The organism is Paenibacillus sp. lzh-N1 (assembly GCF_002872435.1).
Taxonomy (GTDB): domain Bacteria; phylum Bacillota; class Bacilli; order Paenibacillales; family Paenibacillaceae; genus Paenibacillus; species Paenibacillus polymyxa_C.
In genome coordinates, this window is sequence record NZ_CP025696.1 from 1,605,001 (window position 1) to 1,662,671 (window position 57,671).

The 57,671-nt window shown below is 48.2% G+C and carries 30 protein-coding genes and 1 pseudogene (1 of these 31 running past the window's edge); all 31 read right to left on the reverse strand.

Annotated elements, in window-relative coordinates:
• Positions 1-23,578, reverse strand: the 5' portion of a protein-coding gene (locus tag C0638_RS07335) for a non-ribosomal peptide synthetase (RefSeq protein WP_102163409.1). The gene continues 152 nt to the left of window position 1, outside the view; 23,578 of the gene's 23,730 nt are visible here — the first part of the coding sequence; the start codon lies at positions 23,576-23,578; its stop codon lies beyond the left edge, outside the window.
• Between the two features lie 95 nt (positions 23,579-23,673).
• On the reverse strand, positions 23,674-24,081 hold the full coding sequence (locus C0638_RS07340) for a 3-hydroxyacyl-ACP dehydratase FabZ family protein (protein WP_013368718.1): 408 nt from the start codon (positions 24,079-24,081) through the stop codon (positions 23,674-23,676).
• Positions 24,082-24,085: 4 nt separating this feature from the next.
• Positions 24,086-25,330 (reverse strand): beta-ketoacyl-ACP synthase II, encoded by a 1,245-nt coding sequence (gene fabF, locus C0638_RS07345; RefSeq protein ID WP_013368717.1) that lies wholly within the window; start codon positions 25,328-25,330, stop codon positions 24,086-24,088.
• Between the two features lie 20 nt (positions 25,331-25,350).
• Positions 25,351-27,052 (reverse strand): annotated as a pseudogene (locus tag C0638_RS07350) (thiamine pyrophosphate-binding protein).
• Positions 27,049-28,272: an aldehyde dehydrogenase family protein gene (locus C0638_RS07355; RefSeq protein WP_058710661.1), complete on the reverse strand. Its 1,224-nt coding sequence runs from the start codon at positions 28,270-28,272 to the stop codon at positions 27,049-27,051. The pseudogene C0638_RS07350 and the gene C0638_RS07355 overlap by 4 nt, the downstream one beginning before the upstream one ends.
• A gap of 44 nt (positions 28,273-28,316) precedes the next feature.
• Complete coding sequence (locus C0638_RS07360; protein WP_013368714.1) at positions 28,317-29,777, reverse strand: class I adenylate-forming enzyme family protein; 1,461 nt, start codon at positions 29,775-29,777, stop codon at positions 28,317-28,319.
• Between the two features lie 12 nt (positions 29,778-29,789).
• Positions 29,790-30,560, reverse strand: a complete 771-nt coding sequence (gene fabI / locus C0638_RS07365) for an enoyl-ACP reductase FabI (RefSeq protein ID WP_013368713.1) — start codon at positions 30,558-30,560, stop codon at positions 29,790-29,792.
• 423 nt (positions 30,561-30,983) lie between these two features.
• Positions 30,984-31,517 (reverse strand): hypothetical protein, encoded by a 534-nt coding sequence (locus C0638_RS07370; RefSeq protein ID WP_058710662.1) that lies wholly within the window; start codon positions 31,515-31,517, stop codon positions 30,984-30,986.
• Positions 31,518-31,805: 288 nt separating this feature from the next.
• Positions 31,806-33,143, reverse strand: a complete 1,338-nt coding sequence (locus C0638_RS07375; RefSeq protein WP_058710663.1) for a TrkH family potassium uptake protein — start codon at positions 33,141-33,143, stop codon at positions 31,806-31,808.
• An 87-nt stretch (positions 33,144-33,230) separates the two neighbouring features.
• On the reverse strand, positions 33,231-34,757 hold the full coding sequence (gene lysS / locus C0638_RS07380) for a lysine--tRNA ligase (protein ID WP_058710664.1): 1,527 nt from the start codon (positions 34,755-34,757) through the stop codon (positions 33,231-33,233).
• Between the two features lie 112 nt (positions 34,758-34,869).
• Positions 34,870-35,346, reverse strand: coding sequence for a transcription elongation factor GreA (gene greA, locus C0638_RS07385; RefSeq protein ID WP_013308160.1), 477 nt, complete (start codon positions 35,344-35,346; stop codon positions 34,870-34,872).
• A gap of 214 nt (positions 35,347-35,560) precedes the next feature.
• Entirely contained in the window at positions 35,561-36,589 is a 1,029-nt protein-coding gene (gene dusB / locus C0638_RS07390) for a tRNA dihydrouridine synthase DusB (RefSeq protein WP_058710665.1), read from the reverse strand.
• A 45-nt stretch (positions 36,590-36,634) separates the two neighbouring features.
• The gene (locus C0638_RS07395) at positions 36,635-36,835 is read right to left on the reverse strand and encodes a helix-turn-helix domain-containing protein (RefSeq protein WP_013368707.1); all 201 of its coding nucleotides are present in this window, start codon (positions 36,833-36,835) and stop codon (positions 36,635-36,637) included.
• Positions 36,787-37,335, reverse strand: a complete 549-nt coding sequence (gene folK / locus C0638_RS07400; RefSeq protein WP_013368706.1) for a 2-amino-4-hydroxy-6-hydroxymethyldihydropteridine diphosphokinase — start codon at positions 37,333-37,335, stop codon at positions 36,787-36,789. The genes C0638_RS07395 and folK overlap by 49 nt, the downstream gene beginning before the upstream one ends.
• A gap of 9 nt (positions 37,336-37,344) precedes the next feature.
• Positions 37,345-37,707 carry a dihydroneopterin aldolase gene (gene folB, locus C0638_RS07405; RefSeq protein WP_013368705.1) on the reverse strand — a complete coding sequence of 121 codons (363 nt, stop codon included), beginning with the start codon at positions 37,705-37,707 and terminating at the stop codon, positions 37,345-37,347.
• Positions 37,708-38,026: 319 nt separating this feature from the next.
• Positions 38,027-38,893: a dihydropteroate synthase gene (folP, locus tag C0638_RS07410; RefSeq protein WP_058710666.1), complete on the reverse strand. Its 867-nt coding sequence runs from the start codon at positions 38,891-38,893 to the stop codon at positions 38,027-38,029.
• A complete protein-coding gene (locus C0638_RS07415) occupies positions 38,890-39,777 on the reverse strand; it encodes an aminotransferase class IV (protein WP_058710667.1) in 888 nt (295 codons plus the stop codon). The genes folP and C0638_RS07415 overlap by 4 nt, the downstream gene beginning before the upstream one ends.
• Before the next feature lie 3 nt (positions 39,778-39,780).
• Positions 39,781-40,356, reverse strand: coding sequence for an aminodeoxychorismate/anthranilate synthase component II (pabA, locus tag C0638_RS07420; RefSeq protein ID WP_013368702.1), 576 nt, complete (start codon positions 40,354-40,356; stop codon positions 39,781-39,783).
• A 5-nt stretch (positions 40,357-40,361) separates the two neighbouring features.
• A complete protein-coding gene (locus C0638_RS07425; RefSeq protein WP_058710668.1) occupies positions 40,362-41,984 on the reverse strand; it encodes an anthranilate synthase component I family protein in 1,623 nt (540 codons plus the stop codon).
• 128 nt (positions 41,985-42,112) lie between these two features.
• Positions 42,113-43,051 carry a cysteine synthase A gene (cysK, locus tag C0638_RS07430; RefSeq protein WP_016818901.1) on the reverse strand — a complete coding sequence of 313 codons (939 nt, stop codon included), beginning with the start codon at positions 43,049-43,051 and terminating at the stop codon, positions 42,113-42,115.
• A gap of 241 nt (positions 43,052-43,292) precedes the next feature.
• Positions 43,293-44,243: a peptidyl-prolyl cis-trans isomerase gene (locus C0638_RS07435; RefSeq protein ID WP_013368699.1), complete on the reverse strand. Its 951-nt coding sequence runs from the start codon at positions 44,241-44,243 to the stop codon at positions 43,293-43,295.
• A gap of 20 nt (positions 44,244-44,263) precedes the next feature.
• Positions 44,264-45,148, reverse strand: coding sequence for an Hsp33 family molecular chaperone HslO (gene hslO, locus C0638_RS07440; protein ID WP_025674491.1), 885 nt, complete (start codon positions 45,146-45,148; stop codon positions 44,264-44,266).
• A 218-nt stretch (positions 45,149-45,366) separates the two neighbouring features.
• Positions 45,367-46,134, reverse strand: a complete 768-nt coding sequence (locus tag C0638_RS07445; RefSeq protein WP_058710669.1) for a type III pantothenate kinase — start codon at positions 46,132-46,134, stop codon at positions 45,367-45,369.
• 6 nt (positions 46,135-46,140) lie between these two features.
• The gene (nadC, locus tag C0638_RS07450) at positions 46,141-47,031 is read right to left on the reverse strand and encodes a carboxylating nicotinate-nucleotide diphosphorylase (protein ID WP_013368696.1); all 891 of its coding nucleotides are present in this window, start codon (positions 47,029-47,031) and stop codon (positions 46,141-46,143) included.
• Positions 47,021-48,634, reverse strand: coding sequence for an L-aspartate oxidase (gene nadB / locus C0638_RS07455; RefSeq protein ID WP_025674487.1), 1,614 nt, complete (start codon positions 48,632-48,634; stop codon positions 47,021-47,023). The genes nadC and nadB overlap by 11 nt, the downstream gene beginning before the upstream one ends.
• Before the next feature lie 280 nt (positions 48,635-48,914).
• On the reverse strand, positions 48,915-50,954 hold the full coding sequence (ftsH, locus tag C0638_RS07460; protein WP_013368694.1) for an ATP-dependent zinc metalloprotease FtsH: 2,040 nt from the start codon (positions 50,952-50,954) through the stop codon (positions 48,915-48,917).
• 97 nt (positions 50,955-51,051) lie between these two features.
• A complete protein-coding gene (hpt, locus tag C0638_RS07465) occupies positions 51,052-51,591 on the reverse strand; it encodes a hypoxanthine phosphoribosyltransferase (protein ID WP_013368693.1) in 540 nt (179 codons plus the stop codon).
• Positions 51,592-51,638: 47 nt separating this feature from the next.
• Positions 51,639-53,087: a tRNA lysidine(34) synthetase TilS gene (tilS, locus tag C0638_RS07470; RefSeq protein ID WP_058710670.1), complete on the reverse strand. Its 1,449-nt coding sequence runs from the start codon at positions 53,085-53,087 to the stop codon at positions 51,639-51,641.
• Positions 53,088-53,153: 66 nt separating this feature from the next.
• Positions 53,154-54,092 (reverse strand): protein kinase domain-containing protein, encoded by a 939-nt coding sequence (locus C0638_RS07475; protein ID WP_013368691.1) that lies wholly within the window; start codon positions 54,090-54,092, stop codon positions 53,154-53,156.
• Positions 54,076-54,825: a vWA domain-containing protein gene (locus C0638_RS07480; protein WP_013368690.1), complete on the reverse strand. Its 750-nt coding sequence runs from the start codon at positions 54,823-54,825 to the stop codon at positions 54,076-54,078. The genes C0638_RS07475 and C0638_RS07480 overlap by 17 nt, the downstream gene beginning before the upstream one ends.
• A 126-nt stretch (positions 54,826-54,951) precedes the next feature.
• Complete coding sequence (gene spoIIE / locus C0638_RS07485; RefSeq protein WP_082689621.1) at positions 54,952-57,459, reverse strand: stage II sporulation protein E; 2,508 nt, start codon at positions 57,457-57,459, stop codon at positions 54,952-54,954.
• Positions 57,460-57,671 lie beyond the last annotated feature (212 nt).

The following is a 57,671-nucleotide window of genomic DNA, read 5'->3' on the forward strand; positions in this document are numbered from 1 at the left end:
CCTGTTGCCATAACAATTTATCTAATGATGTATCCGGTCCAATACTATCATCCTCTGCAATCAGAGCATGGATATTTGCATGAACTTCACCTGCGTTAATAAGTTCATCGCGGTAGGTGGAGTAAACTAGCATTTTTTCCATGACTCGCTCCCTGTCCGCTGGATCTGCGAGGAATGCTTTGTACTGCTCTCTAATGCTGTCCAGCACTGTCTCGACAATCTCCTCAAGCTCCTCTGGTGTCGATTCATCCTTGGACATCTTTCTCATAGCATCTACCATAATAATGTCGCCAACATGGTACCCTCGCATTTCCATGGCTTTAGCTACCTCGAAGGCCAGATTTCCTCCAAGTGAGTATCCCAGGAATACATATGGACCCTCTGCTTGAATATCCACGATGGCATCGATGTATCGATCCAGCATATCCTGACCCTGGTACCGATCGCCGATAAATTCCATCCCGTACACCTCGCAAAGCCCTTCCAGCTCCTTGGCCATCTCATAGTACCCCAAAGAGTGGCCTACCCGTGGAGGGAAGCAAAATACTTTAAGTGTTCCTTTCCCTGGGAAGCGGATAATCTCCATTTCTTGTTCATCCGCAGCAGCTGTTGCCTGCAGCTTGAAAATTTCATGTGCCATTTCTTCCACTGTCGGCAGATTAAACACGGCCTGGAGCGGGAGATGGACGCCCATACTGGACGAGATCCTTTGAATCAAGCCCAATACTTTCAGGGAATGGCCCCCAAGCTCGAAGAAATGATCCCTGATTCCGATTTCCTGTACACCGAGCACCTCGGACCAAATCTGAGCGAGCTCTACTTCTGTCTGCGTACGCGGCGCGATATACTCCGCTGTGCTCCGCAGAAGGGTTTCCGGCGCTGGTAGCGCTTTGCGATCCAATTTGCCATTCGGATTCAGCGGCATTTGCCCCAGCTGCACGAAAGCAGATGGAATCATGTAGCTTGGCAGCTCGCTGGCCAGTGCCTCGCGTAGGACGCCCGCTGCGAGCCCTTCCTCGGCCACAAAGTATGCGCAAAGCTGAGTACTTCCGCTGGAGTCAGCCAGTGCTAGAACAACCGCTTCCTGCACCGACGGCACCTTCAGGATTTGTGCTTCCACTTCTCCCAGTTCAATGCGGTAACCGCGGATTTTTACCTGGTGATCGATCCGTCCCAAATACTCAATATTCCCGTCTGGCAACCACCGGGCCAAATCGCCCGTTCGGTAAATCCGTTCTCCCGGTTTGTACGGATGAGGAATGAACTTCTCTGCCGTCAGTTCCGGCTGATTGAAGTACCCTCTCGCTACCCCTTCACCTGCAATGCAGAGTTCCCCTGGCACACCTACTGGTGATACCTGAGAAGCGCTATCCATCATCCATACTTGGACGTTAGCGTACGGTTTGCCGATAGGCACATGCGTTAGAGTCGCAGTCTCAGGACTCGTTGTATATCGAGTCGCATATACAGCCGCTTCCGTAGGACCGTAGATGTTCTCCAGTACTGCATAAGGAGACACTTTATAGTACTCTTCCACAAGTTTGGCAGGCAGCGTCTCGCCGCAGGCAAACAGATATTTCAGAGTAAGGAATCCTTGGGTACTGCTTTCTTTCAAATATTGAACGAGCACGCTGAGCATCGAAGGTACCAAATTAAGATGCGTGATTCGGTTCGTATCCACAGCCTCCAGCAGTGCCACTGGGTCTTTGTCCACGCCCGGCGGCAGGATCACAAGCGTCCCCTGTCCAAAGAACCAGCAGAACAGCTCTGGCACGGAGAAGTCAAAGGTGAATGTCGTTTTGAGCAGGAATCGATCACCTGCCAACATCGGATATTCAGCTTCCAACTGACTCAGTGTATGGACGGCGGAGCGATGCTCAATCATTACACCTTTCGGCTTGCCAGTTGAACCCGACGTGTAAATGATATACGCCAGATGCTCTGGCCCTGCAATCGGCTCCAGATTGGAGTCATCCGCATGATACGCCTGCGGATCATCCAGTGCCAGGATCGTGCCAGTGAATGGGAAACGATCTATGAGATGGCTCTTCGTCAGCAAAAGCTTCGCTCCCGAATCCTCCAGCATGTGGCGAATACGATCCTCAGGGAATTCCGGATCAATCGGAACATAAGCGCCGCCCGCTTTTAGAATGGCATGGATGCCTATGATCATCTCAAGCGAACGCTCGACCATGATGCCGACTGGCTGATCTGGTCTGACCCCTTGCGCACGCAGCGTACGTGCGAGGCGGTTGGCCTGCTGATGAAGTTCTCCGTAGGTAAGCTCCGTTTCGCCGAAAATAAGTGCTGTATGATCCGGTGTGAGCGCAGCTTTTTCCTCAAATATACCGTGAAGGGTCTTCTCACGCGGATAAGGAGCTGCTGTGTCTCCCCATACCTCTATAATTTGTGATTTCTCTTCTGGCGTAATCAGCTCCAGCTCATCAATACGGATAGCAGGCTGTACAGATACGCTTGTCAGAATTCTCGTCAAGTGTCCTTGAATCCGTTCCACGCTCTCCCGATCATAGACGCGAGCATTATAACGATATAAGAACTCCAGACTACGTCCCGGCAGCACAATGAGGTTAAAGTCATAATTTGTCTGTTCAAACATCTGAACATCCGTAATTTTGTATTCGGCCTCATCATTGGCAATTTTCTCTTCCAGATGCTCTTCTACCGGGTAATTTTCAAATACCATAATATGGGAAATTAAATCCTGCTTTTGTTCGCTCTGTGCCTGAATCTCATAGAGCGGATAGGAATCATAAGCATGTCCTGCCAAATATAATTCCTGCTGTCTCTTCATTACTTGAGAGAACGATTCGCTTCCTTCGGCTTGAACTCGAACTGGAACTGTATTAATGAAGAGACCGATCATGCTTTCGATACCCGGAATCTCGGCAGGTCTGCCCGATACCACACTTCCGAAGACGACATCCTGGCTTCTATTATAGCGTTGCAACACGATTCCCCAGGCTGCTTGCATCAGTGTGTTCATCGTCACCTGGTGCTGCTTGGCCACTTGTTCCAGGCGCTCGGTCAATTCCGCATCCAACGTGAATACCAGCTTCTCTGACAAGTAGGCTTCTGCTTTGGCCGATGGCTGTGTAATAGCCTGTGGCAGCTTCGTCTGCTGCTCGTAGCCTTCCAGATATCCTCTCCAGTAAGAGGATGCCTCTTCCTCGCCTTGTTTCTCCAACCATTGAATGTACTGGCTGTACGATGCTGCTGCAGGAAGCTCAGGTTCCTTTTGCTCACGTAGAGCTCCGTATGTTTCAAACACTTCCTGAAGCACAAGCGGCATACACCAGCCATCCAAAATGATGTGATGAGAGCTCCACAACAGATGGTAATGCTCTTTTGCAGTACGTAGAATAGCAACACGCAGCAAGGCCTCGTTCGCAAGATCAAAGCCTCTTGCTTTGTCTTGGGCAATGTAAGCTGCAAGACGCGCTTCTATTTCACTGGATTCCAGCTCATGCAAATCCTCGTATACGAAATCGCATGCTCTTTCTTTGAACACAATCTGTATAGGGAAATCGCCCCATCCGGCATGGAAATTCGTTCTCAATATGGCATGCCGTTTCATCAGATGCTGTAAGCTGCGTTTGAAATCCTCAGGATAGAACACTCCCTGAATTTCAAATGTGGCCTGCTCAAAGTAGACCTCTGAATGAGGCTCCAGCAAGCTGTGGAACAACATTCCCTTTTGCATTGGTGTCAGTTTATACATATTTTCAATGCTACCGATGTGCCGTGTCTGCTCTTCCAGCTCCTCGATTTCCTCCAAGCTGATATCTTTGAGGAGTACATCGCTTGGTGTAAGTTCGGTTCTTTCCTTGCGCACACAGTGCCCAATAACTTCACTGAGACGCTCCTTCAGGATACCGACAAACTTCTCTACCGAATCTGCATGGAACTGCTGATGGTTATAGCTGACCGAAAGCTGAAGCTGTCCTTCGGTAATCAGCCCATTGATGTTCAATGCCTGATGCTGCACCATCTGCTCACTGACCTCAGATCCTGCCGAGTAAGGTGATACCTCCATCGTTCCCTCTGCAAGATCCTGGTCAAACTGCCCCAGGTAGTTGAAGGTAATCTCCGGTTCTGCCGAGAAGGAGGAGCCATCCGATACGTCGCTCAAATATTTCAAAATACCATATCCTACACCTTTGTTCGGGATACGACGCAGATCTTCCTTAATACGCTTGATTCTGGCGCCGATCTCCATTTCGCCTCCCATCTCAAGGGCGACAGGATACTGACTTGTAAACCAGCCTATCGTGCGAGTGATATCCAATTCTGGTACTACAGGCTCCCGTCCATGTCCTTCCAGCAGGATGCCTACACGTTCGATCCCTGTCCACTCTTGAACTGCCATACCGAGGGCCGTCAAGAGCAGATCGTTAACTTCCGTATTGTAAGTGCGATTCGCCTCTTTCAAGAACTGCTCTGTCTCTTCTGCCGACCATGTTACCGTAACAGCCTCGCTGTCTTTTATAAGAAGAGTACCGTCCACCTTGTCTTTTGGAAGAAGGGCAAATCCCTCTCCTTCCACCTCAGCCCAAAAGCTGCGTTCTTGTTCAGCCGCCGGGCTGTTGGCGTATTTCGTGATTCCATCAACCCATGCACGGTATGAATCCGTCTTCTGTGGAAGTTTGACCGCTTCTCCACGTGCTGCCTGCTCGTAGCCTTCCTGTAGGTCCTCAAAGAGAATACGCCAGGATACGCCATCCACAGCCAAGTGATGAATAACGATCAACAAATGTTCGCCTTCCGTACAGCGGAACAGACCTAGTCTAAAGAGAGGTCCATCCTCCAGAGAGATGCTGCGCTGAATGGCTTCTGCACCTGCTTCTATTGCCAAAGCCGGATCTTTTTCATCCCGCAAATCGTGGATTTGGAGGCTATACAGCTCACCTTCGCCCAAGCTACGGTTCCAGGCTTCTACTCCTTGCTCTCCTTGGCGGAACACCAGTCGCAGCGCATCATGGTGCTCTGCAATTTTTTGAATAACCTTGGCGAGCGCATCGGTATTAAAGCCTTCACGTCGGTACAGCATAACCGACTGATTAAAGTGATGAAGATCCGTTGACTGCTCTTCGAAAAATCTGCGCTGGGCAGGTCCCAGTTTTACCGTTCCGTGTACCTCGCTCTGATCTGCAATTCGGCTGACTGCGCTAACGCGCTGAGCCAGTTCCGCAATTGTTGGATAGCTGAACAAATTCTTCATTTCCAGTTTGTAGCCTGCGTGGAGAAGTCTTGATGAAACCTGAATCGATTTGATCGAGTCGCCTCCAAGTTCAAAGAAATTATCATGTATGCCAACAAGCGGCACGCTGAGCACACCTTGCCAAATCGAAGCCAAAATGTTCTCCACATCCGTCCGCGGAGCAGCAAAGGCAGCTCCTGCCTTCACACCCACGTTTGGTTCAGGCAGTGCCTTGCGATCCAGCTTGCCATTCGGTGTCAAAGGCATTACGTCCATTTGGACAAAGTAAGACGGAATCATATATGCAGGCAGTTCAGCAGACAGTTCATTTCTCAGCTCGCTGACAGACATTTCCCGATCCGCTACAAAGTAAGCACATAGAGACTTCTGTCCATTGGCATCTGCCCACGCAACAACAAGAGCTTCCTCGACAAGTGGTATATCCAGCAACTTGGCCTCAATCTCACCAAGTTCAATACGATAGCCCCGGATTTTGACTTGATGGTCAATACGCCCAATGTACTCAATGTCTCCATTAGGAAGGCGACGAGCTAAATCTCCAGTCCGATACATATTTCCTTCCGCGGCGAACGGATTCCTAATGAATTTTTCGGCGGTAAGATCCGGACGGTTCAGGTATCCACGGGCTACTCCGTCCCCGGCGATGTACATTTCGCCCTCCACACCTAACGGTACGAGACGAAGCTGTTGATCCAAGATATGAATGTATATGTTATCGGACGGCAATCCAATCGGTACGGATTCCCGTGTATCCTTCGCAGGATCGTACAGGTGAATCATGCAGCCGACGACGGTTTCGGTTGGACCGTATTCATTGTAAATCTTGATGTTGCCACCAAAGAGGTCGGTAATCGTTTTTGACAAATGCGTGGTCAGATTCTCTCCACCCACAATGAGCTGCTGAATGCGACTTTCCGCTGGAATGGTCATGTCTTTTATGAGACTGAGATGTGTCGGCGTCAGCTTGAGAATATCGACCGCATTTTCGCGCAAAATATGCTGAACAACCTCCGCTTTATCTATACCATCATAAATCCGTACTATTCCTCCGTTTATTAACGGAGTAAACATTGATGTCATCGTCAAGTCAAACGAAATGGATGAATACAGCGGGAAGTCCGTTGGTTGCCCTGCACAATAGACTTTATTGGCCCACCAGATGTAGTTCACGATTCCTTTATGGTTAATCATGGTTCCCTTCGGATTTCCTGTTGTACCCGAAGTATAGATTAAATACACCAAATCGTTTCCTCTCACAGGAATATTAGGATTATTCACTCCAGTTCCGTAGATGTGCGGAGAATCCAATTCCATAACCATTCCCTCAAAGGACGCTAGCTTCGTCAGGTGGCTCTGTGTGAGCAGAATCTCAGCGCCAGAGTCCTTCAGAATATACTGTATCCGCTCCTGCGGATATTCAGGATCAATCGGTACATAGGCTCCGCCCGCTTTGAGCACGCCCATAATGGCAACCAGCAGTTCCACTGATCGATCCGCCAATAGACCTACTACTTGTTCGCTCCGCAGTCCTTGAGCTATCAAGGTCGAAGCCAGTCTGTTTGCCCGCTCGTTCAGCTCCCGATACGTGATCTGGATGTCACCGCTTATTGCCGCGATCTTATCCGGCGTACGGGCAACCTGTTCTTCAAACAAGGTGTGCAGACCCTGATCACTTGGATAGACATGAGCCTTGCCACCCCAGTCTAGCAGGTTCGTCCGTTCCTCTGTTGTTACAATCTCCAGCTCCTGTATCGTTGCTTGCGGACGAGTAGCTACCTGATCGAGCATTTGCAACAAGTGTCCTCCGATTCGCGCAATGCTTTCTTGCTCGTAGACCGAAGCATTGTAGCGAATGCAGACCTTAATGTCCTCGCCTGGAATGACAACCAGGTTAAAGTCATAGTTGGTTTGCTCAAACATGGCGAAGTTGGCGACTTCGAGATTGTCCTCTGTGTGGTTACCCGACTGTTCTACCTGTTCGTCGAGCGGATAATTCTCAAAAATCATAATATGAGAAATCAGGTCTTGCTTTTGAGTTGTTTTCCCCTGAATCTCATACAGCGGATAAGTGTCGTAGGCACGACCAGCCAACGAATGTGCCTGTGTACGTTTCATCACCTCGACGAAGGCCTCGTCTTTGGATGACTGTACACGGATAGGTACTGTATTAATAAACAGACCCACCATATTCTCGATCCCTGCAATCTCAGCAGGTCTACCCGATACAACACCGCCGAAAACTACATCCGAGCTGGCATTGTAACGCTGGAGAATCAGTCCCCAGGCTGTCTGCATGAGTGTGTTGACCGTCACATGATTGCGCTTCGCGACAACGTCCATTTTGCGGGTCAAGGCTGTACCCAAATGGAGAACATGCTCATTCAGAACGTAGCCCTCTTCTTTAGCTTGAGATTTCGTTTTAGCTTCTGGCAATACCGTATTGCCGTCATAGTCTTCGAGATATTGACTCCAATATGTTGAAGCCTCTTGATCGTCCTGTGCATCAAGCCATTCAATATAACGGCTGTAGGGCTGAGCCGGCGGCAGTACAGGCTGTACTTGCTGACGCAGGGCAGAATAATAATCGAACAGCTCCTGTGTAATAATCGGGATGCACCAGCCGTCCATGACAATATGATGGAAGCTCCACAATACAAGGTGGCTTTGTTCTTTTTGCAAGACACTCACTCGCATCAGCGGATCTTCTGACAAGCTGAATCCCTTAGCCATATCTTCAGTAGTGTAAGCCTGAATCTGGGCTTCTTGCTCCTCCAACGTAGCGGCACGCAAATCTACGTAGTTCAGAGGGATAGGCCGTTGCTTAAAGACAACTTGCAGCGGTACATCAGTAATATTGTTGTAAAAACCGGTACGCAGTATGGCATGTCGTTGCGCCAAAGCCTGGAAGCTCTCGAAGAAGGTATCTACATCGAAGCTGCCACGTAGCTCAAACGTTGCCTGCTCAAAGTAGGAAGAGGAGTCCGGCTCCAGCAAGCTGTGGAAGAGCATGCCCTTCTGCATTGCCGTTAGCTTGTACACATCCTCAATCTCTCCAATATGGGCCGTCTGGGCTGTGAGTCGATCAAGCTGCTCCAGGGTCAGACCTTGGAACAGAACATCACTTGGCGTAAGCTGCGCACGCTCCTGAACCACACAATGCCGGATGACCTCGCTAAGGCTTGACTGTAATAATTCAGCAAAATGACTCACCGTCTCCTTACGGTACTGCCTATTGCTATACGTAATCGTCAGTGATAGCTGGCCTTCGGCAACCATGCCATTCACATCCAGAGCATATTGCTGTGGTGTGTGATCGCTGAGCGCCTTACCGACTGAATGTGTAGACAAGCTAAGAGCATTGCCCTCCAAGTCCTGGTCAAACTGTCCAAGGTAGTTGAAGGAAACTTCCGGTTCTACGCTGAATCGAGCGCCATTTTCCGGTGCCATATACTTCAGCAGACCGTAGCCGATGCCTTTGTGCGGAACCTCTCGCAAATTCTCCTTGATGCGCTTGATTCGGGTAGATACTTCCTGCCCATCTTGCAGGTTCAGCAGAACAGGGTACTGAGTTGTGAACCAGCCCACGGTACGGGTAATATCCAGATCTGGTATGATCATTTCCCGGCCATGCCCTTCAAGGTTAACCAGAACCTGCTCCACGCCTGTCCAGCGCTGAGTAGCTGCTCCCAGAGCAGTCAAGAGCAAATCATTCGTCTCCGTATGATAAGCCCGGTTTGCTTGTCGCAACAGCAGGTCGGTTTCTTCAGCAGACCACGTTACCGTAACCGACTCGGTATCCCGAATGGTGCCCGGCTCCTGATCCTGATCCTTTGGCAGTGGAGTCAGAATCGTCTCCTCAATCTGCTGCCAGTATGAACGTTCCTTGTCCAGAGCAGGGCCTGCTGCATACTTCGCCGCTTGCTCGGACCATACAAGATACGAATCGGTCTTTTGCGGAAGAACAATCACTTGTCCGTTCAACGCCTGCTCGTATCCTGTTGCAATGTCCTCAAACAGGATGCGCCAGGACACGCCGTCAACCAAGAGGTGATGAATGACAATCAACAAATGATCGCCATCCTTACAATGGAACAAGCCTAGCTTGAACAGAGGGCCGTCTTCCAAGTGGAAGCTTGCCTGTATGGCATCGGCCTGGGCTTGAACAGCAGCTGCCTCGTCATCTGCCTGTCGCATATCGGCGATGTCCAATGTGTAAAGTTCGCCTTCGTCAATTCCCCGATTCCAGGCCGCGTATCCAGCTTCTGTAGGCCGGAAAACCATACGCAGCGCATCATGATGGATCGCAATTTGGTCCATTGTTAACCGGAGTGCAGCCTCATCAAAGCCGTCTTTCCGATGGAGCATGACAGCATGATTGTAATGATGCGGCTCTGCTGTGTGGCGTTCAAAGAACCAACGCTGAATTGGCATTAACTCCGCTGCACCCTTGATCTCACCTTGCTCTGCTGTGCGTCCGGCTACCTGAAGATACGGGCTTAGCTCGGCAATGGTCGGATATTTGAAGAGATCCTTCATCTCTAATTTGTATCCGGACTGGAACAATCTGGAAGATACCTGAATCGCCTTAATAGAGTCACCACCCAGATCGAAGAAATGATCATGGATGCCGACCTGCTGTGCTCCCAGCACACCTTGCCATACGGAAGCTAAAGCTTCCTCAGCTGCGTTCCTCGGCGCTTCATAAACCGCTCCAGTCTGCACATTGGCCTCTGGAGCCGGAAGCGCTTTGCGATCCAGCTTGCCATTTGGCGTCAACGGCATCTGTTCCAATTGCATAAAGTAAGATGGAATCATATAAGCCGGCAGTTCAGCAGCCAAGGCTTTTCTCAATTCGCCTACCGTCAGCATCTGATCCGCAGTAAAATAGCCGACCAGCACTTTTTGTCCACTTCCATCCTCTCGGGCAAGCACAACGGCCTCCCTTACAGACGGAGCATGGAGCAGCTTCGCCTCCACTTCGCCCAGCTCAATGCGGTAACCCCGAATTTTAACCTGATGGTCAATCCGTCCGAGATACTCCATGCTGCCATCCGGCAGCCAGCGTGCCAAGTCACCTGAGCGGTACATACGCTCGCCCGCTTCAAACGGATGAGCTACAAACTTCTCTTCCGTCAATTCCGGTCTATTTAGGTAGCCACGCGCCAGCCCTTCGCCCGCAACGTAGAGTTCACCCGGAATACCAATCGGTTGTGGACGGCGTTGTTCATCCAGAATGTACGCACGTAGTGTCGGAATCGGGATACCGATATTACTGCGACCCTGCTCAATTTCCAGTTCTGTAATTTCCTTATAGGTCACATGCACGGTCGTTTCCGTGATGCCATACATGTTGATGAGCTGCACTTGCGGATATTTCGCTCTCCAGTCCTTGAGCAAGGCCGGGCTTAATGCCTCTCCACCAAAGATAATCATGCGGAGGCTCAACTCTGCCGCGCGATGACTAAGTTCTTCCTGTAGCAACTGGTAGAAGTATGTTGGCGTCTGGTTCAACACGGTGACCTTCTGATCCTTAAGCAATTGCAGGAAACGCTCAGGGCTCTTCGCGGTCAACGACGGAACGATGACCAGACGACCTCCGTTCAGCAATGCCCCGTACATTTCCCATACAGAGAAGTCGAAACAGAACGAATGGAACAGCGTCCACGTATCCTGAGAACCGAAGTCAAACATATTTTTATCATTAAAGAGCAAGCGGACTACATTTTTATGCTCGATCAGTGTTCCCTTAGGCTTGCCTGTCGTACCCGATGTGTAGATGACGTAGGCAAGATGATTCGGTCCAGCTGCAGGCTCCAGATTTGAGACATCTTCCTTGTAGGAAGCCGGCTCATCCAGATTGATGACGTCCCCGGTAAAGGAGACACGTGTCTCCAGATGTGCTTGTGTCAGCAGAAGCTTGGCTCCCGAATCCTCAAGCATAAAGCGAATGCGATCCTCTGGATATTCAGGGTCCACAGGGACATAAGCTCCGCCCGCCTTCAAAATGGCTAAAATCCCAACGACCATTTCAAGGGAACGTTCCGCCATGATCCCAACCAGACCATCTGGTTGCAGACCACGCTCGCGCAGTGTTCTGGCAAGTCCGTTGGCCCGCTCATTCAGCTCGCTATAAGACAGGGTTGCCTCTTCACATACGACTGCTATTGCATCCGGATTACGAACAGCCTGTTCCTCGAACAGTGCATGAATCGTTTTGTCACGAGGATAATCTGCTTTGGCTGCGTCCGCATCTTTCATCAACATCGATTTTTCCTGCGGTGTCACGATATCCAGGGATGACAACGACATTCCCGGATTGGCGATAGCTTCCTGAATAAGCTGTACAAAGTGGCCTGCCATCCGCTCAGCGGTCTCCCGCTTGTAGATTGCAGTCGCGTATTCCAGCGTGCAGTTCAATGTCCCATCCGCTTCGCTCACCGTCAGTGTGAGGTCGAACTTGGCAGCAGGATGTACATGATCGTAAGGAGTGAAACGCAATCCCTCGATTTCTTGTTCTCCCTGCTCGATATTTTGCAGAACAAACATGGTATCAAATAGTGGGTTGCGACTTAGGTCACGCTGAAGCTGCAGCTTCTCTACCAGCTCCTCGAACGGATAATCCTGGTTTTCATAGGCCCGCAGGGCTGTTTCCTTCACTTCCTGCAAGTAAGCCTCGAAGGACTTTTCGCCCTCTGGATAAGTACGCAGTGCCACTGTGCCTACGAACATACCGATGAGACCTTCGAGTGTGGTATGGGATCTTCCCGCCACTGGTGAACCGACAATGACATCTTCCTGACCCGTGTACTTATGCAAGAGCGTCGTATAGGCTGCCAGCAGCACCATGAACAGCGTAGAACCTGTTCGGGTAGCCAGCTCCTGAAGTGAAGCGCTCAGAGAAGCATCAATCTGGAAGTCAATCCGATCTCCCGCAAAGCTTCGTACCGCAGGACGAACTTCGTCCACTGGCAAATCCAGCACTGGCAAGCTTCCGCGGAATGCATCCAGCCAGTAAGCTTCCTGGGCTTTGAGACGCTCTCTTCCGAGCTGCTCTTGCTGCCATACCGCATAATCTGCGTACTGGATTTGTAGCGCAGGCAATACGTCCTCTTCTTGGTAGAAACGGAGAAACTCCTCTATGAGAATATTCATAGAAACCCCATCTGAGACAATATGATGCATATCAAACAATAGTAAATGGCGCTCATGTGCAATTCGAATCAGACCCACCCGCAGCAATGGAGCTTCACCAAGATCGAAAGGACGGACAAATTGCTGAAGGGTAGCTTCTGCCTCTGACTCGCTCAACTCCGCATATTCCACCGTAAACGGAACATCCGGTAGGATTTGCTGTACAGGTTCACCGTTAACGGTCACAAAACGGGTGCGCAGCGAACCATGACGACTAATCAGACGACGGAATGCCTGCTCCAGCCGTTCCCGATCCAGGTCTCCCTCAACCGTAAGGATACCTGGCATATTGTAGCTCAGCTCTCCACCTTCCAGCTGACTAAGGATAAACAGCCGTTTTTGGGCTGAGGACAATGGATAGTGCTCACGTGCTTCGGCTGTAGGAATTTCTTCGAAATTCAGCGGTGTATAGCCTTCAATGGCCCGAGCCAATCCTTCAATGGTAGGCGACTCGAACACTTCTCTTAGACTAATCTCGCGATTCATCTCCTTACGAATTCGTGAGACTAGCAGAGCTGCACGCAGTGAATGGCCTCCAAAATGGAAGAAATTATCCTTTACTCCCGCGCTCTCTACACCCAGCACCTCTTGCCAGATTTCGGCTAATTGGATTTCTATAGGTGTCTTTGGAGCCTCAGATGAAGTCACTGCCCATCCACGCTCGCCTTGCAGCGCTTTTCGATCTATTTTTCCGTTCGACGTTAAAGGCATGTCCTCCAGTTGTATGAAGCGAGAAGGGATCATATATCCAGGCAGCATCTCCGACAGATCTGCTCGGAGCTCGGATACCTCAAGTTTCTGAGCAGCTACGAAGTAAGCGACTAGATCCTTGTAGCCGTCATCACTCTCCACAGCCAAAACCACGACTTCCTGAACGGACGGCACTCTGAGCATGTGTGCTTCGACCTCGCCCAGCTCGATCCGATAGCCACGGATTTTGACTTGGTGATCTATTCGACCTAGGTACTCGATGGTTCCATTCGATAACCAGCGAACTAGGTCGCCTGTCCGATACATACGCTCTCCTGGAGCATACGGATTGTCCACAAATTTCTCATCCATTAACTCAGGGCGGTTATGGTACCCCCGTGCTAACCCGATACCCGAAATGCACAGTTCTCCAGCTACGCCGACAGGCAGCAATCTGAAATGGTCATCCAAGATATACACACGATGGTTGGCAATTGGTTGTCCAATGGATACGATTCCTACAGTTTCTTTACTGTTCTGGGCATTCCATATGGTAGTGCATACGGAGTCCTCAGTTGGACCATATGCATTGAAGTATTGTACATGCTTTCTCCACTTTTCGATCAATTCGACCGATGTGGCTGACCCAGCTGTTAGCAGGCATCGCAGTGTCGGCAGACGCTCTGGCTCGAGATGGATAGCGTAGGCTGGTGGCAAAGTCGCCACCGTAATCCCCTTATCGTTCATGAACTTTTCGAACAGAGCATGATCCAAAATCTCTTGTGTAGAAGGAATACACAGAGTAGCTCCGTGGCTCAATGTCGTTAAAATTTCCGAAACCGATGCATCGAACGACAGGCTTGCAAACTGAACAATCCGATCCTGCGGTGTAACTTCGAAGAGTCCGCGGTATACGTCCGACAGATTTTGTAGTCCCCGGTGTTCCACTAATACGCCCTTAGGCTGACCTGTCGTGCCTGAGGTATAGATCACGTAAGCCAAATCGTCAGGGTCGGCCGTATCCTTCAAATTCGAAGTGTCGGCATCATAGGTCGACGGTTCATCCAGCAACAGGACATTTCCCGTCCAGCCTCTATGCTCCAGAAGATGAGCTTGTGCAAGAATCATCTTCGTCCCCGAATCCTCAAGCATGTAGTTGATCCGCTCTTTCGGATACTCTGGATCAATAGGAACGTAGGCGCCCCCGGCTTTCATAATGCCGTACATCCCAACGATCATATCCGTTGACCGTTCAACAATCAGCCCCACCAGGTCTCCCGTTTTGATTCCCTCAGCACGCAGTCTTCTCGCCAATCCATTGGCTTTTGCGTTCAGCTCGGCGTAGGTCAGTATCTCGTTCTCAAATACAATGGCCGTGGCGTCCGGCGTTCGACCTGCCTGCTCCTCCAACAACCCGTGAAACGTAGTACGGTGTTTGGAACTGGCCCCCGTGTCTCCCCATACGTTCAGAATCTGCTCTCTCTCCTGTGGCGTAACCAATTCCAGAGCATCCACGGAAATTGCAGGATTCTCCACAATTTGTTCCATCAGGTGGAACAAGTGGCCCTTGATTTGTTCGATCGTGGCTGGATCATAGACGAGCGCATTGTATTGGAACAACAATCTCATCTCTTTGCCCGGTAGAACAATTAAGTTAAAATCGTAATTCGTTTGTTCAAGAAGCTCCGCTTCCTCAATCTCAAAGGCAGCCTCGCCACCTCCCAGACGTTCTACTTCCTCTTCCACAGGATAGTTCTCAAATACCATAATATGAGAGATGAGATCCTGCTTTTGGTCCGTCTGAGCCTGAATTTCAAACAACGGGTAGGTGTCATACATATGAGAAGCCATATATTGTTCCTGCTGTTGCTTCATCAGGACTGTGAAGGGGAGATGTTCTTCCGTCTTCACACGAACTGGAATGGTATTAATGAACAAACCGATCATCCGGTCAATTCCCGGAATTTCAGCCGGTCTGCCTGATACTACACTTCCGTATACAACATCCCGACTACCGTTATAGCGTTGAAGCGCAACGCCCCAGATAGACTGCAACAATATATTCATCGTGACATGAGCATCTCTGGCCACCTTTTCCAGGCGTTCAGTCAATTCCCTGCTGACAGGATAGTCCAGCTTTTCTGCTACATAGCCTTCTCCCTTAGCTGCTCCACCGACTTGAGGTAAAAGCGTCTGTTGCTCATAACCGGCCAGATATCGGCTCCAATAGTCGGCCGCTGCTGCTTCATCCTGCTGTTCCAGCCATTCAATATATCGGCTATACGGCTGAACCTCTGCCAGCTGAGGCTCTCTTCCTTCCAGGAGGGCAAAATAGTGTTCAAACACCTCCTGTGTAATTAATGGAACACACCACCCATCCATGACGATGTGGTGAAAGCTCCATAAGAGACGGAAGCTCTCTTCATCTGTGTGTAGAATCGATACACGCAGAAGCTCATCTTCAGCCAGGTTGAAGCCCTGAGCTTTATCCTTAGCCGCAAAAGTCTTCAGGTAAGCTTCACGCTGCGATGCATCCATGTCACGCACGTCTTCATACACCAATTTGGCGCCTCTATGCCGGAATACGACCTGTAAAGGCTCGCCGCCCCATCCGCTGTAGAAGTTCGTGCGCAGGATGGCATGGCGCTCCACCACTGCATCCAGACTTTGCCCGAAGGCGGTCGGATCAAAGCTACCCTTAAAGTCAAAGGCAGCCTGCTCAAAGTAAGCCCCTGTATGCGGCTCGAACATATCATGAAACAGCATGCCTTTCTGCATCGGCGTCAGACTGTACACATTCTCAATATCGCCTATGTGATTGGTCTGCTTAGAAAGCTCCTCCAGATCAGCAATACTCAGTCCCTTGGCAAGCACGTCACTTGGCGTCAATACAGTTCTTTCCTGGGTTACACAATGCTGAAGCAGTAGCCGTAGGCTCTCTTCGATATATCCAGCGAGCTGTTTCATTGTGGATGACTTATACTGTTTTCCGTTATAACTCATCGTCAGAGTCAAGGCTCCGTCTGTCACCATACCATTGATATCTAGCGTATAGGCTGACTCTCCCAGCAAGCTTTGCGCGCTTCCGGTTGGATAAGGAGAAACCTGCAACGAGCTTCCTTGCAAATCCTGATCAAACTGCCCCAGATAGTTAAAAGAAATCTCAGGCTGCAAGTTGAAACTGTCTGCGTCCTCCTGACTGGCCATCGTTTTGAGCAACCCATACCCGATACCTTTATTCGGAATACGGCGTAGCCCCTCTTTCACAGACTTGATCAAGGCTGACAATTCAGTATTATTTCCCAAGTCTAAAATGACTGGGTACTGACTTGTAAACCAGCCGACAGTACGGGTAATATCGATATTCGGCACAATCGGTTCACGACCATGCCCTTCAAGATTCACAGCAATCTTGCCAATGCCAGACCACTTAGATACCGCCATGCCCAGAGCGGCCAATAGCAGATCGTTCGTTTCCGTTTGGTAAGCACGATGGGCTTTTCTCAACAGTTGATCGGTTTCTTCCACAGTCCATTGGGCGGTCACCATTTCGCTATCCTTCAGTAAAAGGCTTTCCACAGCCTCATCCTTCGGCAACTGCTCGAGCGGCTGATTCCCCAGTTCTCTCCAATACGCCCGATGAATCTCGATTTCTGGGCTTTCCGAATAACGGGCAAGGGCATCTCCCCAGTCACGGAAGGAATCCGTCTTCTGCGGGAATGTCAGTGCTTGTCCTTGAATCACCTGCTCATAGCCTGCTGCGATATCCTCAAACAAAATCCGCCAGGATACTCCGTCCACCACCAAATGGTGGATCACAATCAGCAGGTGGTCTCCATCCTGACAATGGAAAAGCCCTAACTTCATCAGCGGACCTTCTGCCAGATTGATGCTGCGCTGGATGTCGTCCGACAGCGTTGTAATGGCTGCAACTGGATTGGATTCGTTCCGTAAATCAGCAGTGAACAGACTATACAGCTCTCCTTCTTCAAGATCACGGTTCCAAGCCTCGTAGCCATGCTCGGTCTGACGGAAAACCATACGAAGGGCGTCATGGTGCTCGGCCAATTTTCTCAGCACATGATGCAAAGCCTTTTCCTCAAATCCCTGTTCACGATACAGCATGACCGCTTGATTAAAGTGATGAGGCTCTGCCTGATTCCGCCCAAAGAACCACTGCTGGACTGGAGTCAAGCGAGTCGCTCCACGCACAACTCCCTGTTCAGCCATATGCACAGCCGTTTGTATTTCTGCACCTAGCTCGGCAATGGTTGGGGATTTGAACAGTTGCTTCATCTCTAACCGATAGCCAGCCTGCAGTAACCGTGACGACACCTGAATGGCCTTGATGGAATCTCCGCCCAATTCAAAGAAATTGTCATGGATACCCACCTGTTCAGCACCCAGCACCCCTTGCCAGACAGACGCCAAAGCTTCTTCAGCCGGTGTACGAGGAGCTGTATACTTCCGTCCTGTATGCGCACCTACTTGCGGAGCTGGCAGAGACCTGCGGTCTACTTTTCCGTTTGATGTTAATGGCATACGATCCATCTGGATAAAGTAGGATGGCATCATATAGCCCGGAAGTACCTGCGATAGGGCAAGGCGTACTTCGCCTGCCGTGAGCGCACGGTCCGCCACATAATAAGCGCAAAGCTGCTTCTCTCCAAGCTCATCTGCACGAACGACGACTACGGCTTCAACTACTGACTCCACCTTGGCTAATTGAGCCTCGATTTCGGGGAGTTCGATACGGTAACCGCGTATTTTGACCTGCTCATCAATTCTTCCCTTAAACTCCAGGTTCCCATCTGGAAGCCAGCGAACCAAATCACCAGTTCGGTAGCAGCGTTCCCCTTCCTTAACAGGACTAGGGACAAATTTTTCTGCTGTGAGGTCAGGACGATTGAGATATCCGCGCGCTACACCTTCACCGCCGACAATCAACTCGCCCCAAGCACCAATGGGCTGTAATTGCAGCGATTCATTGACTACATAAGCGGTCGAGTTACTAATCGGGCGACCAATCGGCACGCCCCCTTCAACACGACCCGGAATCTTGTAGGTGGTGGAGAAGGTCGTATTCTCTGTCGGACCATAGCCATTGATAGGGACAAGATCAGGATTAGCCTCGATGACACGGTTTATATGAGATATGGACAGTACGTCACCACCTACCAGCAATGCTTTCAGTCCTCTGAACAGGTACTCATCCTGCAGTGAAAGCTGATTAAAAAGCGGTGAAGTAAGCCACATGGTTGTAATCCCGTACTTGGCAATAGCTGCTTTGAGCCGATCGGCAATCAGGATGTCATCGTTCTCCACAAAATAAAGCTGTCCGCCGTTAAGCAATGCCCCCCATATCTCAAAGGTCGAGGCATCGAAGGCCACGGCTCCTGTCTGCAAAATTCGCGTGGATTCGTTTAGTTCCACATAATTGGTTTCTTTGACCAGACGGACCACATTCCGGTGTTCAACCATAACGCCCTTCGGTCTACCCGTCGTACCCGATGTATAGATAACATAAGCGAGTCCCTGTGGTCCCTGAACTACCTCCTCAGCTTGGACAGGCTCAGACGCATAAGCCTCTGCACTGCTGAGGTCAACAATCGGTAGACCGTAGTCTACATTTATAAGCTCGCCCTTTTGTACCAGTAGTAGCTTGGCATTGGAATCTTCGAGCATATAACGAACCCGATCTTCCGGGTAATCAGGATCGATCGGCACATAGGCTCCACCAGCCTGAAGCACTGCGAGCATACCAACCACCATCTCGATACTCCGTCCGCCCATAATAGCCACTGGTTGCTCCCTTAGTGTCCCCAAACGACGCAGTGTTTGAGCCAATCGGCGTGCTTTATCTTCCAATTCAAGGTACGTTAATCGGACATCGCCGAATACCAGTGCCGTCTGCTCCGGTGTACGCTTGACTTGTTCAGCGAACAACTCATGAATAGTCTTATCCCTTGGATAAGGAGTAGCTGTCGCGTTGAATACTTCAATGATCTGTACTTTCTCCTCTGGTGTGATCATCTCAATCTCGGCCAGTTGCAACTGAGGATTAGCCGCGACTGCATGCAGAACCCGAAGCAAGTGCGTTGCCAATCGCTCTACAGTTTCCCGCCGATACAAAGCCGTACTATACTCAAGGCCAAAGGCTAGTTCAGCACCCTTCTCCTCTACATTAAGGGACAAATCAAACTTGGCTGTGACGGTGTCCATTGGGTAAGGAGTAAAGTGCACTCCATCCATGTCCTGCTCTTCTTGCTCCGTATTTTGTAATACCAACAGGGTGTCAAAGATCGGATTGCGGCTCACATCACGTCCTACGCCCAGTTTTTCGACCAATTTTTCAAAAGGGTAATCCTGATGCTCGAACGCCTTGAGTGCTGTTTCCTTGACTTCCAGAAGATAATCCTGAAAGGTTTTCTCTCCTGCCGGGTAACTGCGCAAGGCCAGTGTATTGACAAACATCCCAATGATGCCCTCAAGCTCCGCCCGTGGTCTGCCGGCTACTGGAGATCCTACGACGATGTCCTTCTGCCCCGTATATTTGTGCAGCAGCACCGAATAAGCCGCCAGCAATACCATATACAGTGTAGTACCTGTACGGGATGCAAGCTCTTGTATCGCCTTATTGCCAGACTCGTCCAATGTAAAATCAATTCGGCTTCCCTCGAAACTCCGAACCGAAGGGCGCTGGAAGTCGGTAGGCAACTCCAATACCGGCAACTCTCCTTCAAAGGCTTGCAGCCAATACGCTTCAAGGTCTTGCCACTCTCTCTCAGACTGTTCCCGTTGCCATACCGCATAATCCTTATATTGAATATGCAGTTCTGGTAGGTGTTCTCCTTGATACAATTGCGTGAGTTCCTCCACCAGTATTTGAATGGAAACACCATCTGAAATGATATGATGCATATCAAACAGCAACAGATGACGCTCCTCCTGCAGCTTCACTAAGCCAACACGCAATAATGGAGCCTGACTCAGATCAAAGGCACGGGTAAAGCTGTGAATGAGCGTATCCGTTTCCTCCACCGACGCCTCTGTGTAGTCCAACGCAAACGGAACATTCTTATGCACACGTTGAACAAGCTCTCCATCCTGCATATAAAAGCCGGTTCTCAGCGATTCATGACGCTGGATCAGTGCTTTGAACGCAGACTCCAGCCGCACGCGATCCAACGGTCCGTCCACGGTGAAGGCCCCCGGCATATTGTAGCTGAGCTCTCCCCCGTCCATCTGTCTCAGCACGTATAACCGCTTTTGCGCTGAGGACACTGGGTATGCTTCGCTTTTCTCAGCCTGTGGAATAGACTCGTACACGGTTGGAATGCGTTCTTTCACCAGTCGCGCCAGAGATTCAACCGTAGGCGACTGGAATACTTCACGCAGCGAAATGCTGCATCCCAGCTCTTTGCGAATCCGCGTAACGAGCAATGTCGCCCGCAAAGAGTGACCACCGATCTCAAAGAAATTATCGCGGACGCCCACGCGGGCAGCTCCCAGGATATCCTGCCAGATGAGCACCAGCTGTGCTTCCACTGCAGTTCTTGGAGCCAGATAATCCTCACCAGATTGCACGCTGCCCTCAGGAGCCGGCAACGCGCGGCGATCCAGCTTGCCATTGGGTGTAAGCGGCATTTGCTCCAGCCGGACAAAATAAGTGGGAATCATGTACGCTGGTAATTCCGTTGCCAGCTGAGACCGCAATTCCCCTGGCGAAAGATCGCTGGAGGCTACATAGTAGGCGCACAGCAATTTTTGTCCCTGTTCGTCGTCCCGGGCGAGGACAATTGTTTCCCGTACGTTCGGAGCCTTGAGAATTTGGGCTTCGACCTCGCCCAGCTCAATCCGGTAGCCGCGAATTTTAACCTGATGGTCGATCCGGCCCAAATACTCAATATTGCCGTCAGGCAACCAGCGAGCCAGGTCCCCGGTTCGATACAAGCGTTCACCCGCCCGATACGGATGTTCTACAAATTTTTCAGCCGTCAAATCTAGTCGGTTCAAATACCCACGGGCCAGACCGTCCCCCGCAATGTATAGCTCCCCCGGAACCCCGACAGGCTGCAGGCGTCTATGCTCATCAAAGATATAAGCGCTAAGCGTTGGAATGGTTCTACCAATATTGCTTTTGCCCGCTTCGATCTCATGTTCAGTGATTTCCTTGTAAGTGACATGGACCGTCGTTTCCGTGATTCCGTACATGTTAATCAATTGCACACCAGGATACTTTGCCCGCCAGTTTTTCAGAAGAGATGGGCTCAAGGCCTCTCCGCCAAAAATAATTTTTCTAAGGCTAAGCTCTGTGGATGAGTGCGCTAATTCTTCCTGTATCACCTGATAAAAATAGGTCGGCGTCTGGTTCAAAATAGTGACTTGATTGTCTTTCAACAGCTCCAGGAAAGCTGCCGGGCTTTTGGCTGTAAGGGATGGGACAATTACCAGTTTCCCTCCGTAAAGAAGCGCTCCATACATCTCCCATACAGAGAAATCGAAGCAGAACGAATGGAACAGCGTCCATGTATCCTGGGAACTGAAATCAAATAAATTGCTATCGTTAAAGAGCAGACGAACTACATTTTTATGCTCGATCAGCGTTCCCTTTGGTTTGCCAGTTGTACCCGATGTGTAAATAACATAGGCCAAATGGTTTGGTCCCGAAATGCTCTCCAGATTGGAAGCATCTCCTGTATACGTTGCGGCTTCGTCCAGACTCACAAGCTTCCCGTCAAACGTGGTACTCTCCCATAGATGGCTTTGGGTGAGCAACAGACGGACTCCTGAATCTTCGAGCATATAACGAATACGTTCTTCAGGATAGTCAGGATCAATTGGCACATAGGCCCCTCCTGCCTTCAAAACCGCCAACATGCCGATGACCATCTCTAGGGAACGATCAGCCATAATCCCCACGAGTACATCTGCATCCACTCCTTCAGTGCGTAAATATCTCGCAAGCTGGTTAGCCTGCTCATTTAGAGCTAGGTATGTAATACTCTGCTCGCCCATCTGAACAGCTACGTGATCCGGCGTGCGCGCGGCTTGTTCCTCGAATAAGCCATGAATCGTCTTCTCACGCGGGTAATCAACTACAGCGCCTTCCGAAAGAGCCAGAATGGATTGCTCCTCTGCTTCTCCCAAGAGGTTTACCTCTGCGATGGTAAGCTGCGGTGTATGAATGATTTGCTCGGCGATCGTAAGCAGCTGGGACACCATGTCCGTTACTTCACTGCGTTCGAACAGCTTCGTCCGATAATCGATATCCAGTACCAGCTCGCCTTCATCCAAGATCTCCACGATATGAAGCACGAAATCATTCACTTCATCGCCGCAAAAATCATAATCCGTCAAAATGCGCACGTCATCCAAATCAACCCAGTTGATAAGGCGGTATTCCATGGAAACACCAAAAAGCCGCTGAATATCCTTGTTGCCGTGCATTTCTCTAAGATCCTGAATTAACTGATTGTACGGATATTTCTGATGCCGCAAGACTGACATTTGATCCCTAGCTACGTCCTGCAGGAAGCTCAACACCTCTACATCCTTGTCAACATATGTTCTGGCTGCGGCCGTGCTGACAAACATACCGATCTTTTGCTTCTCTTTCTTGTTCCCCCGGTTAGCGAACGAGGTGCCGATCACCACATCCGGCTGATTCGTCACTTTGTGTATGTAGATATACATCGCACCCATGAAGAATTGGAACAGAGAAATCCTGTTTTGCTGGCAAAATGCCTGTAGCTCGCGATATAGCGCCTCTGGCACAGTAAAATGCTCCCGAACAGCTTGGGTACTTAGCGATAACGGATTATATGATTTCCAACCTGTCAGTTCAGGCAAATCAGAAAATTTGTCCAGCCAGTACACTTTATCCTTCTGGTATCTATCAGAAAGCTCATAGGCATTCTCATCTGCAATATATTCAATATAAGAGCAATCATCGCTCAGCTTAGGTTCATTTCCTTGAATTAAATCCATATAAAAGGCTATCAGTTGATTGCCATAGACCACCATAGAAATCCCGTCAGAAATGATATGGTGCATTTTGATATTAATCCAATATTCTTCCTCACTAATCTTTACAATTAAAAACTGGAAGAGTTCAGAGTCCAATAATGGCAAAGGTTTGCTTTTGTGCTGCTCAAGCAAGGCTTCGACCTCGGAAATGCTTTCGATGTGGGTAAGATCCAGACACTCCAACTGTCTCTCTTCATAAGGAACGACATACTGCTTAGGTACTCCATCCACTGAGGTAATACGAATGCGGAACGCATCATACTGTTTGATAATCAAATTGATAGACTGCATGAAGGCAGCGATATGAATATGACCCTTCATCTTGGCTGTACCAGATAGCTGTGACACGGACGTATCCGGGTAGAGTAATTCGGTATACCATATACGCTTTTGCGCATTCGTTAAATCAAATAACTGCATGTTATTCATCTCATTTCACTCCTATATCCGTGATGTGAAATCCTCCCGCTGCACCTTGGCAGTCAGGAGGACAAAAAGACAGTTTAACGCGCGCTTCCACTCCGTCATTGATCAAGTGAAACAATTTCCTCCGCCTCAGCCACCAGTCGATCGCCTACGGTAGCCCGACCACTTCCGAGAATATAACCACGCCGACGCTTGACCACTTCAAAATAGAGGTCAATTCGGTCCCCAGGCTTCGCGAAGCTATGGAAACGAACGCCATTGAGGTTGGTCAGATATGAAATACCCCTTTTGTCAATCGCAGCGAATGCCGCTAATTGTGCAAGCGACTCCACGATCAGCATAGGAGGCATGTATGGATTAGCCTCTGTAATAAACCACTCACTCCGGGTAACAAGCTTGTACCCCTTCGCCCATTGCGACGTTTCGTACCCGGTCACGCCATCGAGCAGAAGAAATGGGTACCTGTGCGGAAGCACATCCTCAATACGGATTAGCTCTTCGCTCACAGGCTTATACCCCCTCCCACTTACGAACGGCAAGACAAACGTTGTGCCCTCCAAAGCCAAAAGAGTTACTAATCGCCGCACGGACTTCACGTTCCTGATATACATGCGGTACAAAATTCAGTTCAGGGGCTTCGGGATTGTCGCAATTGAGTGTCGGTGGTACTTTGCTGTGGATCATACTCTGTACCGTTGCAATTAATTCGACTGCCCCTGCACCGCCCATTAAATGGCCTGTCATGGATTTAATAGACGATATCGCCAAACGGGGAGCATGCTCTCCAAATACTTTTTGAATAGCGTTAATCTCCATTCGGTCATTAAACGGCGTACTCGTACCGTGGGCATTGACATAGTCAATCTCCTGCGGTGTCAAGCCGCCATCTTGCAGTGCTATATTAATCGCTTCTGCCGGGCCGGAGCCTGAGGGATCTGGAGCCGTGATATGATATGCATCTGTTGTGCATCCGTAACCCGCCACTTCAGCCAAAATGGTGGCCCCCCGGTTCAATGCATGTTCCAACTCCTCCAACACTAGAACCCCTGCTCCTCCACCGATGACAAAGCCATCGCGATCCGTATCAAACGGGCGACTGGCCTTCTGTGGCTCTTCATTACGTCTGGAGAGAGCGTGAATATTCGCAAAAGATGCCAAATCAAGCTGACTAAAGTTGGCCTCTGCTCCTCCAGCTACTACGACATCAGCCGTGCCATACTGGATCGTACGTAATGCTTCGCCGATGGCATTGCTTCCTGTAGCACAAGCTGTAACTACGGCAAACGAGGGTCCCTTTGCTCCAATAGCAATAGAGATTTCGCCAGGCGCAGAATTAATCATCATTGAGGAAACAAAATAAGGCGAAACCCTTTTAGGACCCAGCTCTGTTAGTTTCCGGTAGTTCTCCTCTATGACATCGAGACCGCCTGCCCCAGAACCGACGATAACACCCACACGGCCTGCATTCCGTTCATCAATGACTAACTTCGATTGCTCGACTGCCTGGCGGGCAGCCGCCAAGGCAAATTGAGTGAACTGTGCAACCTTTTGCGCTTCCTTTTTGCTCATATACTCCAACGGGTCAAAGCCCGTAACCTGCGCACCAATTTTTGTTGGTATATTTGCTGTATCGAAAACAGTGACAGGTCCGATTCCACTTTTTCCTTCCAGCAATGAATTCCAGAAATCTGTAAGATGAAGCCCGACCGGCGTTACGACTCCCTGTCCTGTCACTACAACACGTCTTCTCACCATACCCACGTCCTTCGCTGAAATTAATTCTTGGAAGCCTGTTGCTCGTAGAGAGGAAAGTCGCCATATACATGACTAATTTTCTCATGCACATCTGCAAGATCAGCAAATACCTCGACGACCACAAGCTTGTTCTCCTTGTACTTTTGCCAAGCAAGCTGAAGCTGTTCCCGAGCCTCCCCCTTGCTCCGGATCGCCAGACTTTCGACAAACTCATACTGGGGAATTTGGATTCCTGTTTTGACCGCCTCCGAAACAAATGGGAAGTCCTGTCCTGAGATATGCTTATAATTCATCTGATTTTGCAGCCAACCGTAGCCGCCATTATTAAGTACAAGATAAATTACTGGTATTTGATACTGTACCGCCGTCATAAAATCTGAACAAAATAGATTGAATGCACCGTCACCTACAAGCGCTACTACCGGGCGTTCTGTCGCCACACTTGCCCCCAGAGCAGCGGCCGCACCGAAGCCGAGACTCGTTTGATCACTGGGAACAATCGAAAGTGAGCCTGAGGCAAAACGGAAATATGGATAAAAGTAAGACCACATATCCTGCAATCCGTTCTCTTGTAAAAGCACCAGGTCTTCAGGGAACTCTGCCTGAATCATGTCCAACAGCTCTGGAACGTGGATGCCGGGGGCCCTTTTCAGCTCTTCCAGATAATTAGCCCTCTGAGAAAAAGCCTTCTGTTTGCATCTTCCGATCGTTTCAAGCCATGCCTCATCAGGCTCTTGCCCGCGTCGTTCAAGCCATTGCTCCACTGCCGCATATCCGTCACCAAGCAACTTGATGCCCCTGAATTCGTGAGCGAAATCCTCCAGCTCTACATTGACTTGAATCAAAGGCGTATCCTGCAGCAAAATATCCCACTCGAACGTAGCCGTTTCTTCCAATCGGCTACCCAGTGTAATAACTACATCAGATTCATTCCAGATTTGCCTCAGACTCAGATCGGTATAAAGCCCAGCAACACCACAGAAAAGTGCATGATCTTCATTAATTACGCTTCTTCCCGAGGCAGTCGCGAACAAGGCTGCTCCATGTTGGCTGGCGAACCGCTCAATGACATCACCTGTTCCTGACTTCATTCCACCCCCCACTAGAATGAGAGGCCTGCGGGCTGTCTCAATAATGCTCCATGCCGCATCCAACTCCCGAAGTGATGGAGAGCACGACAGCTTTTCTGGCGGGGCAAACTGAAGCTCTGTTGGCACAGGCTGGTCCATCAGGTTTTCGGGTAGTTCGATATAGACAGGTCCCGGTGCTCCATTGATAGCCAAAAAGGCAGCCCGCTCCATTGCCCATACAAGCCGATCCACATGCTCGACACGGTAAGCCCATTTTACGAGTGGCTTCACGAGTGAGATTTGATCGGCTTCCTGAAAGGATCGGGTACCCAGCTTGTCTCCTCCGGTGCCAAGCGCCAAAAAGCAGTAGCGGGGCACCCAGGTTCTTGGCTTCCAGCAGCCCCGTAAGTGTATTACTAAGCGCAGGGCCTTTCCCCACAACACACACGGACATCTGGTTAGTTGTGAGCGCATAGCCTGCGGACATAAATACAGCATTACGCTGATCTTTGCAGAGAATAAAATCCATACCGGATGAGGGGAGTGACGCTACGATATTGAGATCGTCACTTGGTAATCCAAAGAGGTGCTGAACCCCAGCCGATTGTAAGTAGCCAATGATGGCATCCCAGGGGGATATACTTGCGGTCATACCAAACTCCTCTTTTCTGACAAATATTCTGCGACAATTTCCGAGATCAAGATCGGCTTCGAAACGAGCTTATAATCATAAAAAATATAGTTCGACATCGTGCCATAGCCACCAAAAGGCTTATTGCCTTGATCCACATCCTCAAGTGTTTGATTAATGGTCAATGTGTGCTTCTTTCGTAGAACATCAGTCAGATGCTCCGACCCGTATAAGCTGCAACCCATTGCCCGTTCGCTGAAATAACTGGAGGAAATGCGTTTGATCAATTGCTCGTCGTCTTGGTAGCTAACTACATTGAACACTGGTGAAAAATACTCAATAATCTCCAAGTTCTGATCCAATTCGCTATATACAACCGTTGGCTCCATCTTTTTCGTACGGAAATCAATGCCGCCGCCATAAATAATAAACTTATCGTTTGTATTAAAATATTCAGAAACCGAATATAGCGTGTCTTTATAGAATATAGGGGAGTAGTTCGCATTCGGGTCATTGTTGGCTCCAAATACGAGTTCGTCAAGCCGTTGAATCAGCAAGTTTTTGAATGGCTCACTCACCTCTTGATGTACCAGGATGATGTCAGGTCCCAGGCAGTCCTGTCCGGAGTTGAACAATCTCATGCGGATCACATCAGTAACCGCCAGCTCCAGATCGGCATCTGGCCCAATGATGAAAGGATTGATCCCTTGCCCATAAAAAATGTAGAGCTGATCTTTGCGGATCTGCTTTTTGATCTTCTCCGCATTGGTGTAGCTTCCGGTAAACACCACAATATCAGCCGGCATCACGGAGTTTTCCATGAACACCTTCTGGCTAACTTTACGAATATAGATGGGTAACTCATGTACAGCCTGGAGCTTTTCATGCAGCATATTGACGTACTCGTTTACGTGAGAAGAAGGGCGAAAGTCTATATTTTCAACGTACAGGGATGGAATCAAGAGGTATAATGCATAAGAGTACAAAATGACGTTGGAGGGCATGAATACAGCCATAGATCGTTGCCAGCTTGGCTGATGGGTCTGCACTTCTTGCAATGCACCTTGAAGTGTGAGGATCGTGGAGTCAATTTCTGCATTGGCGGCCCGATAGGATGAAAACTGCGTGAGAATATCCATCACTTCTTGCCGATTTTCAATCAAATAATTGAGGCATTTCAGAATAGATTCATGCCTTTTCAAAAACAGCGTGTTTTCTGCCATTTCTGGATTTATACTCATGGCACATTCTCCCTTTCCTATATGCGATTTTGATAAATATTTTGTTATGCTTTGCGAGAAGCAGCTTTCTCTAGAGCAGTTCGCTCCATCTCCAGACGATCTACTTTTCCATTGCGATTTAAAGGAAAATGATCGAGTGGAAGCAAAAGATCGGGAAACATGTAAGAAGGGAGCACCCGATTCATCTCTTTGCGGAGCACAGGTAAGACCTGTGGGGATTCACTTTCGATGAATGCAACAAGCAAAGTCCCTTTTGCCTCATCCTCCAAAGTAATCACGCAGGATCGGTAACCTAGCGAACCAATTCGGTCTTCGATATAGACTGGAGAAACCATGTAGCCCATCCGATTGACCGTCTTACCGCTGCGACCAATAACATACAGCATTCCGTCATCCAGATAGCCTAGATCTCCCGTCTTGAACCAGCCATCCTGTAGAACAGATTGTGTCAGGTCTGGACGATTCAGATAACCTTCCATACATCCGGCACTTCGTATCCACACTTCGCCTACGATACCGTCTGCCTGCTGGTTGCCTGTAGAATCAAGTATTTTCAAATCCACACCGGGTAATGGTTTGCCACAACCCTTCGGACAATCCAGCGTCCCCAGCGTAACGTTGCCCAGTTCAGAAAGGCCATAACCATTCAGCAGGGGCTGTCCAAATATGTTGTTAAATTTCTCTTCGAGGTCTTGGGTAAGTGGAGAACCGCCTACGCACCACATGCGGACTGGAGATTGCTTGATCAATTCCAGCTGTTCGGGTTTTCGGCTTAGCATACGCAACAAGGTGTAAAAAGCAGAGGGGTTAGCGTCTACGACCGTCGCCCGGTCTTTCGTAATACTTGCAATGACGCTCCAGAGGTTTTTTGGATTGCAGATGATGAGAGAACATGAGGTTAACCACCAGGAGAAGATAAGTGAAACTCCATAAAAATGAGAGAAAGGCACCACGGGGAGCATATGGTCAGACGGTATGTAGTTCATAGCGTGTATAGAATGCCTGATATTCTCCATAAAAGCTGAACCAGCTTTCACGATTCCCTTGGGTTTTCCCGTCGTACCTGAAGAATACAGAATGAGCGCATCAGATCTCTCGCACCACTTGTTAAAGTCGAGGGCTTCGGACTTTGGCTCTCCCACCCAATACGGGTGTACTGCTTCTTCTTGAATGAGATCTTGAATCAGAATAACGAGAGCATGAGGAAGTTCTAAATCGGAATCCGTCAGGATGCAACAGGCACCCGCTTCATCATAGATTTGGGCCACCTCATCAATTACAGTCTGCTCGTCCACCACAGTTACCGAGACTGCGAGATGACACAGGGAGAACAGAGATACAACAAACCAATAGGAATTGGCCGCTTTTAGAATCACTCTACCGTCTTCAGGAATTCCTCTGAGAGTCAACATCCGTGAGAAGATCGCCACGTCCCGTTCCAGGCGCTCCCTGCTCATAATTCCTTCAGGTGAGATAATACGGCAATCCGTATGCGTAATAAGCACAACGTTCCCTCCTTACATCCCCGTAATATGGTATCCAGCATCTACATGGATCACTTCACCCGTAATGCCTCTCGATAAATGGGAAAATAGGAATAACGCCGTATCTCCGACTTCGGACGTATCGACCGTCTTGCGTAGGGGCGTAGTTTCTTCAATATGCTTTAGCATTGTGTTAAAATCTTTAATGCCATAGGCGGCCAAAGTACGTATAGGACCAGCCGAAATTGCATTTACACGAATGCCATAAGTACCCAGATCATTCGACAGATAGCGCATGCTGGCTTCTAGTGAAGCCTTTGCTACACCCATAATGTTGTAATTCTTGATGGCTCGTTCTGCACCGATATACGTCATGGTGACGATACTCCCACCCTCAGTCATCAGCGGATATACGCGACGGGATACGGCAGCCAGAGAATAGGCACTGATTTCTTGAGCAATTGCGAATCCCTCGCGAGAAGTGTCGACGAACAAGCCCTCCAAATCCTCAGCCTTAGCAAACGCAACACTGTGGAAATATCCGTGTAAGACGCCTACCTTCTCCTTAAGAAAATCCGTCAGCGCGTCCAATTCTTCATCGCTCTGTACATTGCAAGGACAGACAATTGAACCCGGAATGGTTTCAGCGAGCTTTAGCACCCGTTCTGCAACCCTCTCATTTTCGTAAGTAAAAATGAGATTTGCTCCTTCCGCAGCTAAAGATTGGGCTGTCCCCCAGGCAATACTCCTGTTATTAGCTACACCCATAATCAAAATGTTTTTTCCACTCAGTAGTACTGCCACAGAAACCACCTTTCTTTTTTACATTTTTAAACATAATAACAACTTAATTGCGTTTGTCTACATATATAGACATATATAATCTTTCCTGGAATATTATCTCGTCAGTTGCCAAACTTATATAGGCGCCGTTTTAGGCAGATGCCAAGAATATTTTAAAAATTGTGAATGCTGTTTTTATTGGTCTGTGTCCAAATCGAAAGGAGTCCATGCGTGTGAAAAAAGTAGAGAGGCAACAATAAGGTGACTGTCAAAGTGATTTTAACATAAAAATATCATACTATTATAAATATTTCCATTCCAGCGATAGACTCATCCCATTATCGAAAGTAACCACTTCATTTTCACCAGCAATGACTCTCCCGATTTGAACATTCTGAGTGACCAGCCTGATTCGGTTCAAGCTTGAGGCTCTATTCTTCTTGACTAAGCCTTATGTTTATGTTTTTTAGGAGCTACCGTATAGCTAAAGGAGACAACAAAGTCGATTGCCAGAACGATCGCCCATGTTTGCATAATACCCTCCAATGCCGCCGTACGCTGCGGATCACCTACATATACAATGATGGCGAGCAACAAAGCGTTGCCTATAGCCCAGCCCAAGAGGTGAAGCAGCCAACCTATCCGTTCCTCTTTTGCATGCGCAGCACCATACTTGCGTTCAGGCTTAGGTCCTTTACCAAACCAATGAGAGAACCGTATATCCGCCCACTTAATTAACCTATGACCAAACGCTACGGTAATACCAAAATAACAGGCTGCCAGGCCAGTAGCAGTCGTAATCTCCATGCCACTTCTAACCGTGATGAACACCGCAATCAGTAACAGGATATCAATAATTGGGGTAAAGAGTAAAAGAAGGCCCCCTAATTTCTTCAACCCAAACATATACCTTGCGACTAACCCTGCAACAACAAAAACCCAAAACAAAACCTCAGCACTAATAATAAATAAATACATAATGGACGATTCCTTTCAAATTTGAAATTGGTATTCCCCTAAGTCCCCCCCTTCATGCCCACTATCATACAATATTATACATAATATTCCTAGTATTTTGTCTATAATTACATAAAAGGAAACAAATAGCCGTTTTTTTACAATAAAATTGCGGCTATTTAGTCCATTTCCTCTTATTCTCAAATTGGGCATTTTTCATAATATGCTGCAAATAAAGGATTATGATATGTGTAATAAAAAAAGATGCACCCCTGTTATCAGCACGGGTGCATCTTTTATATAGATAAGCTATCCAATTACAATATGTCCTTCAGGACGACGGTACAACGTCTTGGTCGAACGTGGGCGAATGGCATAGGCGATCGTAAGAGGACCGATTCGACCAATAAACATGGTCACACAAATAATCAGCTTGCCTGCGTCAGACAATCCTGGCGTCACTCCTACAGACAACCCTACCGTTCCGATGGCAGAAGCCGCCTCAAAGGCAAGAGAGAGAAATGGAGCATCCTCTGTCATTAAGAGCAGTATAACCACAATCGAGAATATAAATAGCGCCATTACAATGATGGTCAACGCCCGCATCATGATATCTTGAGGAACCCTATGACGGAAAAACACAATCTCCTTCTGTCCTCGCATGACGGCGATTAACGCACCTACCATAAGCAGAAACGTAGTTGTTTTAATTCCTCCTCCAGTAGAGCCTGGAGAAGCACCGATAATCATCAGCAGCATAATAAAAAATTGACTGGCCTGCCTTAACCCGCTGATGTCGACTGTGCTTGTACCCGATGATCTCGTGGAGACGGATTGGAAGACAGCGGCATATACTTTGCCTTCCCAGTTCAGTCCACCCAAGGTTCGTGCATTGGTAAACTCAAAAATAAATATAACCAGCGCACCAATGACAATGAGCGCTCCCGACACGCTTAGCACCATTTTAGAGTGTAAAGTCAGTCTCCGGGTACGACGAAAATCGAACAAGTTGCTTAGTACAAGGAAACCCAGTCCTCCCGAAAGCACAAGCACAGATGCAATCATATTGAAAACAAAATCTCCAGCGTATTGTTGAAAGCTGGTCCCAAACAGATCGAATCCCCCGTTATTAAAGAGGGATACGGAATGAAAAATCCCATAATATATCGCCTGTCCGACCGGCATCTCTCGCATCCACCGCAAAGCTAAGACGACAGCCGCAATTGCTTCAATGGTAAAAGAAAAGATCAGCACCTTGCGAATAATGCGCACGATCCCTTCCATGCTATCGGCGTTAATCGCTTCCTTAAGCAGCAGCCGATCCTTCAACGATAGCCGTCGTCCCATCAACAGCGCAAACAAGGTCGCTAAGGTCATAAAGCCCAACCCGCCTAGCTGCATCAGCACCAAAATGACGGTTTCTCCAAATAACGTATAGGTCGAATCGACGTCAACAACGACCAATCCTGTGACACAAGCAGCAGAGACGGACGTAAAAAGCGAATCAATCCAATGCGGAGCATGTCCACCATGATTGGCAATAGGAAGCATCAGCAGTAAAGTACCCAATGCAATAATCAATACATATCCGATGACCAATATAAAAGGAGGCGATGCGAACCGACTAAGCTTGACGCTGCGTTTCATCAGAAGTATTCCTCTCCATCCGTTCTTATGAAAAAGAGGAACAAGACACGGGAACCCCGGCTGATCCTCTATATTCATAATGTTATGTTATTCTACGGTACGGTTACGCATATGCGGGAAAAGCAGCACATCGCGAATGGAAGGTGCATCTGTCAGCAACATCACCAAACGATCGATGCCGATGCCCAGCCCGCCTGTTGGCGGCATACCGTATTCCAAGGCGCGGATAAAGTCATCATCCATTTGATGAGCCTCATCATTACCATGCTCACGTTCCAGCAATTGTGCTTCAAAACGTTGACGCTGGTCAATTGGATCATTCAGCTCAGTGAACGCATTCGCATGCTCGCGAGCGACCACAAACAGCTCGAAGCGATCCGTAAAACGCGGGTCCTGTTCGTTTTTCTTAGCCAATGGCGAGATTTCAACTGGATGTCCTGTAATAAAGGTTGGCTGAATGAGCGTTTCCTCTACAAAATGCTCAAAGAATGCATTCAGGATATGACCAAATGTCATGTGCGGTTCAACCGGAACCTTATGCTCTTTCGCAAGGCGATGAGCTTCTTCATTACTCATTTGCGCACTAAAGTCCACACCTGTTACTTCTTTAACAGCATCGACCATGGAAACTCTGCGCCATTGCGGCGTCAGATCCACTTCTTGTCCTTGATATTGAATGTGTTGTGTGCCCAGTACTTCCTGCGCAATATGTGCAACCATGTTTTCCGTCAATTGCATGATATCTTTATAATCAGCATACGCTTCATACAGCTCAATCATCGTAAACTCAGGGTTATGGCGGGTCGAAATACCTTCATTACGGTAAACACGACCGATCTCATATACTTTCTCCATTCCGCCGACAATTAGTCGTTTCAAATGGAGTTCAATAGCAATACGCATATAAAGCTGCATGTCCAATGCATTATGGTGCGTAACAAATGGCTTCGCCGCCGCCCCGCCAGCAATGGCATGCAACGTTGGAGTTTCAACTTCCAAATAGCCGAGCGAATCGAGATAACGACGCATGGATTGAATAATACGGGACCGTGTAATGAACGTCTTTTGTACTTCTGGGTTCATAACCAGATCGACATAACGCTGACGGTAGCGCAATTCAACATCCTTCAGACCGTGGTATTTCTCCGGTAATGGGTACAAGGATTTGGACAAAACCTCAATATCCAGCACTTTGATCGTCGTTTCGCCTGTCTTGGTTTTAAAGAGCACGCCCTTAACACCAACAATATCCCCGAGATCCAAAATACCAAATGCTTTATAATTTGCTTCAGGTACAGTGTCTTGACGAACATAAATTTGGATCCGTCCGCTAAGATCCTGTATATGAGCAAAGCTGGCTTTCCCCATAACTCGTTTAGCCATAATGCGGCCTGCTATGCTAACTTCAATATTCTTTTCTTCCAATTCTTCTTTGGTCAAGCTGTCATACTTGCTCAGTAGTACGCCCGCTTCAGCCGTGCGTATGTATTTGCGTCCAAAAGGATCAATGCCCAATGAGCGAAGCTCGTCCAATTTGGCACGACGAATTTGCAATAATTCACTTAATTCCTCGCGATTTTCTTGTAATTCCTGGTTAGTAGTTTCATCCGACATGGTGCTAAATCAGCTCCTTCAATATGAATAGACGGGCCGGGGTCCGTCTCGGGTGTAGAGAAAAAAAGCTTCCACAAGGAAGCTTTTACATTAAATTCCAAAGTCCGTGTTTTTATTTCTTGATATCCACGATTTTATATTGAATAACTCCTGCTGGAACGGTTACATCTACAACAGTTCCTTTTTTCTTACCGAGAATGGCCTTGCCAACCGGGCTTTCATTGGAGATCTTGTTCTGGAGCGGGTCGGATTCGGCAGAACCTACGATAGCATACTCTGTAATATCCCCGAATTCCAAGTCTTCAACGGTTACAGTTGCCCCTACTCCCACAACATCGGTGTCAATTTCATCACTATTGATAATACGGGCATTGCGTAGCATCTTTTCCAGCGTAATTACACGGCCTTCAATAAAGGCCTGCTCATTCTTCGCATCCTCGTATTCGGAGTTTTCACTAATATCTCCGTATCCGATGGCTACTTTAATCCGTTCAGCCACTTCGCGGCGTTTGACAGACTTTAAGTTTTCAAGCTCATCTTCGAGCTTTCTAAGGCCTTCCTGTGTCAGAATGACTTCTTTATCGCTCATCTCAACCGATTCTCCTGTCATGGGAAAAGTTTAAAAGTGCATCGGAATGCACGCTTTCAAAACATAATATGCCACTCTGAGGGAATGAGAACATTTCCTGCTGTTGTCTTGAGAGCTGCATACAATTTGTAGTATACATCAAGATTTTATACTGAACGATTATAGGGCAAGCAATTGGAAAAGTCAATCGCGTGCGCAGGCCGGAACAGCTTCCTTATTGCGCAACAGTAGCAAGAGAAGCAGCGTTTGTAGAAGCCCCTTCGTTTTCCACCATGTGCAATTGAGATACAAATTGATCCAAAATACGTACCATATCGTCGCGCTTTGTTTCTTCCATAATTAAATCCTTAATACGTGCAGAATCTTTAAGGCCCTTGAGGTACCAAGCCAGATGCTTGCGCATTTCACGAACAGCTACTGCTTCGCCCTTCAGCGCCACCAGTCGATCCATATGCAGAATGGCAATACGGATTTTTTCCTCCGGTGATGGATCAGGCAACAGCTTACCCGTCTGCAAATACTCAATCGTACGGTACAGCATCCATGGATTCCCCAGCGCGCCGCGTCCAATCATAACGCCATCACAATTGGTCAAATCCAACATCCGCCGAGCATCTTCCGGTGTTACAACATCACCATTTCCAATGACAGGAATGGATACTGCTTCTTTAACTTCTTTTATAATATCCCAATTCGCATGCCCCGTATACAGTTGCTCCCGTGTACGGCCATGTACGCTGACGGCCTGACCTCCGGCACGTTCAACAGCGCGAGCGTTCTCTACAGCGTAAATATGCTCGCTATCCCAACCGATACGCATTTTCACGGTAACTGGCTTGCTCACCGATTCTACTACTGCCGATACCATCTCATAAATCTTATTTGGATCAAGCAACCACCGAGCACCTGCATCACATTTGGTCACTTTGGGAACCGGGCAGCCCATATTAATGTCAATAATATCTGCATTCGTTTCCTGGTCTACGACCTTCGCCGCTTTCACCAAAGATTCACGATCGCCTCCGAAAATTTGCAAGCTAAGCGGCTTCTCGCGCTCATCTACAAACAGCATCTCACGTGTACGCTTGTTGCCGTGAATGATGGCTTTATCACTAACCATCTCTGCACATACCAAGCCTGTACCAAATTCCTTGGCGATCAAGCGAAAAGCAGGATTGCACACGCCTGCCATGGGTGCCAAGACGACTTGGTTTTTCATTTCAATATCGCCGATTTTCAACATATCTGTTCACCCCTTTATTCCTTCTTTTATATCGTATACTTATCGTCAATCCGTCAATTCCCGGACTTCAATTTCTAGCGTTTGGGCGATGATGTTCAGCATATCTGCTTCTACTGTACGATTACCTCGCTCCACAGCACCTAATACAGTCAAAGATATGCCGGTTCGGTTTGCCAACTCCTGCTGGGTGAACCCTTTTAGCTTCCGAAAGGCGCGGAGTCGTTGCGCCAGCTGCAAGTTTTCCAAAGCTGTATGCCGTCCTTTCCATCCACAGAATTCAATGCTGTATGCACGATACTGTACAGACCGGACGAGTCTTGGCTCGGAACAATGTCAGCCAGAGGAACCAGCACAAAAGCACGCTCCAGCATACGAGGATGAGGAAGTTCCAAATCTGGCGTAGCCAGTTGTGTCGCTTCCATCCACAACAAGTCCAGATCAATGGTTCGTGGACCGTTAGGAATATGCCTTACCCTCCCCAGACGACTCTCCACCTCTAGCATATAAAACAAAAGCTCCTCTGGAGCAAGTGTTGTAGAGACGGCTACTGTCATATTCAAAAAAGAAGGCTGATCCAGATATCCAACAGGCTCTGTTTCGTACAAACTGGAGCAGCGCACCACTCGTATCGCAGGATGTTCGTCCAGTGCGGTAATGGCTTCATACAGGGTATGCTCACGCTCCCCCAAATTAGCCCCTAAAGCAATATAAGCCTCTGATGCCTCAGAGGTCGAATGTGCATTCATGTATCGTTCCTACTTTCTTGCGCGATAAAGCTCAACCGTCACACCCTGAAAATGAATATCAAACGGCGGATGTGGCTTCGTCACTTTGACAGTCAGTGCATTGACACTAGTATAAGTGTCCAGTAGGGAAGATGCAATACGTTCGCCCAAAGCTTCAATCAATTGGTAAGATTCCTTTTCTACGATATCTTTCACGGTGTAATGCACCTCAGCATAATTAACCGTTTTGTCCAAAGCATCCTGCTCCCCTGCTTCACGCAGATCAAGCTCCAGTTCCAAATCAATATAGTAACGCTGTCCCAGCTTACGCTCCTCTGGAAAAACACCGTGATATCCGTAATACTCCATGCGATGCAATTTCATTTTATCCATTGTAGGTAAGTCCCCTTTTTTTTGATTTTATCTATATAAGCTCCACTTAAAAGTTCAATATCGTGCCATTGCGCAGTCAGATGTTTTTTTCCTTCATCCTACATAAACTTCTCCCTAAAAATACAGTGACTTTATGCTGGTGGTAGCGGAGCGAATCATTTGAATTCGAAGAAGCGTAGCGCTCGCCTCCAAAGCTTTTCAAGGAAAAGCTACATCGTAAGCATATACTTAACGGGATTCTTACAATCATATGTCTTATCAATTCAAAGAATCCCGTTGCAACAGCGATCGTAGAATCAAAGGATTCGTGAAGCGGGCTTCACCCACCATAACTCAGTGGATTTTTAGCCCCGTACACCATCGCATCACACATACGTACGGTGCGCTTGATCTGTGCCACATCGTGCACACGTACAATTTGGCACCCTTGAGCAATGCCAAAGGCCACGGTAGCCGCAGTTCCCTCCACCACATCATCCACAGGCAAATCCAGTGCTGTACGGATAAATCTTTTGCGCGATGTAGCCAATAACAGCGGAAACCCCAGCTGACTTAATATATCGAGAGAAGTCATAGCATGGATATTTTCATCGTAATCCTTGGCAAAACCGATGCCTGGGTCTAAAATAATCTGCTCCTTACGAACCCCTGCATCCAGCGCCAATTGGATACTTTCTTTTAAATCGGACAGCATATCAGAAACCAAATCGCTATAGTTACGGTCGTGACGATTATGCATCAAAATGACCGGACAATCGAATTCCGCAGCTACACGTGCCATATCGGGATCTGCCTTAAAGCCCCACACATCATTAATGATGTGTGCGCCTGCTTCAAGCGCCTGCCTGGCTACTTCTGCTTTGTAAGTATCCACAGATAATGGGATGTGCGGTGCAATACGATGGATCGCCTGGACGACCGGAATGACCCGAGCCAGTTCCTCTTCCACACCTACTGGTTCATGGCCCGGACGAGTAGACTCCCCGCCAATGTCAATGATATTCGCTCCATCTTCCACTAGTTTCAATGCATGTAAAACAGCTATCTCTGGATTATAATGCAATCCTCCATCAGAAAAAGAATCCGGGGTCACATTGAGGATGCCCATAATCTGGGTGGAGTGTCCGAGTGTAAGCTTGGCATCCCCCATTTGGTAGCTACGTTGATAAAGAGTTGGTATATTCACTTCATCCCTGCTTTCTGCCTATAATCGTGCAACAGCAAAGCTGTTATGGACTCGGTCTGCGCCATAGGAACCGATAAATGGCTTGCCACTTCTCCCGGCTCCAACAATAAATCCACAGGTCGTATTTCTTGTATAGAGTTGGTCATAAAAATTTCATCAGCCTGTTTCAGCTCGTACCAGTGGTATAGCCCTTGCTCCCATGGAATGCCCCGCAAGTCCGCCAACTCCAAAATGAACTCACGTGTAATGCCTGGCAGAATTCCTGTAGACAAGTCAGGGGTATACAGCGTATTATTCCGCACAAAAAACAGATTGCTAACTATTCCCTCTGCTAGAAAACCGTTGGCTGTAAGCATTATTCCTTCAGCCTTATAACGAACAGCCTCAGCATATTGCTGAAGTTCCCGCTTCGCAAGAACATTATTCATATAATGGAGCGATTTTAATCGAACCTCACCCTCCGGAGTGTTTCTGGGGGTTCGCAGCAACTGAAGCGCCGATGATTGCCCGGGTTGTGTATTTATAGAGGGCAACGGCTTGGCGAACAAAATATGGTTGGGCCGCGTGTAGTCACCAGATGGCAAGCCCAGAGCCTCTTCACCTGCGGATACAGTGTAGCGAATATAGGCTTCATTCAATCCATTTGCCGCCATCAGATGCTGGATGTGTTTTGTAAGCTGCTCTTCATCCGGTTGAAAAGGAATGCCGAGCATTCGGCAGCCTTCCTCCAGTCGATGTAGATGCCGATCCAGCAAAAATGGAACACCCTTATAAGTTCGGAATGTTTCAAACAAGCCCATACCGTATAAAAAGCCGTGATCACTTACGTGAATCACGGCTTTTGCGGCTTCCGTGAGGACGCCATTGACTCCAATATATCTCATAAATCAGACGCCTACCTTGCGTTTTAGGAAATTGCGCAACAGTTGATGCCCGTAGTCCGTAATAATAGATTCGGGATGGAACTGAACTCCTTCTACGGCAAACTCTTTATGCCGCAAACCCATAATTTCACCCTCTGCGGTTTCAGCTGTAATCTCTAGACATTCAGGCAGGCTCTCACGCTCTACCAACAATGAATGATACCGGGTGGCTGTAAATGGAGAAGGCAGGCCTTCGAATACTGAGGTATTGTGATGGAGAATCGGTGATGTTTTGCCATGCATGAGCCGATCAGCGCGGATAACCTTACCGCCAAAAGCCTGTCCGATGGCCTGGTGACCGAGACACACGCCAAAAATCGGAATCCGGCCCTTGAAATGGCTGATTACATCCAGCGATATTCCCGCTTCATTCGGTGTGCATGGACCTGGCGAGATCAAAATGTGCTCTGGTGCCAGCTCTTCTATGCCTTTCACATCAATCTCATCATTCCGTTTTACGGTTACTTCTTCGCCAAGTTCACCCAGATATTGAACAAGATTGTACGTAAATGAATCATAATTATCAATCACCAAAATCATTTGACTCACCCTCCTGTGATACCGCTCCTGTTCAAAGCGGCTTCTTCTTCCCCACATTGTACCGCCTTCATGACAGCTCTGGCCTTGTTCCGACACTCCCGATATTCCCTGTACGGGTCTGAATCAATGACGATACCCGCACCTGTCTGTAAATAGGCGGTATTGCCCTGAACAGCTAGTGTTCTTATTATAATATTTAATTCCATATTACCATTATAGTCAATCCATCCAAGGGACCCCGTATAAGGACCCCGACGGACGGGCTCCAATTCTTCAATAATTTCCATCGTGCGCACCTTAGGAGCTCCGGTAATGGTTCCGCCCGGGAAGGTAGCAGCAATTACGTCTATAGCTGTACGACCCGAGGCTAACTTCCCCTCAACCTGAGAAACCAAATGCATAACGTGCGAATAGTATTCGACAGTCAGCAATTCAGGAACATGCACCGATCCGTATTCAGCAATTCGTCCGATATCGTTACGCTCCAGATCAACGAGCATAATATGCTCGGCGCGTTCTTTTTCACTTGATAGAAGCTCTGCAGCCATAGCGGCGTCTTCATCAGGTGTTAGCCCCCTTCTTCTCGTACCTGCAATAGGTCGAGCGCTCACACGTCCATCCTCCAGCTTCACCAGCAATTCCGGTGAGCCACTGACGATCCGTAAATCTGGCATACGCAGCATCCCCATATAAGGGGATGGATTCAGCAGACGAAGCCATTCATATATATTCTCAGGAAGGGCTGCAAGCGTACGTTGCTGGCGAATCGACAAGTTAACCTGAAATACATCCCCTTGGACAATATATTCCTGCACACGTTTCACGGCATGTTCAAAATCTTGTTGACTGAATGCCGTTTTCCAGCCTTCAGATTCTTGATGAGCAGCCTCTAATCCTTTTTCGGACAGTCGAGCACAACGACGAGGATGAGCTGGATCAGTCTCTCCCGCATGTATGATGTTCTTCCACTGAGTTAGCATGCGTTCTGCACGTTGGACCGCTTCCGCATAAAGCTTGCCAAGTATCGATGTAGTCTCATCCACCATAAGCTCATTCGCCAAATCAGTCTGGCTACTGAATTCACCGGAGCGGGCAGGATTAGGCATATGAACAGCACAATATAGGTATGATGTTTCGTGATCATAAATCCATAGCTCATTCACCCGCATCCATACATAATCAGGTATATCCGTGTCGTCTGCAGCTTGAGTTGGCAAACGCTCCAACGAGCGAGCTACATCGTAGCCCAGATAACCCGCAAATCCCCCAGAGAAAAAAGGCATGCCAGGCACACGCGGCGCACGGTAAGAAGCGATCCAATCGTTCATGACTGTCAAAGGTTGTCCATGTATATCACCATGCTCCCCGCTTTGCAAATCAGTCCAAACTGCTTGTTCTCCCTTGCCTTCCAATATAGCAACTGGATTCAAGGCCAGATAGGTATACCTTCCACCTTTAGCGCTCTCCAGCAAGAAGGCATATGGCGACGAATCCTCCCAAGCCCTCCGCCACGATGAAGGTAAACCGCCTACGGGCAAAGGGTACTCAGCAATATAGGGAAGTACATTCCAGCCTTCCTTCTGCCAGGTTTGCCACTGCGCCTCCGTCACTCTAGCTGTCCATTTCATCTGTGTGTGCTACCCCTTCCCTTACTATGCCAAAAGTCTGCATTTTCTCCCTACAAAGAAACCCTCATCCCCCCGGTTACAGGGAAATGAGGGTTTCCTTACGTATAGTATACACAATTACGACATAATTACAGCTCGAAATTGTATAGTGGTGTACTCAGGTAACGTTCGCCATTACTTGGAATAATAACAACAATCCGCTTACCCTTGCCCAATTGCTTAGCAAGCTTCAAGGCCGCATGAACAGCCGCGCCAGAAGAAATACCGGACAAAATGCCCTCTTCCTTGGCCACTCTACGCGCTACCTCGAAAGCTTCATCGTTTTCTACATGAAAAATTTCATCATAGATATCGCGGTTTAGAATTTCAGGAATAAAGTTTGCACCCAGCCCTTGAATTTTGTGAGGTCCTGGCTTGCCGCCTGCTAGCAATGGGGAAGAGGCCGGCTCTACAGCCACGATTTTAATATCAGGGAATTCTTTTTTAAGCACTTCTCCAGCACCGGAAATGGTTCCACCAGTCCCTATACCTGCTATAAAAGCATCCAGCGTGCCGCCAATGGAGCGAATCGCTTCTACGATCTCAGGACCCGTCGTTTCACGGTGAATTTTGATATTGGCTTTGTTCTTGAACTGCTCGGCAGCGAAATAATCCGGGTTTTCGCTCAATAGCTCTTCCATTTTTTTAACAGATCCGTTCATACCCTCTGAGCCAGGTGTTAACACAAGCTCGGCTCCATAAGCACGCAACAAATTACGACGCTCTATACTCATCGTTTCTGGCATAACAATTACTGCTTTATATCCCTTCGCAGCAGCAACCATAGCCAGGCCGATTCCTGTGTTACCGCTAGTTGCTTCAATAATGGTACCGCCCGGCTTAAGCAGACCTTCACGCTCAGCTTCTTCCACCATACTAATCGCAATACGGTCTTTTACACTGGAGCCCGGGTTCTGATATTCGAGTTTCAAATAAATTTCGGCGCTATCTTCCGGTACGATCCGGTTGAGGCGAACGAGGGGAGTCTCCCCGATAAGGTCGGTGATGTTATTAACAACTTTAGCCATGATAATTCCTCCCTGACTGTAGATGATATATTAAAAATTGCGAAAACATATTGTAGATGATTCTAGGTAAATCTATCTTAGTTTTATGCCGTTCATTTAATTTCCGATAAAAATAGTTGGTTTTATACGCTAATCATAACAATCTTCAATTCCAATGTCAATACAAGTAAATAAGCCAATAGGCTGTTCTCCCGCGTTATCGGCACCGTATCTTCATCAAAAGCAAGATCCTTTCACTATGCTAAAGAGAAGCAGAGGGTGCCTCTTTCCCAGATAAAATACGAGCTCCATATTTATCACGCAGACTCTTTTCGACCTCATCCAAAGGAGCGGCTTGTGCAAGCGCAAGAGAGCGGCGGATTTGCTGACGAATTTGCTGCTTATCGGGAGAATTCTTTAGTCTGACATCCTGTACATAAATGACCGCATAGCCATCATTAACAGAGATGGGACCTGCAACATCCCCGGAGCTTAGTTCTCTCGCCGCCTTCATGACTGCCTCTGGTTGAAATGGATCATATTCATCCAACCATCCCAACTGTCCGCTGTGATCCTCGCCAAGAGGGTTACCTGAGACTGAATGCTCCCGAAGCAGCATGTCAAAGCTTTCTCCTTGCTTGACCCGATCGAGCAACGTCTCTGCTTCCTCTGCTTTAGCCACATAAATAGCTGCAAGTTTGATCTGCTTACCAACGGCAAACTCTTCGGGGTGCTGTTCCCAATACTCGTCAATCTCCGTTTCCTCAACCTGAATACCTTGGGTGGCTATTTTCTCCAAGCCAATCCGGTACTCCGCTTCATTCCGCAAGTCAACCGGATTTAAGCCAAACTGTCGCTGCATTTCCTCAAAGTAGGCATGTTCTGAGTCGTACCCTTTACTATCCTGCTCCAGCACTTGCTGTAAATCCTCTTGGGTGATCTTAATACCGAGACGCTTGGCTTCAGCCTGCACGGCTTTACGATTCAACATTTGCAACAGCGTATTAGTTCCATATCGCTTTTTCAGTTCCGCTACCCACTGTTCCTCCGATATGCCTTCCTGACCCATCTCCGCCACAGTATGATCGCCGTCATCCTTGCTTACATCACCCGGCTTTAACAGCCCCCGAAGCATGATAAGACCACCCAAGGCGGCGACGCTAACGGTCAGAATAATGACAGCTGTCCATAATCCCTTTTCCCGTGTAGTCATCGCTTGCACCGCCTATCCGGTTAGGCCTTGGCTTGATCTAACAGATTTTGCAATTCATCCTTATTAAACTGATAAGCCTCATTACAAAAGTGACACACGACCTCAGCCTGTCCTTCTTCCTCAATTAATTGCTTTAATTCACTTTCTCCCAGACTGATCAATGTTTTTTCCACGCGCTCGCGTGAGCACTCACATTGAAAATGGATATCCATTTCATCCAGAACTCGAACGTCCGGCAGCATCCAACGCAGCATTTCATCAAGCTCCAGCCCTTGATCCAGCAGAGCGGTAACGGGTGGAATTGAGCCAACTGCATTTTCGATAGCAGTAATCTCATCATCATTCAGACCTGGAAGCAACTGAATAATAAATCCGCCGGCCACAATAACGGAGTTATCCGTATCTACCAGCACACCCAAACCCACCGCTGACGGAGTCTGTTCAGATTTGGCAAAATAATAGGTAAAGTCCTCACCGAGCTCACCGGAAATAATCGGGATACTACCGCGGTACGGTTCTTTTAACCCCAAATCCTTGATAATATGAATGAATCCCTCTGTACCTACGGCACCCGCTACATCCAGTTTGCCCATACTATTGCTCGGCAAATGCACGTGTGGTTCAGTAACATAACCCCGCACTTCTCCTACAGCATTGGCATCAACGACAATTTGCCCAATCGGTCCATCGCCTTTGACTTGAATGGTCAATCGTTCTTTGCCTTTTAGCATAGAACCCATAATTGCACCCGCTGTGAGGGTTCGTCCCAAAGCAGCGGTTGCCGTAGGATAAGTATCATGTCTTCTCCGCAACTCCTCTACTAATTGAGTTGTCCGAACTGCAAAAGCTCTGACCCTTCCATCCATGGCTGTGCCGCGAATAAGTCGATCCTGTTTATTTTCCATATTGATATCCTCCCCTATTATCCAAAGCAGCCATGCTGCTTATTTTCGTTAGTATTCCCTCATCCTTGAAGCATCATTTCCTACTATATAAACAACCTGCATCTACAGATCACGCGAATTGTTCAAAAACGTAACATATTTCAGTATAGACGAAAAACGCCGCTAATCCAAACCGATAAGATCATCGGATTGACTCAGCGGCAGCTTATATCCACTTTTTAGTCGGCGTTACGTTGGTAAATGATGCGTAATCCTTCGAGCGTTAACATCGGCAACACTTTCTGAATGCTCTCTGTCTCTGATGCGATTAGCTCCGCAAGACCTCCGGTGGCAATAACCGTGGGTTCCACCTGCATTTCTTCTTTAATGCGCCTCACAATGCCATCGACTTGTCCAGCATAACCGAAAATAATCCCGGCTTGCATGGCGTGGACTGTATTCCGACCAATAACCTTTTTGGGTTTTTCCAACTCAATACGAGGGAGCTTGGAAGCCCGTTGATACAGTGCCTCCGTCGAAATGCCGATACCGGGCACAATGACTCCACCCAGGTAGTTTCCCTTATCATCAATACAATCAAACGTGGTCGCTGTTCCAAAATCCACCACAACGAGAGGTCCACCGAATCGTTCTACAGCCGCAACAGCGTTCACGATCCGATCCGCGCCTACTTCACGCGGATTCTCGTAACGCAGATTAAGACCGGTCTTGATTCCCGGTCCGACGATTAACGGCGTTTTGCCTATATATTTATCGCACATTTCCTCTAATACACGGACCAATGGCGGAACGACAGAGGAAATAATAACTCCCTGAATGTCATCCTTTAATACGCCGCCCATACTAAAAAGATTATGTATGAGTACGCCGTATTCATCTGCGGTTGCCTGTCTGGAGGTGCTGATCCGGTAGTGATGCAACAGCTCGCGCCCTTCATAGATCCCCAGAACAATATTGGTATTACCTACATCCACTACAAGAATCAATGGGTGTCACCTATCTTTCTTAGCGTTAAGGTCAAGGCTGATATCCAGATTATGAAAAGAGTATGTCAGCCTGCCTACAGAAATCACATCTACGCCGCTCTCAGCCATCTCACGCACTGTATCCAGCGATACATTGCCTGAGGCTTCTGTCTTGACGTGTGGGGCCTGTTCACGAATGAAGCGAACGGCTTCCTTCATATCTGGGACGGACATGTTATCCAGCATAATAATATCCGCCCCAGCCTCCAGGGCTTCCCGGACTTGCGTCATGTTTTCCGTCTCTACTTCAATCGTCATTGTATGCGGTATGTGCGCGCGCGCTCGGCTCACCGCCTGTGCAATCCCACCCGCGCCCTTAATATGATTATCCTTAATCATAACAGCATCGTATAGACCAAAGCGATGATTCGAGCCACCGCCTACACGCACAGCATACTTCTCCAACAGTCGATGCCCTGGTGTTGTTTTACGTGTGTCCACCAAGCGCGTGGAAAGTCCGTGCAATTGATCTATAAATGTTCGCGTCCGCGTTGCAATACCGGACATCCGCTGGAGTAAATTTAACGCCAATCGCTCCCCGGTCAAAATCGCATGAGTACTTCCACTCACTTCTGCCAAAACGCTCCCCTTTTCAATCCACTGACCATCGGTCACCAACGGAGTGAACGACAAGGAAGGGTCCACTACTCGAAATACAATTTCAGCCACAGGTAAACCCGCAATCACGCCGCTCTCCTTGGCATGAATGACAGCCTTGGATTGGTGGCCCGGCTCAATCGTCCAACGTGTGGTCACATCGCCAGAACCTGTATCTTCTCGCAGCCAGCTGCGAATTTGTGCCGTCAGTTCCTCCTGATATCCGCTAAACTCTCCATAAAGCTCGCTGTTAGATGTCATGAACGCTCTCCTCCGTTATGCCTTGCTCACGTCGCTGCTGAACATGCTTTCGCCACTTGCAATCATCTGTCTCAGGGAAGTCCTCACGATAGTGTGCCCCCCGACTCTCCTCACGCAGCAACGCACCATCTGCTACTAATAAAGCACAGGTGAGCAAATTGGCGAATTCGATCTCTTCCCGACTGGTGATCACAGCCTGAAAGGCAGTCACTAGCCCGCGCAGCTCTTCTAAAGCTGCTTGCAGCCCTTCACTATGCCGACGAACTCCAGCATAATGAACCATCGTTTCTTGCAGCTTATACCGCTGTTCCGCGACGGATGAAGCCTGAAACTCTGCACGGTTATCATTGTAAGATATCAAAGTATGGCCAACCAGCGGTGGCAATGAATGCAGCCGCTCGATAATCCTGCTGGCGAACACAATAGCTTCAGATAACGAATTGCTCGCCAGACGATTAGCGCCGTGAACACCTGTGGAAGAGGTCTCACCACAGGCGAACAAACGCCTAATGGAGCTTTCCCCGTATAGATTAGTCTGGACACCACCCATCATATAATGGGCAGCAGGAGCAATGGGAATCCAGCCTGTCGTCATATCCAAACCATATGACAGACATGTCTGATAAATCGTTGGAAAGCGCTGCTTTACCCGCTCAGGCGGCTCGTGTGTAATATCCAGGTATACAAACGTAGCCTGGGTGCGTTCCATCTCATGGATGATCGCACGAGCTACGATATCTCTGGGCGCAAGCTCCTGCCGGGAATCATACTTGTCCATGAAGCGTTCTCCATGAATGTTGCGTAACACGGCACCTTCTCCCCGTACGGCTTCGGAAATTAGAAACCTTGGAGCGCCCGGATGGCACAAGGCCGTAGGATGAAACTGTACGAACTCCATATCCCGTAAAACCGCCCCAGCACGATATGCCATAGCAATACCGTCCCCAGTTGCGATATCCGGGTTAGTCGTATAACGGTATAATTGCCCGCTACCTCCTGAGCACAAAATGGTTGCATTGGCAGTAATATACGACCTTTCTCCATCTGGCATTTGGACGAGGGCCCCAATACACTCACCATGCTCAGTCAGCAGGTCAATGACCATACACTCTTCCCACACCTCGATACCGGGATGGGCAGCAACCTGCTGTGATAAGGCACGCACGATTTCATAACCGGTGGCATCTCCATTTGCATGCAAAATGCGACGATGACTATGCGCCCCTTCTCGGGTCAGCGCTAGTTCACCATCCACACGGTCAAAGGCTGTCCCCAATCGTATTAACTCTTTAATACCGTCTGGGCCTTCATGAACAAGCGTTCTGACCGCCTCGGGTTCACACAGACCTGCACCAGCAATCAGAGTATCTTGCATGTGATAAGCTGGTGTATCCTCGTCCGATGTGACAGCAGCAATGCCGCCTTGAGCATAACGTGTGTTGCTTTCCATTAAAGTTTTCTTGGTAATCAGCAACACTTTCCGATTCTCCGCAGCCTTAATCGCCGTATATAAGCCCGCAATGCCGGAGCCGATAATCAAGACGTCGGCTTCGTATTGGGTCAATTCCGCTACATCAAAATCAACTAGATATCTTGGAATCATGCCTTCACCTGATTTCACAGAAGAATAGCGCACACCATAGATTGTACAGTATGCGCTCACGGAATATGTTCAAAATGATAGTAAGTCGATTGCAACGACTGTTGGCCTTTTAAGCTAAGAAGGCGACAGCCGTTTATTTAACAATAAATGTACACAACGTTCCTTTGTCTGTCAAATCACGTTAGCAATAATCTTCCATATTTAAAAAAGCTCCGGAAAACCAATAGGATCTGGTTCCCCGAAGCTTACATATATGCTTATTCAACTATCCATCAGATGATCAGGTTGTTGTCGGTGGAGTACCACCGGAATTGCCTGAATTGTTATCATCCTCTGGCTTTTTCAGATTAGGGATATCGTTTGGTTGATCCGTTGTATTCTTAGGTTCGTCATCCTTACCTTGAATACGTACACGAACATCTCCGATATTATCGATCACAGGTTCACCGTTTTCTGGTGTTCCTTCTCCCTCATTCGTATTGCCGTCCAAAGAACCTGTCTCGATCAAACGTTTGATTTGTTCAAGTTCCAGGGTTTCTTCTTCCAGCAATGTTTGAGCGATCAAATGAACCTCTTTGGAATACTTCGTCAAGAGTTCTCTAGCACGCTCATAAGAGTCAGTGATGAAGCGATTCATCTCCTGGTCAATCTGATAAGCGATCTGATCACTGTAGTTCTGCTCATGACCGATATCGCGTCCAAGGAATACTTGACCTTGGGAAGTTCCAAACTGCATCGGGCCGAGCTTCTCACTCATACCGTATTCTACGATCATACTACGCGCAATGCTTGTCGCTTGCTGGAAGTCACTATAAGCCCCTGTTCCGATCTCACCAATAAACAGCTCCTCGGAAACACGTCCACCCAGCAATCCAGTGATTTTGTCCAGCAATTCCTGCTTGGTTGTCAGCATGCGGTCTTCCTTCGGAAGCATGATGACATATCCGCCTGCACGTCCACGTGGAATAATAGTTACCTTGTGAACCATATCGGCATTCTCTAGGAAGTAACCGATAATCGTGTGCCCTGCTTCATGATAAGCAACAATTCGTTTCTCTCGGTCACTGATTACGCGGCTGCGTTTTTCAGTACCTACGATAACGCGGTCGATCGCTTCATCTACTTCTCGCATCGAAATATCTCTGCGGTTGCGACGAGCGGCCAGCAAGGCAGCCTCGTTCAACAGGTTTTCCAGATCAGCGCCCGTAAAGCCTGTTGTACGCTTCGCGATAACGTCCAATTTAACATCCTTCGTTAATGGTTTGTTGCGTGCATGTACATGCAATACTGCTTCGCGACCTTTAACATCTGGACGGTCAACCGTAATTTGACGGTCGAAACGACCTGGACGAAGCAAGGCCGGATCTAGAATATCCGGACGGTTAGTAGCAGCAACGATAATGATGCCTTCGTTTGCGCCGAATCCATCCATCTCTACGAGCAATTGGTTGAGCGTTTGCTCACGTTCATCATGTCCGCCACCCAATCCGGCGCCACGTTGACGTCCAACGGCATCAATTTCATCAATGAAAATGATACAAGGTGCGTTCTTCTTCGCATTCTCGAACAAGTCACGAACACGGGAAGCACCGACCCCTACGAACATTTCTACAAAATCAGAACCCGAGATACTGAAAAACGGCACTCCGGCCTCACCTGCAACAGCTCTCGCCAAGAGTGTTTTACCCGTACCTGGAGGGCCTACTAACAAAACCCCTTTTGGAATACGAGCACCCACAGCTGCGAACTTGCGTGGGTCCTTCAAGAATTCTACGACTTCGACAAGCTCCTGTTTCTCTTCGTCAGCCCCTGCTACGTCTTCGAAGGTAACTTTCTTCTTCTCTTCGTTATACAGACGGGCTTTGCTCTTGCCGAAGTTCATTACTTTGCCGCCACCGCCCTGTGCCTGATTAAACAGGAAGAAGAACAACAGGAACATGATCACCAAAGGAATGATAGAAGTCAAAAATGTCAGCCAAATGCTTTCGCCTTCCATTTTCTTCTGCACGTATTCAAACCCGTTCGTTTCGCTGGCATTCACCAGTTCACTTAGTGCTTGATCCGTTGGCGGAACGTATACGGAAAAATTGGTTGATTTAGCATTAGCCGGCTGCTTCTTATATGCACCGGTTACAAGATAGGCGTAACCGTCAAATTGGACCGTTACTTTAGAGATGTTATTAGCTTTAACCTCTTGCCGTAATTGGTCATATCTAGGGAGATCGGAGGCTTCGTTACTGTTGCTAACAAACTGAACGATACCCACCACAACTAAAAAAAGAATCAAATAAAAACCAGAATTCCGGATGAACCGATTCATCCCCTACCTCCTCTCGAGACACTTAAGTTATTTTACCATAGCCTGTAAGCCCTTCTCAACAAAGGACCCTATTTAGTCCTAGGACTGGAGGCTGAGATTAGCTGGTGTAGATTTCCGGCTTCAAAATCCCTATGTATGGGAGGTTCCGGTAATGCTCGGCATAGTCCAGACCATAGCCGACAACAAACGCATCCGGAAGTGTAAATCCGGTGTAATCAGCTTCAAGATTAACGGTCCGGCGTGCAGGCTTGTCGAACAAAGTTACGACACATACCGAATTGGCATTACGATTCTTAAGCAATTCAATCAAATGTGTCAGCGTCAGACCACTGTCGATAATATCTTCGACAATCAGAACATCGCGTCCTTCCACTGAAGCGTCCAAATCTTTAATGATTTTAACAACGCCCGATGATTTGGTGGATACTCCATAACTAGATACAGCCATGAAATCAAGTTCCAACGGCACTGTAATGGATTTAACCAAATCTGCCATAAAGATAAACGCACCTTTCAGCACGCAAATCACCAATGGATTTTTTCCTTCATATTTCACGCTGAGCTGTGCGCCCAATTCCTTGATTTTACTCTGAATCTCTTCTTCACTGATCAATACTTCCTGAATATCATTTTGCAACGGTGTAAACCTCCTAAGTTTATACTATGAAAGCCGTTCCTGCGCAATTACTGGTGCCCCGGACTCTCTCGTCTTTGCCATGACATATATATAACCGAAGACGTGTGCTTTTGCACCGCAGCATGTACAGAACGTCGTACGCCCGGAATCCAGAGAACAACTCCAGAGTGGTCGCAGACGATAGGAATAACGGAACGCATTAAAGGAGGTATTTTTTCATCAATAAAAATATCTTTAACCTTTTTTCTTCCGTTTAATCCCATTACATACATGGTATCTCCAGGTAATCGCGAACGTACAGTCAACGGCAAAGTCAATTCGTCTGCGTCGAACCATGCTTCTTCCTCATTCGCCGGATGGTGTCCATCCCAATAGGAAGCTCTTCGCCACCGGAGTATACCACCCGCTTCAGGCAACTCAAGCTCACCGGAAATAGGCAATACGCTCAGTCCGTAGCTCCATTCACCCATAACGACTTGCGTACGGTCAAACAAAACCGCCTGGTCATATTCGCGGACTCCAACCGCACCGCCGCCCAAGTCCAAGCTCCATGTAGAGGATGTCTCTTGGAGAAGTCTTAGTCGAACGGTCTCAATTTTACGAAAATCAAAATTTTCACTGCCCGAAGGCAGATAATTTAATATTAGTTTAATCAACCTCCGTTGTAAAGCAACGGATAGCTTACGATATGAAGCGATGAAAAACATGTACCTGCCATTATTGAAGTGCACCATTTTCTCATATGCTGACAGTGTAGCTGCCTCCATAAAATCATTTTCGTCAGCCATCGTTTCGGCCAGCCGATTCAGGGACGGTGTCAGTTGCTCATTATATTGCCCCAAAAAAGGGAGCACATCCATGCGGATAGCATTACGACGGTATTTAGACGATAAATTAGTGCTGTCTGTCACATAGGAAAGACCATGAAAGTTGCAATACGCAATCAAGTCAGCCTTGTACATACGAAGTAGCGGGCGAATGAGTTGCACATTTTTTTCATTGCGTGCCAAACGCATACCCGCCAAACCCGCCGGTCCGCTACCGCGCAGCAAGTGCAAGAGAACTGTTTCCGCTTGATCATCGCCATGGTGAGCCATAGCAATATGCTGTGCCTCCCACTTCGTAGCCGTATCATGTAGAAAGCTGTACCGTAGCTCACGGGCGGCTTCCTGTGGACCCTTACCGCTCTCCTTCATATAAGCGGGTGCATCCACCCGAATCATTTCAAATGGAAGCTTGAGCTTTCGGGCAATATTGTGTACCTCTTCAGCCTCCGCATCCGATTCCTCTGGCCTGAAGCCATGATGAACATGAGCGCAGACGAGTTGTAATGGCATATGTATAACGGATATTTCATGTAAAATGTGCAAAAGGGCCACCGAATCCGGTCCACCGGATACAGCAACCACAATGCGGTCTCCGGGGCTCCACAGTGAATGTTCTCGCGCCAAAGCGAGTACTTCCTGTACAACACCGGTCGGTTTTGTTGTTCCCATTTACGACCCTCTTTTCTCCCGACCGTAAAAATGATGATCCTCTGTTATCTTATGTAAGTCATGCTGCTACCTTAACGCAATCCAGAGCGCTCCGGCAAGCAGCAAAAGCGATACCGTAAAAGCATATCCCAGCCAGCGTGGATTTCCCCTTTTGACAGATGATTGCCTGACATGTGCGGAAGCCAGACGCGACCAAGCTCGGGCCGCTGCACGAGTATCGGAATATTCTCCACGCACTGCACCCAGCAGCCATTCGGCGTAGGGGCGCAATATACGGCTGCGACGAATAATGACTGTCAATTCTGCCGTATTACGTAGCTGTGGTAGCCTGCTCGCAGCTGCCTTTAACGATTCGCTCTCTAATATATGAATCGTTAGAAGAGCAAAGGCAAACAGGTCATACTGGGGATCAGCATTTCGGCTACCAGCATTCCAGAATCCCCTGTCGTACCATTCTGTAAATTGTTTAACACTCCGACCTGCAAGGGACACCCCGCCATAATCAATCAACTCAGCCTCTCCATAGGCATTGACCAATATATTTTGAGGCTTCAGGTCGCCAAACACCCATCCTGCCTGATGGAGATCGGCCAAACGATTCAGTATGCCGGTTCCAGCCACACCATACCACTCAGACCCTTTGGCTGCCACAAATTTATGAAGCGGATCTCCTTTGACGTATCGCATAACATAAAAGGGGATCTCCCCACTACGTAACACTACATCATCCACCTCAAACAAGAAGGAAGGATTTCCATTACGCTGGAGGGCAGCCTGAGTCCCTTGAGACTGTAATGTGGTCAGCACATTAATCTCCGATTGCAGATCAAGCGTGTTTTTTCCCATTTTGAGAGCAAATTGCCGATCGGCCTGTGCTTCTTTTACCAAATATACAGTTCCGTTCGCTCCCCGGCCCAGCAAGCGCTGGATGACATAGCTACTCCGCTTCCACTTGCCCTTGATGACCGTTCCGGGTGCAAGAACGGGATCAGACGACGTAGTCACCGAGCATCCCTTCTCCTTTGCTATAGGATTCTTCCAGATCTTTCTGTTCCCCTAGTGTAACATATCGGTAATAATCAATCACTTGTAAAATGGCCGGTCCTGTCGGTGTCGCTCCTTTCATCCGTAAGCGTCCGAATATCGATTTGATCTGGTCAAGCTCAGAGGTCCACCCGATATCCATGACTGCGTCTTCTCCCATTCGTCCACCCGGGAAATGAAATACAGATATACGGCTGAGTCCGCTTCTGGACTGTAAGCTGAGCAGCAAATCGCGTATACTGTCCTCTACAGCAGGCAGCTTAGGCTTCATGCTTGCACTTGCATCAATGAGTAAAGCAATTTCCAGAGGGCTAGTTTCTGTCAATTCATCCATTACCTCAACTACCTGGGCTCGTTTGGCCGGAGGCAGTTCACCGATATGCCGGGCACCGCCCTCACCCAAAATGTGCGTTAACTCTCTATTAACCGCCTGCTGAATCGTTTGAACCACTGTTTTGCGCGTCATCATCTGCATGGTTTGCGCCAACTGCTTCGTACCGACGATTTGGCTAAACCCTCCCCCTGCTTTAGCAATTTCCTGAATCTCTGCGCTCCCAAGCTCGCCGATGGTTCCGTAGTCTATGACTCCAGCGACGTTCACTGTAATTCCCTCCCGTAAAGCTTGGGCAGCCGCCATAACTGGGCTAACACCTACGTTAGAGCATCCATCTGTAATGATCAAAATTTGCTTCATCGCTTTTTGACCTCCGCTTCCTCTTAATCTATTCCGATAGATTCTATCTTTGCCTAATCCGGAACGATTCAAACGAAGGATGCGGATTTTTAAAAATGTATAAGGAATTTCCCGGGCAATGTCAGTCTAGCTCACCGTCCGTGGACGTTCTAACCACCTCATGCCGGGTACATGGAGAGTTGCCCACTCTGGGTGAAAGTGGTCTATTTTACTAACAACTACAGTCATATCATCATAGATTTGATTTTGTTGGTATCGAATAACCCGTTCTAGCAAACAGTCAGCCAGTTGCTGTGGATCTTCACTTTCAATTTCCTGAATCATGCGTTTCATCCATATTTCTTTATTGACTGCATAACCCGGTGAATCGTATATACCGTCTGTAATCATAATGAGAATATCCCCCGGCTGGAGTTGCAGTGACACCAAATCAACCTCGATATCCTGTATAATGCCAATCGGTAAATTGCTGGCAGATACGGGGATAACCTCCTCCCCTCTTTTAATAAAGCTCGGTGTAGATCCAATCTTCATAAAGGTTGTCCGGGCCGTATACTGATCAATCAGCGCCATATCCACCGTAGCATACATTTCCTCAGGTGATCGCAGCATCAGCACAGAGTTAACCGACTTGATCGCCAATTTTTCGTCCATACCCGATTGCAGTAATTCTTCCAAAATGTTAAGTGCTGCACTGCTCTCTTGCTGCGCACGCTCTCCGTTCCCCATACCATCGCTTAAAGAGACTGCGAAAGTCCCATTCCCTAGCTCCATCATGCTGTAGCTGTCTCCTGAGAAGAAATCGCCTCCTTTGGCTGCACTAGCTACTCCTGTAGCAATCTCATATGTTTTAGCAGAGCCGAACATGACTGTAGCCAAGCCTTGGCGGCGATCTGCCTCCGTTTCGCGCATGACAGCTATATGCTCGTCTAGTATGTCCGACAGCAGTGGAGCAATAATTTTCCGACATTCATCAAATCCCCTTGTATAGGCGTGGACAATCTCAATTTCAACCTGGCCTGCATCCAGGCTAATAATTTCGATGGATTGGATGGACAAGCCCAGCCTATCAAGAGCCTCTCGGATTTGCTCTTCCTGCCGATGCATGGTCTGCCCTTCCCGCTGAATTTCCCGCGCTAAATCCTCCATAATTTGCGATACACCTGATAGCTGGTCAGCAACAAGCTGACGACTATCGTATACTTGGCGCTTCCACTGCATATTATGCTGGTAAAGACTATACTGCTGTTTCATTACCTGCAGGACAGCGCCCGTTTTGGCACATGCCTTGCTCCATTGCGGCGGCATCTGCTCTGGCTCTAAATCAGGATTGTCCTCAATGGCACTCATCATTTCCGTCATATACTGATGAGTTTGCATAAACTTGCCGTCCCAACACTGCTCGCACTTAAAGCAAGAGGCACATGTTCCTTCCGCCACCGCATTCATAAAGTGTTCGATTTCTCCGTCCGGTTTTGCTCCCTCACTCGCAGATATCTGATGGAAACTGCGGGACAGCTGGCTGAATACACGGGAGAATTTCGTCACCCGCTCGGCAGTGAGATCACGAACCCTTTTGGCATATTCATGCTGTGACTTGGCGTGATCCTGCGTACCCGGGACATAGGTAGAAACCGCTTTAAAGAAACTTTTTGGAGTCATTAAAAATAATAGGATTGCCGCGCAGCTCTCCCAGGTTGATGTCAGCACGTCTCCAGTCCCATCCAGATAGATCGTCAAAATGGAAGAGCCTAGCAGCATACCAAGGGCTACTGCACCTTTTCTCCCTTCACGCAGCATCCCTGCCAGCAAACCTGCAAAAGCAAGTAGACTCATCTGCACAATTGCAGACATATTGGCCAGGCTCAAAATTAAACCGGTAATCACACCGACCGAAGCACCCAGGGAAGCACCTCCCACCAAAGCAAACACCAAGACCAAATATCGTGAAAGTACATGATCGACAGACAGTGAATGAACGGTCCATCCTACTGCTCCCGTCATCACAGAGGCTAATAGAATAATAAGACACAAAATTTCTTCATTTTTGAGCTGGCTTGCCTTCTTGCGGTACGTAAACAGCGGTATGGCCTGGGTGAACACCAATGTAAGCATAAAACTGAGTACCGCATCCGTTCCCACAATGACAAGCTCATACCATGTAAAAGCCGGAGCCATCACGGCGTTAAATAAATTGACCATAAACACAGACAAGAAGACCATAAGCGGGGCATAGGATAATTCCAGACGATCGAAGGTGCGTAGCCCGCGATACAGGAGATAAAATACGATTAACTCACCACCAATCATGAATAACGATGGGTAAGGAGCTAACAGGCTGCCTAGCACAACGGATACAGCTACAGGCAGCATCAGATCACGCCGAAGGAACGTAATGACCGCAAAATAAGCGAGGGCAAAAGGAGAAAGCTCGTCCAAAATAGTGGCGCGTCCCAATAAAACTCCCATAGCTGACAATAGCAGCATCCATCTTTGCGCGGTTACCCATTGCACTACTTTATGTGAATTGAGCCGTTTCTTGAGTCTGGAAGGCCAACCTTCCGTACGCTCTTTGGATTTGGACTTTCTAGATTTTAACCCCGGAAAATGTACCACGTTCCATTTCTCCATCATGCGTCAGGCACCCCATTCATCAATTTGATGTTCCCATCTTAAACCGGAACGATTGAGAAAGTTTGTCAGAACCTCACGTCTTATTCCAAGAAATTTCCGACAAAAAAACGTGCCGCGCGAAAGGACAGAGCATTCCCCTGTACTTCAAGCTACGCCCGTATGGAAGCAGATGGAAGTTGTCTCTCTCTACGCTTTGGGCGACCTCTCTATGT

Excerpts from the sequence above, each read along its gene's own strand:
- fabF (WP_013368717.1), bottom strand. The coding sequence starts at position 25,330 with ATGGTGAGAAGACGTGTTGTAGTGACAGGACAGGGAGTCGTAACGCCG.
- C0638_RS07355 (WP_058710661.1), bottom strand. The coding sequence starts at position 28,272 with ATGAGTATAAATCCAGAAATGGCAGAAAACACGCTGTTTTTGAAAAGG.
- C0638_RS07370 (WP_058710662.1), bottom strand. The coding sequence starts at position 31,517 with ATGTATTTATTTATTATTAGTGCTGAGGTTTTGTTTTGGGTTTTTGTT.
- C0638_RS07375 (WP_058710663.1), bottom strand. The coding sequence starts at position 33,143 with ATGAAACGCAGCGTCAAGCTTAGTCGGTTCGCATCGCCTCCTTTTATA.
- lysS (WP_058710664.1), bottom strand. The coding sequence starts at position 34,757 with ATGTCGGATGAAACTACTAACCAGGAATTACAAGAAAATCGCGAGGAA.
- greA (WP_013308160.1), bottom strand. The coding sequence starts at position 35,346 with ATGAGCGATAAAGAAGTCATTCTGACACAGGAAGGCCTTAGAAAGCTC.
- dusB (WP_058710665.1), bottom strand. The coding sequence starts at position 36,589 with ATGTTGAAAATCGGCGATATTGAAATGAAAAACCAAGTCGTCTTGGCA.
- folK (WP_013368706.1), bottom strand. The coding sequence starts at position 37,335 with ATGAATGCACATTCGACCTCTGAGGCATCAGAGGCTTATATTGCTTTA.
- folB (WP_013368705.1), bottom strand. The coding sequence starts at position 37,707 with ATGGATAAAATGAAATTGCATCGCATGGAGTATTACGGATATCACGGT.
- C0638_RS07415 (WP_058710667.1), bottom strand. The coding sequence starts at position 39,777 with ATGAGATATATTGGAGTCAATGGCGTCCTCACGGAAGCCGCAAAAGCC.
- pabA (WP_013368702.1), bottom strand. The coding sequence starts at position 40,356 with ATGATTTTGGTGATTGATAATTATGATTCATTTACGTACAATCTTGTT.
- C0638_RS07425 (WP_058710668.1), bottom strand. The coding sequence starts at position 41,984 with ATGAAATGGACAGCTAGAGTGACGGAGGCGCAGTGGCAAACCTGGCAG.
- cysK (WP_016818901.1), bottom strand. The coding sequence starts at position 43,051 with ATGGCTAAAGTTGTTAATAACATCACCGACCTTATCGGGGAGACTCCC.
- C0638_RS07435 (WP_013368699.1), bottom strand. The coding sequence starts at position 44,243 with ATGACTACACGGGAAAAGGGATTATGGACAGCTGTCATTATTCTGACC.
- hslO (WP_025674491.1), bottom strand. The coding sequence starts at position 45,148 with ATGGAAAATAAACAGGATCGACTTATTCGCGGCACAGCCATGGATGGA.
- nadC (WP_013368696.1), bottom strand. The coding sequence starts at position 47,031 with ATGACATCTAACAGCGAGCTTTATGGAGAGTTTAGCGGATATCAGGAG.
- nadB (WP_025674487.1), bottom strand. The coding sequence starts at position 48,634 with ATGATTCCAAGATATCTAGTTGATTTTGATGTAGCGGAATTGACCCAA.
- ftsH (WP_013368694.1), bottom strand. The coding sequence starts at position 50,954 with ATGAATCGGTTCATCCGGAATTCTGGTTTTTATTTGATTCTTTTTTTA.
- tilS (WP_058710670.1), bottom strand. The coding sequence starts at position 53,087 with ATGGGAACAACAAAACCGACCGGTGTTGTACAGGAAGTACTCGCTTTG.
- C0638_RS07480 (WP_013368690.1), bottom strand. The coding sequence starts at position 54,825 with ATGAAGCAAATTTTGATCATTACAGATGGATGCTCTAACGTAGGTGTT.
- spoIIE (WP_082689621.1), bottom strand. The coding sequence starts at position 57,459 with ATGATGGAGAAATGGAACGTGGTACATTTTCCGGGGTTAAAATCTAGA.